Below are 57,671 nucleotides of genomic sequence, written 5' to 3' on the forward strand. Positions count from 1 at the left end.
TTTGCGAAATATGTATCGAGTAATTAGACCAGGTGGACGAAGCTTTATCTTAGAATTCTCAATACCAAAGAATGCACTTTTTAGAGGGATCTATTTCTTCTACTTTAGATACCTACTTCCATTTGTTGGAAATTTAATTTCAAAACATAAAGATGCTTATACATACCTAAATCAAACAGTAGAAGACTTTCCATATGGACAAGAGTTTGCTGATGAGATGACGAAAGCAGGATTTAAAAACGTACGTTTTATTCCTCTTACATTTGGTATAGCCACTCTTTATATTGGAGACAAGTAATTGCGCTTAGCTGCTAATAACTTACAAATTGATATCATTAATCAGCTTATAAAGCTTGATCCAAATGACGAGCGTCTAGTTAAAGGGCCTATTTACACCCTCTTCAAACTAGAAGCTGGCTTTAATAATATTTCATCTATTATCGATTTATTTCAAACATATCGAAAGTTTTATTTTTTAAATAAAGACAAGGATTGCGAATTCCTTGCTCTGGGTTCTTGGCAGGACTTTAACTCTCTTTATCACTATGAAGATATTGAAAATTTAACGAGAGAGCACGACTTCTTAAAAATATGTGGTGCTCAGAGGTTTAAGTCAGAACCAGATTGTTTAGAATGGCATGGCCTAGAAGATTGTTCATACTTTGTTCCAAAAGTTATTATCGATGGTGGGAATCAAGGTGTTGATATTAAGATCATACTTCCTAATTCATATTTTGAAGATGATAACGCCAAGAAAGAAGCTCTTCACAAGTTGGCCATCTCATTAGAGCCAAACCCAAAGCATATGCATAGTGAATATAACTATATAACAAAGAGTATCTCTGCTACGAGTAAAACTCAGTGGGGAAAAATGGTTAACGAGGCAGTAAGTAAAATAAAAGAACAGGACCTCAAAAAAGTCGTTCTATCTCGTAAATTAAAATTCACATTCAAGCATCCAATTTGCGCTTATGAACAATTTAAAACACTAAAAGAAAATAATACAAATAATAGTTATAATATTCTTTTTCAATTCTCTGCTAATCAGTGTTTTTATAGTGTCACACCAGAGACTCTTTTTAAGATGCAGGGGCGCAATGTTTATATCGACTCTCTTGCAGGAACAATAAAGAGAGGAAAGAATAAGCAAGAAGATGAATTCTTAGAAAAGACATTACTATCTAATGAAAAAGAGTTAGAAGAGCATCGCCATGTTTCAAGTTATATTGAAGGTGCACTGAAAAAACTAACTAAAGATCTTCACATTACAAAGAAAGAAGAAATCTTAAAGCTAAAATATATCCAACATATTCATTCTAAATACGAAGGTGTTTTAAGTGATGATGCAAAAGCAAGTGATATAATCACTGGACTTCATCCAACACCAGCTGTAGCGGGACTGCCTAAGAAAGAGTCAATTGAGCAAATTGACCAATTAGAAAAAAGCTCTCGTGGACTTTACGCTGCACCAATAGGATTCTTATCTAAGGAAAAGACTGAATTTGCAGTCGGACTTAGATGCGCTTTAGCAGACAAGCAAGACCTTCATATTTATGCAGGTTGTGGAATTGTAAAAGATTCATCTCCTGAAAAAGAATGGAATGAAACAACAAATAAAATGAGAAACTTTACGGAAGTTATCAAGGCCAAATCATGGACAAATTTCCAATAACACAAAATATTTCTCGCCTATGGGCATCGATCATCGTTGATGAATTGGCAAAGAATGGCATCGTCGACTTTTATACGGCACCGGGTATGCGAAACGCTCCTGTTTTAGCAGCGGCCCATTACAATGAAGATATAAAAACATACTCATTTCTTGATGAGAGAGCTCTGGCCTATCGTGCACTAGGAAGATCAAAAGTAAGTGAATCGATTCCTCTTCTTACTTGTACTTCAGGGACGGCCATGGCCAATTTTGCTCCTGCTGTTATTGAGGCCAATAAATCAGGCCTGCCACTGGTTATCTTATCTGCTGATAGACCAAATGAACTTGTAAAGACAGACTCAAATCAGACAATTGATCAGACAAGAGTTATCGACTCACATACATGCTATAACTTAAACCTCGAAGCACCTAATGAAGCTCTAAGTGCAACGAGATTAAGAACATTGATCTCAACGGCAATTGGCCGTGCAAAGATAAATCGCAGGCCTGTGCATATCAACTTTCCTCTTAGAGAACCTTTAGATAATACTAAAGGTTATATCTCACAAGAATATTTAAAGGCATCACTTGAGAGTTTTCATAAGAATGGTGCAAAGGTTATCTCAAGCGCTTATCAGAATTACCAAATGGAATTCAATCTTCAAGAAAGACTTGTAAAGGCAAAGAACCTCCTTCTTGTTATCGGAAAACTTGATGGCAAGAAAGATATCGATCATTACAGAGAGTCGTTAAAAAGCATACGAATTCCAAAGTATCTTGATATTACAAGTGGATTGAAATATGAGTTTTGTCTTGAAGACTATCTAACTCCAAATTTTGATCACCCAGAAGTATTAAGCGTATATGAACAAAATCCCCCAGAGCTGATTATTCATATTGGTGGAAGACTAGTATCAAAACACTATTATAATTATCTGGAAAAAACAGATTGTGAGCTTCTACACGTAACAAATGTTGACTTTGATCACGATCCTGGTTTTTCTAATACTCAAAAGATTATTTGTGACCCACTCTCCTTTTTAAAAGGTCTTGCAAAACTTGAGCTTGAACAAGCTCCACCTGTTATGTGGCATGATTTTGTAGAAAAGAAGAGGGCCGTAATTGAAGAGTCTGGCCTAACTCAGCCTTTTATTTCAAAGAACATTATAGAAAAAATTGATTTAGACTATGATCTTCTTATAGGTAATTCAACAATTGTTAGAAGCTTTGATAACTTTGTTTCAAGTAATCTACGTCGCCATGTTAAAGTTTTCACAAATCGTGGAGTAAGCGGTATTGAAGGATTCATGGCCACACTAATGGGGCTAAGTGATGAGAATGATCGTCCAAAACTATGTTTAATAGGAGATATTTCTTTTAAACACGATCTGAACTCACTTTATATGCTAAACCAAGCGGCCCGTGAAAAGAAGAATTTAACAGTTATTATCATCAATAATTTTCAAGGTGATATCTTTAACCTACTTCCAATAGCTAAAGAAAAAGACTTCCTAGATCTACTTACAACACCACATGATGACCGATTTGATAAAGTTATTGGAGCATTTGAAGAATTAGAATACAGCTCATGTGAAACAAAAGAAGACTTTAATAAGCAAGTACTAAATGCTTTAAAGAATCAAGGTGTAAATATTATTGAGGCCATTACAGATAATGCTTCAAACTTAGAATTATTTAAAAAATTAAAAACTGTAAAACGTTAAAGATATGAAAGATAATATAAAAGGATTTATTCTTGCCTCAAGGCCAAAAACTCTACCGGCAGGTGCATCACCAATTATTATGGCAACGGCATTGGCCTATAGTGATACACAGAAATTTTCCTTAATTATCTTTATCCTAACTCTACTATGTACTGTCCTATTACAAATTGCCTCTAATTTAATAAATGATTATTACGATACACAAACAGGCGTTGATACTGAAGAAAGACTTGGCCCAACACGTGTAACGAGTAGCGGACAACTAAAAGCAAGTACAGTGAAGACAATGTTTATTTCAACTCTAGTGCTCGCCTTCATCCTCGGTATCTATCTCATGTATGTCGGTGGCCCCATTATTATCGCAATGGGACTAATTTCGATGCTAGCGTCATATCTATACACAGGTGGCCCATTTCCTCTATCACACTACGCTTTAGGTGAATTACTAGCACTTATCTTCTTTGGCTGTGTTGCTGTCTGTGGTGCCTATTATCTCCAAACGAAACAAATCACAAATTCAGCACTGCTCCTAAGCCTATTTCCAGGTTTTTTAAGTAGTGCAATTATGGCCATTAATAATGCCAGAGATATCAATAGTGATACAAAGGCCAAGAAATTAACTCTTGGAATTCTTTTAAATAAATTAAGGCCAAACCTTTCTAGTTGGCTTCCTCTTATATTTGTAATTTGTGCAAATATTGTCATTATCGTTCATAGTGTAATTTATGAACAATGGTATTTGAGTGTTGCCGTTGTAGGTCTTGCCCTTCCTTTTCTAAAAACGTGGATATATCTTATTTTAAATAGGCCCTCAGTAGAGTATAATAATAGTCTGGCCAAAACTGGAAAGTTCTTATTCTTATCATCTCTTATTTACGGGGGACTTCTTTGGATAAATTAGAATTACATTTAACTTACAAAGAAAGAGAAGAATTTATAAAACCTTTTCACGCTAAAGCTCGAGATATTAAAGGCTCTGACTACTATCACTGTGAAGTTAAAATTGATGGCGAACTCTACACTAGTTATGTAAATTACTTTGAATTCTTCTATGATGGCCAAGACCTAAGAGAAACATACGAAATTATCTATGATTTAAAATCATTCCTAGAAAGACCAATTGAAGAAGCGACAATAATTGATGCCCCTCAACTCCCAAAGAATATCATTGTTGCATTTGAATATGCCTTAATTAAATATTATATAAAACACAGCACACATCACTGCTTTTTCACACAAGACAACACTGTTAAAATTAATCTCCTCTTTCAATCAATTAAAACCAATGAGGTTAAAAAAGGTGATGTGATTAAATATAAAATCACACCGACTCCTAATATAGGAGAAGTTATAAAAAATCTTGAATTAATGAGTAACAAAGGCGCCATCATTCGCTTAGATGGAAATCGCAGCCTTGATCCAGACCAAATTGAAAGTCTCTTCTACAACCTATCCCCAGAAGTGATCGCAAGTATTGAATACTTTGAAGAGCCATTTGATACGCTTGATAAGTGGTCTCACCTTGTTTGTTCTCAAGATATTCCACAGGCCATTGATGAAAGCTTCAAGTTTAATGAACGTTCAAGTATTGCTGAGGATATAAATCATATCATTATTAAATTTGGTGTGAACTGCAGCGTTTTTGAATATTTTCAATTAAAAAAAGATGATCGCAAATGGCAGATCACCATCACTAGTGGCTTTGAAGCGCCTAAGCTTTTCAATCTTGCCACTCACCTGGCCTCACGTGAAAGAAATGCCGCAGGGCTCTCAACCTTTATGTTTTTTAAGAATGGGTTAAAATTAATAAAAGACTACTCTAAAGAAGAGTCTATTATTAAGGCCTTTAGGCTTATTTAACATTCATTAAGGAGGATTCATGTTTAGAGCTATCACACTATGTGCACTGCTAACATTCGCTTCATGTTCAACTATGCATCACGGAAAGTCTTGTTCAAGAGACGCTAAAGCTTGTTGTAAGAGCGATAAAAAGAAGAAAGATTGCTGCAAGAAAGACGGTCAATGTGATCGTAAGTCTAAGAAATCTCAAAAAAAGTCTTAGAATAAAAGCATACTAAAATGAGCGGCCTGCATATTTTGCAGGCCTTCTTTTATTCTCAATTAGAGCTATAATATGTAGAGATAATAGGAGATTATCATGAAAAAATTAGCCTACATTTTAACTGCGACAACACTTATTTTATTGACTTCATCATGCGCTTCTACTTCTAGAGATGTAGCAAGTGAAAGAGGTGAATGTAAGGAAAGACGTATTCCTGACCACTCTCAATATTACGAAGATTACGAAGAGTGTAAGAATTACTAATTCCCTACCTTAACACAAAACTGTTTTTACACATTGATAAGTTCTTGATAAATCTTCTCTCATATTAATACGCCAAATTAAGAGAGAGAAGATGTTTAAGAAATCCCTATTTTTATCATTGTTGCTACTTTCTAGCTTCAATTCACTAGCTGTAAATTATAACGTCAAAGCATTCTTAGTACTAGATCTACTAACTTTAGAAAAAGTTGGTGACGATAGTACGAAAGCAGAAATGGGTTATGGTACAGCAGATGTTAAATTCTACTTCAACCACAATGAATGGAGTGCAAAGTTTAAGCTTGATATTGACGCTGTTGAAGAAGCTGGTACAACTGTTGACCTAATGGAAGAAGCGGTTCTTTCATATCGCTTCAACAATAATTGGAAGCTTACAGGTGGTAAAGGAAAGGTTCCTTTCTACACTATGCACTTTGGTATTTCTGAAAGAAATATGATGGATGGTGGTTACCTAACTCAAACGTATTCAAGCATGAGAGCTGGATACTTTAAAAGAAAGTACTTATTAACACTTCGTTATGGTGGTTGGCGCCAAGGTCAAATTCACGACGTAACTTTCTTTGGAAGCAACCAAATGGCAAGACGTGATCGCGATGATGAGTCTCGTCCATATCTTCCTAATGGGGACGATGAAATTTCATACGACACAGAAAGAACTTTTAATACAAACTTTCAAAAAGGTTTTGCTTATAAGGGTAGAATTATCCCATCAAGAAATCATGAAATCATCTTTGGTGCTTTCTCTTACTGGAGAGATATCGATCCTAAAGAAGATTACGGTTTCTCACTGGCCTACCAATTCGAAAATCGCGACTGGAGTGTATGGACAGAGGCCCTTTATGGTTACTGGTCAGCTCACCCAAATGATCGCTATACGAAACTTAGACAAGAATCTTATAACGCTCAATTAGGCTTCCTATATCGCTTAGCAGATAAGTGGAACGTCGGGATTAACCTTGAGTACTCATTCGTAACTGATCGTGCTCACGATAGAAATGATTACCCAGCAGACTTCGGTCAATCAAATTTCAATGATGGAAACCTAAGACACGTTAGCCTTTATAAAGCCGATATTGGTGCTCAATACCAAGTTGGAAGAAACGTACAGCTAAACGGTGGTATTCTAATCGAGCGTCAAATTGATGAGGAAACAAGTACGAATGTATTTGGTAACCCAGAGAAGACAAATGCTTATGCTCTTAACTTCTCATTAACAACTTGGCTTTAATCAATTTAAGTTAAATTAACTAACAAATAATCATTAGCACCTCTTAAAATATATTTATTTAGGAGGTGCCTAGTGGCCATCGAACAATTCATAATCATTCTCTTTATTGGTGCTATTGCTGGCTGGCTGGCCGGAAGCCTGTACAAAGGTGAAACCTTTGGCCTCGTTGGAAATATCATCGTGGGTGTAATGGGATCATTCGTAGGAAGCTTTGCTTTCCATTTAGTAGGCCTTACAAGTTATGGCCTTATTGGAAGTATCATAATCTCCACCATCGGCGCTATCGTCTTTCTAGCAACTCTCCAGCTGCTACAAAAACTCTGAAATATCATAGACTAAGCGTGGAGCTAGGATTATAATACGCCCCATGGGCCTAATGTTTATATTTCCAGTATCTAAAGAAGAAAGAGATCGTATTACTATTAACGAGCAAGGACTTACTCTAAAGACCTATGGACTACCTATGGTTTTCTGGGGCTACCTTCTTGCTGCAGCAACTGTTGTCTTTGCCATGTTTATTGGCGTAAAAGGGCCACTTGTAAAACTCTATGAAACAGGTGATTCAATTAACCAGGCATTAGTTATTGCTGTAAGTGCGACTCTGATTCTACTGCCCCTCATTACATTATGTTTTTATATGTATGAGAAGTTCATCATAAAAAAGGACGACAAGCTAATTATCAAGCATCGTCTATTCTTCATTCCGATATTAAAGAAAGTACACAAATTGGAATCGAGTGATTCATTTAGTATTGATCACTTTATGGACTCTCCAAATGTTGCAAAGATGCAACAAGACCCAACAATGCGTGGTTTTGAAAACAAAGGGTATTTCCAACTTTTTGCAAAGCTGGATAACGGAAAATATGTCTTTGTGGATCGTTCTAATAGAAAAGCAGACCTGAAAAAGATTCAGGCCCTACTTTGTGAATTTTAGAAATTATTTTATTCTTCGTCTTCTTTGATTGGCTTGATATTCTTTGGACGGCGTCCACCACCAAGTCTCTTTGCCTTTGAGCGATCACCTTTTTCCCAGTGATTCTTCCAATCTTCTTGGCGAGACTGCTTATCTTCCCATTTTGCCTGACGCTCACTCATTACTTTTTCAACTTCATCCTTCTTGCGAACTTTGAAGTTTCCTGAGCGTTTAAGAGCAGAAAGCTTTTCATTAACTACTTTCTTATTCTTGGCCTCACGCTTGGCCTCGACACCCTCTTTTGAGTGATCTGACATATCAATTGTCGTCTCACCATTAACGATGGTCTGGCATGACATACGCTCCTTAGTAATGTGAAATACATTACCTAGAAGTTTCGTTTCAACGTCAGTTGGTTCATTTAGATTATCTGCACCGGAGAGAACTTTTACAATACAATCTGTACAAGTTCCGTGTCCGCCACAACTAGAATTAACATAAATTCCATTCTTTTTAAGATGCTCTAATAATGACATCTCGTCATCAACATAGATGGTCTCATTTGATGGTGCTAATGTAACTTTAAACATGATATAGGCCTACGTGATTTTTATTGAGGTTGGCCAAGCGTAGACTAAACAGTCTTCTTGATCTTACCTTCAATCGTTTCTAAAATTTTTCCCTTAAGAGGCTTTAGCATGAAAGAGAGGTCAAGATCAACTAAGCAGTAAGAATCTTCAAACTTTAGCTTCAATTCAAACCCTTTTCCTTTAGCTAGCATGGAAAAATTACCATCATCTGTCGTAACATCCGCTTTAACATTGAATTTTGCCACATATTCTGGAGTAACAGCGGCCTTTCCTAGATTATATGCTTCTTCTTGAGAAGATGCTTTATTGTAATTTACTTTTAAACTCATACTTAATCCTTATTTCGTCCCAGTTGAACCAAATCCACCAGCTCCACGCTCAGTATCACTTAATTCACTTACTTCACTTACACGGGCCTGCCAAACTGGTGCTAGAACCATTTGGGCAATACGCTCACCGTGCTTAATAACAAAGTCCTCATTTCCAAAATTACCTAGGATAATTTTGACTTCACCGCGGTAATCGCAATCGATAGTCCCAGGTGAGTTTACAACGAGAAGATCTGTCTTAAATGAAAGGCCAGAACGAGGACGAATTTGAACCTCATATCCATGAGGGATCTCAAAGCTAAGTCCTGTTGGCACTAGAACACGAGCTCCTGGAGCAATCACAAGAGAGTCTTTATTCTCTAAATGAGCACGAAGATCAGCTCCTGCTGCTCCAGTCGTTTCATATTTAGGAAGATCGAAGCTAGAGTCAAAATGCTCTAGCTTCTTTACTTTTAAATCAACAACTCGATCGATCATAAGAGTAATTCCTACTTATTACTTCTTGTCACCACGAGGCTTTCTGTCACCGCGAGGCTTTCTATCACCTCTTGGTTTACGATCACCGTCACGAGACTCACGTGGTTCACGCTTTGGAGCGTCTTTTTGAGCTTCTTCTTCAGTCTTACCGTCTTTTCTCTTTAGAGCTTCAACGGCCTTGATAGAAAGCTTAGCACGTCCCATTTTATCAATTTCAAGAACCTTGATTTGAACTTCTTGACCTTCGTCTAAGTAGTCACCAGCATCAGTAATTCTCTCATCTGCAATTTCAGAAATATGAACTAGTCCACCAACTCCTGAAGCGATGTCAACGAATGCACCATAATCTTTAAGGCTAGCTACTTTAGCAGTATAAGTCTTACCAACTTCTGGTCCATTCATCTGTAGACCAACTAGTGCCATACATTCATCAATTGCTTCTTGGTTAGTTGAGATGAACTTAGTTGTTCCATCTTCATCAATTTCGATAACAAGATCGAAATCTTCTTGAAGCTTCTTAATATTCTTTCCACCAGGCCCGATAAGTCCACCAATTTGATCTTGCTTGATCTGCATTGATTTCATTACAGGTACACCCTCTTTAAGAGTCTTTCTTTCAACAGAGATTGTTTTTGCCATCTCTTCTAGAATATGAAGACGACCTTCTCTTGCTTGTGCCATTGCTTTTTCAACGATCTCTTTTGTAAGACCAGTGATCTTAATATCCATTTGAATCGCTGTGATACCTTCTGTTGTACCAGCAACTTTAAAGTCCATATCACCAAGGTGATCTTCGTCACCAAGGATATCTGTTAGAATTTTAAATCTTTCACCATCAGTTACTAGACCCATAGCAATCCCAGCAACAGGTGCTTTAAGAGGAACACCAGCATCCATTAGTGCCATTGACCCTGAACATACAGAACCCATTGAAGAAGAACCATTTGATTCTAAAACTTCACATACAAGACGAGTTGTATATGGGAAATCAGTTGGGATAACGGCCTTAAGAGCACGCTCAGCTAGGTTTCCGTGACCTTGCTCACGACGTCCTACACCGCGAACACCACGTGCCTCACCTACTGAATATGGAGGGAAGTTATAGTGTAGGTAGAATTGGTCTTCTTTTGTACCAATAATACGGTCACTCATTTGAGCACCTTTACTACCACCAAGAGTTACAGCTGCCATTACTTGTGTTTCACCACGAGTAAATAGAGATGATCCGTGTGGTACTTTAAGTACATCTGTTTCAGTTTCGATTTCTCGAACTTCAGCAAGTCCACGTCCAGCAATACGCTTTTCTTCATCAAGAATATCACCACGTAGCATTTCATACATTAGCTCATCTACACCTTTGTATGCTTCTTTTCCAAATGCATCGTCTTCAGTTAGACCAAATGCCGCTGGATCAGCTGCCATTGCTTCTTTAACTTGAGCTTCAATTGCTTTTACAGCTTTTTGTCTCTCTAACTTATCAGTAATTTTTAGAGCTTCACGAGCAGTTGCTGTGTAGTCTGTTCTAATTTTTTCAAGCATTGTTTTGTTAGCAGCTGCTGAAACAAATTCACGCTTTTCTTTACCAACTTCTTTTTGAATATCAGAAAGGAATGAAACAAATCCTTCAATTTCCTTTTGACCATAGAAGATAGCGTCAAGTACATCTTGCTCTGGAGCAACTTTCGCCTCACCTTCAACCATAAGGATTGCGTTATCACTTGCTGCAACAACGATTTCCATATCAGACTCTTCCCACTTGTCGTGGTCAGGGTTGATAACAAATTGACCGTCAATACGACCAACCTTACAAGTACCAATTGGACCCGCAAATGGAATATCAGAGATAGTAAGAGCAGCTGAAGCACCAATTGCAGCTAGAACCTCAGGGTCACCTTCTGGTGAGTAAGAGATAACAGTACAAGAGATAACAGTGTCAAACATATACCCTTCTGGGAATAGAGGTCTAAGAGGTCTATCAATTAGACGAGCATTTAAAGTCTCACCTACTGAAGGACGACCTTCTCTTTTAAGGAATCCACCAAGGAATTTCCCTGCTGAATAAAATTTCTCAGTGTACTCAACTAAAAGTGGGAAAAAGTCTTGCCCATCTTTTACTTGAGTTGCAGAAGTTGCAGTAACAAGAACTTGTGTACCACCACTAGTTACGATTACAGAAGCATCTGCTTGTTTTGCCATACGGCCAGTTTCGATCGTAATGTCTTTACCACCGAAGTTGTAAGTAAACTCACGTTTGTTGTTTAACATAAAAACTCCATTTTATATTTTTGAATGTATGATGAATTTTTTCTTTAAGAATTGAGGATGATCTTGAGAAATCCAAAGAATATGAAAACTTAAAAACCTCATCCAAATCGCGAGTTCTTAAATTTTAATATCCCTTAAATCCCTAGACTGTCCTTGTCTGCTTATCAAAAAAATTCGTTACTTAATTTTAGCTTTTTAAATAAAAAAAAGGAAGCATAAAGCTTCCTTTCTTTTTATCTTGGCTTATTTTCTTAGACCAAGTTTCTTAATTAGTGACTTGTAGTTATCTTCATTTTCAGTAGATACATACTTAAGAAGACGACGACGACGTCCAATCATCTTAAGAAGACCACGGTTTGAAGAATAATCGTGCTTGTGTGAACCAAAGTGCTCTTTAAGGTTGTTAATTCTTTCTGTAAGAATTGCAACTTGAACCGCTGCACAACCGCTATCTTTTTCAGATGCTCCAAACTCTTTACCAAATTCAGCTACGATTGATGCTGTTTTTTCTTTTGTAATCATAATTTCTCCTAAACTTACCAAATACCGAGCAAGGAAGTTATTTTCCAGGCCAAGTATAGGGCGCAATATTTTGTGCATACTATCTTATAATTTCACTCATGTAAACCTTTAAGTTATCGAGAAGACGGGCCTCGATCTGGCGAATACGCTCTCGAGAGACCCCATAATCGTCAGCGATGGACTGTAGAGAGCGCGGAGCATCATTCAATAATCTTTCTTTAAAGATTTCTTGATCACGAGGCTTTAGCCCCTGAATAAATTGATCGAGGTTTTCTTGGAGAAGTTGAAGTGACTGTTTAAATTCAACATCTTGCGCAACATCAGTTGAGTCAGGAAGTAAATCCCCCATTGTCGCACTAGAATTCTCTCCTACTGGGATATCAAGACTAACTTCGGAGCCAGCATCACCTAAGCGCATATCCATGAGAGCCACTGCTTTTTCACTTACATCTAGATTCTGCGCGATTGTCTTATGATCAGGCTTGATCCCTTGGGCCTCAAGACGTTCTTTTTCACGCATTAGATTATAAAAGAGCTTCTTTTGCTCATTTGTCGTACCTAATTTTACTAACTTAAAGTTATCTAGGATGAATTTCAAGATATATGACTTAATCCACCAGGATGCGTAATAAGAAAGCTTTGCTCCTTTATCTGGCTCAAATAATGAGACGGCCTTCATAAGACCAATATTACCTTCTTGGATGAGATCCATTACATTTGCGTGGGCACTCTTATAATCCATGGCAATTTTTACAACTAGCCTTAAATTAGAGACAACCAGCTTCTTTGCTAATGCAATATCACCGGTTTCACGAAATTGTCGTATGAGAGTCTTCTCTTGCTCTGGAGAGAGAAGTTCGTAGCGAGAAATTTCTTTTAGGTATTGATTGAGCTTATTATCAACTCGTGAAGGAACAGGTAGTTTTGAAGTTAAGGCAGGTAGTGTCTCCTTTATAACCTCAATTTCTTCCTCAAGAGTAAGACCTGAATCAGGCAAATTACTAATATCGATAATATCATCGATATCTTCTTCAGAATCCGAAGATTCTTTAAGCTTCTTCTCATCGATAGAAGGTAGAATCTCGTAGTCAAAGTCCTTTTTTTCGAACTTATCACTATCTTCTAAATATTTGTTTTTATTTTTCTTTGAATCACTCATGAGTGGATGAAATTTAACATTATTTTGCTTTCTCGGCCATAGATTCAATATTATTTAAAACTTCTAATGACTTAATATTTTTAAGATCACGTTCAGATAACTCACTAATAATACGCTTGTTACGAATTGCCACAAGAGCAAAAGGGGCTATATTAACTCTTACATCAATCTTTTCCCTCGTCCCATGTGATGATTTTGGCCTTAAAAATTCAATATAGTTAAATTGCCTTATCAATTCATCAGTGATTACCGTTGTCAGGTCTGCATCAACAGAGAATTGATTGAGAGTCTCTTTAATCTTATTATAATCATTTGCAACATAAAGAGATAAGCGCTCCTTTAGTTCCTTTGATTTCTCCTTATCATCAAACGTTTTGGCCGATCGAATATTTCGATATAGCCACATAAAATCGTTATGTGGAATCTCAATTTCAAATTTTAAAGAAACCATATTGTCTATATTTGTCGCTTTATCAAATTCACCATTTAAAACAACGAAATTAACCTCTGGATAACCATGACGCAAAATTGAATCATTACTAGTTTTAACATCAAGTTTCATACTTAAGGCTTCTTCGTAAGGAAGCTTATTAGAATTCTTTTCAAGTAAGTCTTTTGCCCAGTAATCCCAAAGGCTGTCATTAGAAACAGAAACATAACGCTTAATCGTTTTAGAATCTTGAGTCCAAACATTAAACTCTGGAACACGAGTTAATAAAGAAACGAATTGAGCGATTACGATATTTTCATCTTTTTCAAATTTCTTTAATTGATTTTTAAGTGAATCATTAGCACTTGGAGAGAATTTCTTAGAAGCAAATTTAAAATTATCACAATAAGCGACTTTTAGATCAAAGTTTAAATTTGAAGATCCAATTGGCCTAACAATTTCTTTTTGAACTTTTGCTTTTTTATATGGACGACAAATTTGATTTCGACAATTTGCGACTTTGCCATCATTTAACTGATCTTTATAAACATGACTATCAAGAGCGCTAATTTCGCGAACGATGTAGCTCATGACAAGTGAAGAAGAAAGAAAAGGAGCTAAGTTACGAAGATATTTTTCTTGGCCACCCCATGAACAAGCATAAGAAAATACACCTGTTGTATAATATAATTCATTAACTACGACTTCATTCTCACTTTGAATTTCATTAACATTAGATGCAAATAGATTTTCTCTTTGAGAATAAGGAAGACGTAATTTATCAATAGAGCTATCACTATAGTACTTAGTAAATAAATGCTTTAAAAGCCTGTGACTAAATAGAGTCAAGTTCTTAGAACAACTACCAATAAGGCCATTAATTAAATTATCATATTGATCAGATTCAAATTGTAGTTTTTTTGCATAGTGAGCAATGGCCTGCATTGAATAATTGATCATCTTATACTGAAGAGTTGCAACGATACTGCGATAGAACTCATCTCTTTCAAAGATATTTTTAAATCTTAGCTTTGATGAATTTTCACGACAAAAGTATTCTAATTTTTCATCTTCAAGATAGAATTTTCGATAATTATCAATGAGTGCAAAATTATAATCTGAATTTTTAACACGAGACTTCTCTTTTGATTCTTTCAAATTTGAGAAAATCAGATCACCTTGATTTTCTAATGTCGAATTTGTGCGAGCATTAACCTCAAGGCAAAAAATTAACGCTGCCAAAATAGGAAGAGTTATGACGATAAATTTTTTAAGGCATAAAGCTCGCATTCTTCTATCCAAAAGATTTATATAGATTTCCTTTAAGTTATCGGAATTATTCCCGAAAGGTTTAATAAGGTAACGATATGAACAAAGCTAGAAAGTTTTTACCATTCCTGATCATTTTAATTGGTCTTCAGTTAGATCTTATGGCAATCGACCGTACAGCTGAACACATCGCAAGACGCCAGGCAAAGAAAGAATTAGACCCGCCATATAATATCTATAACGAGATTGAGGCCCGCTACTTTGAACGAGGGCTACAAATTGATGAGAGAAAAGACTTTCTCGATCAATTGGTCATCGCAAAATCACTATTAATAGATGGGCACACTGATGATGCGATACTCGTTTTAAATCGTCAGGCTTTAAAGACAAAGAATTATTCAAAACTTCTTTTAATTAATCGTTTCTTGGCCCTTGCTTACTTTGCAGATACAGACCCTAAGAAATCATCAGAGATTCTACAGAGTCTTTCTAATAATGCTTCCTGGTATTACCAAAATTGTGCATTAAGAATTGTCAGTGCTATGTCAATGCCTGAAGAAAAGAAGGATGATATAGAAGAAATCTTTCAAGGTTGTATGAACCATTCAAGGCTAATTGGCTCTTACAAGAATGAAACTTGGTTAAGACTTGTGCTTGAGCATAAGTTAAATGGTTACGTTAGAAGCACAAAAATTAGAGATTACTTCTTAACTAATAATATGGACGATATTGAAGCAGTCTTAAAGTATGGCCTATACTTTTCTCGTCACAAACAAATTCTGAAATATTACGAGACTATACCAGTTGAGTTTTATGCAGATGCGACAATCCGTACGCTAGTTGCAGCAAACCTATATAATAATGGCCAACATGAACAAGCATTAAAATTAGCAGAGGCCATTAATAACTCTAATACTAATAAGCTAAAAGGATTTGAAGAAGTAAAAAAAGAAAATTATAAAACCGCCTACTCCCACTTCATCTCTAACCTACTTAGTAAACCATATTCTATTGCTAATAATAAGCTCATCCTTGCTTCAGCTTGGTTAAGTAGAAATTATAAGAATGCAAGAGTTGCTCTTTCTAAAATTCCAGTTAGCGAAGGTAATTCAAGAGAAAAAGAATTATTAAAAATCAATTTATTACTAAAAGAAAACAAAAATAAAGAAGCAAGATATCTCATGGACAACCTCGATATTAAATACAATCGAAAACTTCCATATGAAGCAGCAATTTTAAGTTCATATATAAAATTAATCAATGATGATCCACAATGGGTACGCCTTAGCGATAAATCGTGTCTAAATAAGAATGTCATTAGCTGTTGGATGCATCTACAATCAAAAATCTGGCAGAATTTTAGTAAAGATGTCTTGGCCTCTGAGAGAAAAATGGAATCTAAAGACATTCAAGATCGTCTTAATTCAATGATCTCTAAAGTAGATATCGAAGACAAGAAAGAGCCAGTCTTAATATATCAAAAAGATGTTTATGAATTAGATCTTAAGTCTTATCCAAATTTAGGAAAAGAATATCGCTAATTAGAACGAGTAACGGTAGCCTAGGTTTAAAATAGTACCACTCATATCAATATCACTATCATTAGAGTTTCCAACAATAGATAGAGAATGATTAATATAGCTTAAATCTCCATAGAAATAACTTCTACGATTAATCCAATACTCTGCCTTCGCTCCTGCATAAAAGCCAAAACCAGACTCCATATCAAATTCATCATCCTCATTTGAATGGCTATATTTAGCTCCACCAAATACAAATATATCGTATCGTTTAGATCTTATAACTTTAGCTCCTACTTCCCCTATTAAGCTATTTATAGTGGCCAATGTTATTGTATCTGTAGAACTTAAATAGATAGGGGCCTCATCAATTGAAATTTGGCCACTTAAATAGAAGTTCTCATTTAATAGATAATCTAAACCTAAATTCATATGATAGAATCTTTCGACTTCTTTTGAAGAAGTAAGTTGTTCAAAGTTCTCATTTAGTAATTTAAATTTTGCAAATGGCCTAATAACACCATTTCCAATAAGTATTAAGCTCAACTCAATACCACGTGAAGAAAAATCAAATTCATCATTATTATAAGTATGAGTTAGGCCTTGATTGACAATTGAGACCCCAACAATATTTGCAGAGTACCTTTCGGCCATGGACATTTTCTTACGCGATACATTTTGATAACTTGCTAATAGCAGATTTGATTTTAATAAGTTATTTAACATCTGTTGATTCTTTAGCGATTCATGAGTGTTATTTACTGTTACAAACCCTTTATTTGGATCAATTTTTAAATTCTTTGGTGAAACAAAATTTCCATTTACTGCATTAATGCGACCTATTTTTCTTGGAATATAAACACGAAATGATTCATCAAAAATAGCATCGTTTTCAGGCGGGATATATATCCCTGTTCTTATATCAACAAGACCTCCGGCCTTTGGTGCATACTTCTTTTGGTATGTAGAATATTGCCCTCGATATGATGTAACTTGCTCCGCAGGCCTTAAGAGGTCGCCTTTTAATGGAAATGCAGCAACAGTTGCATCATCACCCTGTCCATAGTCCATCGAGTCTGAATAAAGTGTCATATCAAGATTGGTATTACGATATAGCAGTGTTAATTGGATAGGGTTAATCTTAACAGGCATTGAAGCGGGCCTAGCATCATGAAATGTTGCACTATATTGCCCACGATAGAGAGTTGAAACATTCTTTCTCTCATCTCCAAATAAAGTATCATTTGCTAATTTTAGCTTTTCACTAAGTCCAGTATCTTTATGAAATTTGTACTTAAGCTGACTACCTTTAGATGAGCGTCGATAGATTAAGCGTTGGCCAGCACTTAGATCATGAGTCTTATCAATTCTTTTAAATGCGGATTCACCATTAAAAGAGAGTAGGCCAGTTACATTATTAAATAAGTTATAGCTCAATAAAAAATCAGCTGTCTCGGCCGCGGCAATAGCACTATTTGTGCGAATAAAAATACGATCAAATTTACCTTTCGTAACCTTTCTTTGCTTCTTAGCAATAACACGAATATTTCCATCATGAAGTGCGATTAAATCTCCAGCAAAGGTAGACTTTAATTCAATCGTAACCTTTGAATTAGGCCCAATGATAAGAATATCACCACGGTCATTAATAAAGCGTGCATAGCTATTGCTTGCAGTCATAATAAGAGTATCTTGATTGATATCAATAGCACCATTGATACTATTTCCATCAATTTTCTTCATTTGATCTTTATGAAATAAGTTAATATCACCTCGGCCTGAAACTAATTCAAAAGCTTCAACGCTAGTAATTAAAAGCGATATGAATAAGAATATAAAAGAGTACTTAAAAGTAGAAAGCATTGAAATTCCTAGAAAAATTAATTCAATATAATTTTACTAGAAAGTACAAAGTAATCAACAAAGAATCTTGTCTTATTTATCTTCTTTAAACTCTAATCCATCAAAGATATAGCGAATACGCTTATCTTCAACGACAGTTTCAATTGATACTGGCCTTTTCCATACTTTATAAATATTGGCCATTGTATCACTTGCCTGAGTTAAGTCGAGATCAACACCTTGGTGGACATGGCGAAGAAGTAACTCTCCACGATTCTTATGATTAGCAGACTCTACTTCAATGATTGGTGAGCCGAAATTTGTTAGTTGATTTAGTAGCTTTGACTTAATTTCTTTAAAGTCACGAGTTTCAATCTCATTTCTTCCTGTTCGAGAATTGTACTTATATGTAAAAAGCTGCATGCGGTTACAAAACTCTTCAGTGAAGAATTCATCGATAAAAGTGATGTCATTATGAGTACGGCGAACTTCAAAGATCTTTTCGCGTCCTTGATTTGTTTCAATATGCCAATTCTCTTTTTCTTGGAGATTTGTACATTCTTGATATTCCTTTCCGAATTTACCAGTATCCCAGCGGTATTCAATATCACGCATTAGCTCAATCCCTATCTTATAAGGATTAATATTTTGCTTACTCATGGCCATAACACCAGAGTGAATATCTGCGAAATCAATAATTTCAGAGCTATTTAACGCCTTCTTTGTCAGAATCTTAGAGTGCCAATAAGAGGCCCACCCCTCATTCATAATCTTTGTCATTCTTTGTGGAAGAAAGTAATAAGCTTCTTCTCTTAAAATACCGATAACATCGGCCTGCCACTCTTCAATTGGAGCATGCTGCATTAGGAAGCTCATAATATCACGTGTACCACGAACTTCATCATCAAGTAACTCTAGAGGTGTCTTCTTTCTTTCTACAACATCCTCATCAGCTTCGCCTCTTGCCATTTTGGAGTTCATAAAAGAGCGAAGAACTTGAGATCTCTCATCTTTATGTTCATACTCTTCATCTGCTGAAGTTGCTTGCTTCACTTCACCTTGGAAGAGAACGTTAACATCAAGAAGATTTTCAAAAGAGAGGATCGTATCGATAAACTCTTCGACAGTATCTTGGCCATAGCGATCCATATAACGACGAATTTTAGTGCCATGATTGGCCATAACATCCATCATGCGACGATCTGTATGGCGAAACCAAGCGTTATTTTTAAAGAAATCAGCATGGCCATAAACATGGGCCATAACTAACTTTTGGTCCACATAACGATTTGAGCTTAAAAGATAAGCATAACAAGGGTCAGTATTAATAACGAGTTCGTATATTTTTTGGAATCCATAAGTATTCCCCTTTGCAAGGCGATCATACTCAAGGCCAAAACGCCAGTGAGGGTAGCGTGTTGGGAATCCACCGTTGGCAGCTAAAATACATACTGTATCGTAGTCACAAACCTCAAAAACGACTGGATAGAAGTCTAGGCCGTAATCGAGTGCATAACCAAGTACTTCATCTCTTAGTTTTGCTAACTCTCCTGATAATGGTTTTGTTCTTTCCATACTACTCATATATTTATTACCTTTTTAAAATTACTTTCCTGGCCCTAAGAATTCTTTGATGGAATCAAGGATTGCATCCTTGTTTTTAATTTTACTTAAAATAACATCCTCATGCTTTTCACCAAATTCTTTGGATAAATCTTTATAAAACTGGCCTGAACCGTAACGAGATTCAACTTGCCCGTAAAAGAAAGCATTAGAGTTTGGAATAATAGAGCTTTTTAAAAGATCGACACAGACCTTTGTATCCTCCGCTGACCAATTATCACCATCAGAGAAATGAAATGGGTAAATATTCCATTCATCTGCATTGTAATCAGCATCGATAATTTCTTTACATAACTTAAATGCAGAAGAAATTAGTGTTCCACCACTTTCACGAGTTCTAAAGAAAGTATCCTCATCAACTTCCTTAGCTGTTGCATCGTGAATGATATAACGAATTTCAATATCTTTATATTGAGACTTAAGCCACAAGTTGATCCAAAAAGACTCTGTTCTAACGATTTCTTTTTGCTCATCACCCATTGAACCCGAAACGTCCATCATATAAATAACCACAGCAGAGTTTTCAAATTCAATCTTTGAATTACTTGCTCGGTATCTCATGTCTGATTTAATTGGAACAACAACGGGATTATTTGGATCATAAGTCCCCATTGCGATCTGACGCTTTAAGGCCTCTTTAAATGATCTCTTATAGTGCTTAAGAGAGTCTGGCCCAACAGTACCAATACTAGTGTATCGATCCACTGTTGACTCCATATTCTTCTTACCCTTTGGCTCAATTTTTGGAAGTGCGAGTTCATCTCCTAGGATTGAAGCAAGTTCATCTAAACTCATTTCAACATCAAGGGCCTTCTCACCTTCTTGCTCTCCAGCTTCACCAGGCTCACCTTGACCTTCTCCTGGCTCCCCTTGTCCATCGACTGGATCTCCAGGTTGCCCGTCACCTTGTCCAGTTCCACCTTGGCTCTTATCACCGAAACGAAACCTTGGAGTATTAATTGAAGGCATTGGAACTTTGAATTGCCCATTTCCTTTTGGAATCGGCATCTCGCCACCAGCGATATACTTTCTTAGGTTATCACGCACCTTCCCTTTAATAATTTTTCGAAAGCGTGCGTGATCTCTTTTAATTGGATGATCCATTTGGTCTCCGGTAATTGGAGCGTACTAAGTCTATGACTTAGCACTGTCTCCTTTTGCAAAAATACTTGCCACATAATTAAGAGCATCTGTTGCTGAAATTTCACAGTAACCATAATTCTTAATTAAGCGTGACTTGATAACATCGATCTTCTCTTGAGTTTCCTTATCAACAACATTTGAAATAATTGTTGTAAGCTTGATCGCATCTTTTTGATCTTCAAAAAGCTTCAGTTCAAGTGCACGGTGAAGTCTTTCATTCATCTTGTAATCAAATTGTTTTCCTTCGATTGCAAGAGCTCCGATGTAGTTCATAATTTCACGTCTAAAGTCATCTTTACGAGACTCAGCAATATCGATTTTCTCTTCGATACTTCTCATGAAACGCTCATCAGATTCTTCAAGTTTACCAGTGTACTTGTTACGAACTTTCTCTTTTTGAGTGTAGGCCTTAACGTTATCAATATAATTTGCACATAGAGTTTCAATTGCAGATTCATCAAGTGAGATTGCTTTTTGAACATCGTTTTTAACGATATCAGTATACTCTTGACGAACAATCGCTAACATCTCACGGTACTTTTCAGCGGCATCTTGATTATTGGCCATTGAATGCTTAAGTCCACTTTCTAGTTCATTGAAAACCATAAATGGATTTAGAGAACCAGTGTGTCCATACTTAACTAGAGCGTTAGAAATTTTATCTTGAATATAACGAGGAGAAATACCTTCAAGTCCTTCTCTTACGGCCTCTTTACGTAGTTCTTTTACGTTATCTTCATTATAACCAGTTAGAGTTTTTCCGTTATAAAGTTTTAACTTTTGAACAAGAGTTAGATCAGCTTTCTTTGGCTCTTCAAGTCTTGTTAGCACGGCCCACATAGCTGCCATCTCAAGCGTATGAGGAGCGATATGAACATGAGGAATTTTTTCAGCGTTAAAGTCACGTTGATAGATTCTTACCTCATTATCTAAACGAGAAATATATGGAACATCGATCTTAACCGTACGGTCACGAAGTGCTTCCATAAATTCGTTATTTTGAAGTTTTCTAAATTCTGGCTCATTTGTGTGACCAAGAATAACTAGGTCGATATCTGTTTGAGCAAATTTCTTAGGCTTAATTGATTGCTCTTGAGAAGCACCAAGTAGATCATAAAGGAAAGCTACATCAAGCTTAAGCATCTCGATAAATTCGATAACACCGCGGTTAGCGATATTGAACTCACCATCAAAGTTAAATGCACGTGGATCTGAATCAGAACCATATTGAGCAATTTTTCTATAATTGATATCACCTGTTAACTCTGTCGAGTCTTGGTTTTTCTCATCTTTAGGTTGGAAAGTACCAATACCTAGACGATCTTTTTCAGAAAGAATAAGTCTTTTAACACGGATATGGTTTTCCATAACCTTCATGAAGTCACCGTCATACTTAACCATATACTCTTTTAGAATATAACGGTCGGCCGGACAAACTTCTCCGCGAATTTTAACTTTATGACCCTTATTACCTTTATTGATATTATCAAGAAATTCTTTTCTAACTTCATGTGGAATAAGCTTTAATGGGTCTTCATGCATTGGCGATGGAAAAACTTTTTGTCCGCCTAAAATATCTGACTCTTCTTCGTCATACCATTCAAACGTGTATAGTGCACCTTCGTCAGTTCTTGAATAGTGCTCAAGACCTTTTTTAAGATTTCTTGCAATTGAAGACTTGGCCGAACCAACAGGCCCATGAAGTAGAAGAACCCTTTTCTCTGTACCATAACCAAGAGCTGCGGCCTTGAAAAAGTTCACAAGTTTCATTAAGTGAACATCGATACCAAAAACAGCATCCTTACCACCACCGATTGGATCATCGAAAAAATGATAACGTGTGATTTCTTTTTTATATTCAAGATATGTACTTGTTTCAAATGACATGATCATGTCATAAATTCGTTGAAAGGAATTACGAGCAATTCTTGGATCTTCTGAAACAAGATCGATATAGTCTTGAAAACTACCCGTCCAATGTAAGTGAGCAAAGTCTTCGACCCTGTAATTCTCACTCATAAATTCATTCATATTCATTTTAGTCATATTATCTCCATCCATGAGTTGCATATTAGCAAGCTAAAGTCCTAAATATATTATAACGTGATAATTTCACTTAAAGCAAAGAAACTATTAAAAAAAATTCCATTAGTTTAATTTATTCAAAGTGCATTTTGACACCATAAAACACTCAAGTATTTCTAAGAAAATGGGCAAAAATAAATGACCAACAAAAGTATTTGACTAAAATTCCTATCCAACTGAAAATAAAGAAGAATTGATATTAAATGACTTCAGACAAGGGAAAATATGAATACGATCTGTGCTGGCGTTTCAGATATTGGGCGCAAGAGAGAGACAAATCAAGATTCTATTTACATTAGCAATAACACAAAACTTTATATTGTTGCTGATGGCATGGGTGGACACTCAGGTGGAGAACTCGCTTCAACGATGGCCATCAAATACCTTGCAGAAAAAGTCAAAGATAAAATCAACTCCCAACCACAAGAAGAATTAGGTCAAGTTCTTCAAGAATCTGTTCTATATGCCAATAATAAGATAAAAGCATATGCCGATAGTGAACCTGCTCTTAAAGGAATGGGAACGACTGTCGTCAGCCTTCTCTTTGATGACGAAAGTGCAAAGATTGCAAATGTTGGTGACTCAAGAGCTTACGTCATTTCAAATGGACAGATTTTTCAATTAACAAAAGATCATTCTGTAATACAAGAAAAGATTAACTACGGAATCTATACACGTGACCAAGCAGCAAAAGATCCAAATAAAAACTACCTATCACGTACGGTGGGCTTTGAAGAAGATATTGAAGTTGATATTTATGATTACCGACCGCAAAAGGGTGATATCTTTCTTCTGTGCTCAGATGGCCTTCACGGTAAATTAAGTGACGAGGATATTCTTTTTATTATCAAAGATATGATTGACAACACCGATGACGTAACTCATCAAAAACTTCATGACTGTGTGCAAACTTTAATTCGCCAGGCCAACGAACACGGTGGACAAGACAATATATCGATAATTCTTACGGTAGTTAATTAATTTAACTTCGAAAATGTTTTAGCTCACTGTCTCTATGTGTCATGGATTAAAGTCTTGCAAACTGAAATCAAGAAACCTACAATAAACATCAGAAATTATTGAAAAATTCAAGGATGTAATTTTGAGTCGCTTTTATACAATAATGGTTATTCCCGAGAAGGAAAAGGGAGTTAAGTCTTTTCGTATACCAAAAGTCATTTTTAACTCGGCCATTTTCTTAGTAGTAATTATTATCGCTGTTATCGGTATCCTAACGTTTGACTACGTTAAGATTTTAAAACAAGTTTACGAAAACCGTCACCTCAGTATTGAGAACCGTCAACTTAAAGAGCAAATCCAGCTCTTTAATATGAAACTGAATACATTAACTGATGATATTGAAAGAATTCAAAAAATTGAAAGTAAACTGAGAGTCATCTCAGGCTTCAAGGAATTTGATCTAACAAAGCCATTGATGAAAGATGATCGCGAACCAAGTGAAGGTCATTCAGGAAGCCACGATCACTCTTCAGGTAGAAATCCGCAATCGGTCCTTGTGCCAGAAAAGGACCGAGAGCTTTTAAATAAAGTTAAGTCGGAATTAAGCGTCTTAAAAACGAATCAGGAGTTCAGCGACATCAATGACCTCTATGAACGTAAGATTGCGACAAACTTTGGTCTTACCTCTGGTTACAGCTTCACAAAAGAATGGAGTAGTTTAATTAAACAAAGTTTTAAGTTAGCTGAAAACTTTGCGTACTTTGATTATCGTTATTCAATTTTACGTAAGATTTCAGGTGATTTAGAAATTCGTGTCAATGAACTAGACCAGTATCTTTTAGACCGCGAATCTTTTCTTAAATCAACACCTACACTATTACCTGCCAGAGGCTGGATCACTTCATATTACGGACCTCGTATGAGTCACTACTCAAAAAGAGTAAAGATGCATGAAGGTCTTGATGTCGGTGGACCAATTGGTACTTTAATTCTTGCACCAGCTGATGGTGTTGTAAAAACATCCAAGAAAAACTACGGATTCGGAAATCATATAGAAATCGATCATGGATACGGTATAACTACACTTTACGGACATAATTCAAAAAACCTCGTCGTGAAAGGCCAAAAAGTAAAACGGGGGGATCCGATTGGAAGAATCGGAAACTCAGGTTTATCAACAGGTCCTCACCTCCATTACGAAATTCGTGTTAATGGCACGCCGGTGGACCCTTTGTATTATGTACTGGATTAATTAGGAGAAATTTAAATGTTTAATCCGCTTAAATCACTATTTGGTACTAAGCACGATCGCGATATCAAAAAGCTTATGCCAATTGTTAATGAAATCAACTCTCTTGAAGCTCAGATGGAAAAGATGAGCGATGATGAGCTCAAGGCCCAAACACCAAAGTTTAAGAAATTAATTGAAGATGGTGCAAAGCTTGATGACATTCTCCCAGAAGTTTTTGCAACGGTAAGAGAGGCATCAAAAAGAGTTCTCGGCATGAGACCTTATGATGTACAAATCATCGGTGGTATTGTTCTTTACAAGGGAATCATTGCAGAAATGAAGACCGGTGAAGGTAAGACACTAACAGCGGCCCTTCCACTATACTTAAAGGCACTTGAAGGAAAAGGTGCTCACCTCGTTACTGTTAACGACTACCTAGCTCAACGTGATGCTAAGGAGATGGGTGAACTTTATAATTGGCTTGGTTTAAGTGTTGGTTGCATTATTGCTGATATGGAAGACGAAGATCGCCAAAAAGCATATGGCGCTGACATTACATACGGAACAAATAATGAATTTGCCTTTGATTATTTAAGAGATAATATGAAGTTCTCTCTTGAAGAATATGTTCAAAGAGACTTTCACTACTGTATTGTGGATGAGGTTGACTCAATCCTTATTGATGAAGCAAGAACTCCACTACTTATCTCTGGGCCATCGGAAGGAAGTTCAGATCTATATGGTGTAGCAAACCAAATTATTCCAAAGCTTACGATTGAGAAGCATTTCACTATTGATGAAAAAGCAATGAGTGCGATCTTTACGGAAGAAGGGATTTTAAAAGTTCAAGAAATGCTTAAGGTTGACAACCTATTTGATGTTGAACACTCTTCACTTCTTCACCACCTAAATCAAGCTCTTCGTGCTCATCACCTATTTAAGAAAGATGCAAACTATATCATCAAAGACGGTGAGATTATTATCGTCGATGAATTCACAGGTCGTCTTAAAACAGGTTCTCGTTGGTCAGACGGTCTACACCAGGCAATTGAAGCAAAAGAAGGTGTAGAAATTAAGCAAGAAAACCAAACTCTTGCATCGATTACATTTCAAAACTACTTCAAAATGTATGCAAACCTTGCAGGTATGACTGGTACTGCAGACACAGAAGCAGAAGAATTTAAAAAGATCTACAACTTAGATGTAATTGTTATCCCAACAAATCTTCCAATTGCACGTATTGATGAAGCTGATGTTATCTATAAGAATAAGAAAGCAAAGCATAAGGCCATCATTAACTTAATCAAAGAGTTAAATGAAAAAGGTCAACCAGTACTTGTTGGTACGATTACAGTTGAATCATCTAACTTACTATCTGCCGAACTAGAAAAGGCAGGAATTAAGCATAATGTTCTAAATGCAAAACAGCACGGAAAAGAAGCCGGTATTATTGAAAATGCAGGTGTTAAAGGTACTGTTACAATTGCAACAAATATGGCCGGTCGTGGTACAGACATCAAAATTAATGATGAAGTAAAGTCACTTGGTGGTCTCTATATTCTTTGTACTGAAAGACACGAATCTCGTCGAATCGATAATCAGCTTCGTGGTCGTTCTGGTCGTCAAGGAGACCCTGGACATTCTAAATTCTTCTTATCACTAGAAGATGATCTAATGAGAATCTTTGGTAGTGATCGTATTGCAAAAGTGATGAACACTCTTGGAATGGAAGAAGATGAGCCAATCGAGCACAGCATGATCACAAATGCTATTGCCAAGGCCCAAAAGAAAGTAGAAACACATAACTTTGAAATAAGAAAGCACCTTCTTGATTTTGATAATGTTATGAATGAGCAACGTCGAGTTATATATCGTATTCGTCGTGACATTCTCTCAGACAATGACAATCGCGGCTTTGTAGATGAAATGACAGAAGATGTGGCAGATGACCTATTTAATACTTATCGCCCACAAAAGAAAGTTCCTCTAGAAGATCTTCCTTGGGAAGATATGAAAAGTGGTTTTAGCACGACATTTAATACTGACTACGAAGTATCAGCTGTTGAATGTTCAAATAAGTTCTCAGGGGACGTAAGTAAGTACTTTGAGGAGACGGCAAAAGAAATCTTAAAAAGTAAACTTGCGGGATATGATGAACAACAAGTGACACTTGCTCTTAGAGAGATTCTTCTTTCAACTTTTGATCAACACTGGAAAGATCACTTAAGAAATATGGACCATCTAAAAGAAGGTATCAATCTTAAGGCATACGCTCAAAAAGATCCTTTAAATGAGTACAAGCGTGAAGCTTTTGGTCTTTTTGAACAAATGCGTATCGAAGTAAAAAAGAGTGTTGTTAGAAATATGTTCACTGTTAAGCTTTATACTCAAGAAGAGATTGAAGTACTAAGACGCGAGCAAGAAGAAGAATTACAAAGACAACTTGATGCTCTAAAGGCCAAGAGAATAGCAGAGGAAGAAGGTCGCGAAGAACCGAAACAGCAAGCTCCACGCTCACGTGGACAAGTTAAAGTAGGTCGAAACGATCCTTGCCCATGTGGTTCTGGTAAGAAGTATAAGCACTGTCACGGCTCATAAAGCATTAATTAAGGCGTAAAAAACAATGTCAGATGGTGATAACAAAAACGACCTAACTCGAATCGAAGATCTATCAGAGTTCCTTCACCAAGGTGATGACGATCTCGATAAGGTCCTGGCCGATATTGAAGCTGAAGACGACTCAGATCAAAAGAGCGATGAAGCAGAAGTTGAGTTATCATCATTTGACTATAGCACTCCTGAAAATCCTGACGAGGCGATTGAAGAAAATAACTTTGAAGAAAGTTTTGATGATAATTTTGAAGCAAGCTTTGAAGACCAAGCAGACGATAATTCAAACGAAGGATTTGATAATAACTTCGATGATAGTTTTGAGTCGTATGATAATGAAGAAGACCCAGAGGGACTTCAAGAGGGATTTCAAGACGACGACCAAAATGAACACCAAGATGGATACGAAGAAGACCAAAACAATGCTTGGCCAGAAGATGACTTACAAGATCAGAACTCACAAGAAGAAAGCTCTCAAAACGACTTTGAAGATTCTAAAGATTCCGAAAATTTCGAAAATTTCGAAGACGACCACGAAGTATCCTTTAGTAATGAAGATGACCCATCAGATGAAATTACTGATCAAGATATTCTTACTGAAGAAGACGACACTAATGATATAGCAGAAATAGAACTCTCTAATGACGATAACCAAGATATTGAAGACACTCCAGATCAAGAGATTTCAATGGAAGAAGTTAATTACGAAGAGACAACTCCCCTTCCAGACTTGAGTACTAAGATTCAAGAAGACTTAAGCGATGTAAGAGATTTTGCAACAAATTCAACTTATGGAAAGGCCGCAATCGGAGGCAACCCTCCTTTTTCAATTCTTCTACAAGGTATTAATACAGAGGAATTTGAAGATAGTATTCTTGCGACTCTAAATGAATTTGGCCTCCTGGAAGGAAATGAAGATCTTTACCGAAAGTCACTTGAGAGTGGACAGCTATTAATCGCTCAAATAGGCGAATTTAGTGCCATCACTCTTGCAGGAAAGCTTAGACGATATTGTCGTAATATAAAAGTTGCTCTAGCTCATGAAATTCACAAGAGCGACAGTTATGATCACACTGATCAAAGAGGACTAACGGGCCCACGCTCAATTTTACAAAATAAATCAAAACATTTCGTAAAAAAAGAATTTAATGAAGAAGATGTGGCCTTAAGTACATCACCATACATCCCTGGTTATAAAATCATACATAGCTTGGGACCAATGCAAATTAACGAACAAATTGACCGTAGTGAATTTGACGATTTCTCTTCCATCAACCTCGTTGAATACTTTGGTGAAAACATAAGAAAAGAAGCATATAAAAAAGGTGCAAACGCCGTTATTTCTATTCATTTTAATATAGGACAAAAAGAAATTAACGGAAAAAATTATAATATCATCATGGCCCATGGAGACTTCGTCTACCTAGAAGCTAGTGAATAAAAAATAAAAGATGTAGATATAATGATTAAAAACTTAGGTGAAACAAAAGATACATATAGCACAATAATCATAGGTGGAGGGATTGTAGGCGCAGGAGTCTTTAGAGACCTTAGTCTTCATGATATCGATTGTCTCATTATCGACAAGAAAGACTTTTCATCACAAACAAGTTCCAAGAGCTCTAAGATGCTACATGGTGGTATTCGCTATCTTGAGAACTTTGACTTCCCTCTTGTTTGGGAAGCTTTACATGAAAAAAACCTATGGTTAAAAATAGCTCCACATCTATGCTTTGAAGAAAAGTTCTATCTTCCTATATACTCTGACTCCATCAGACCTAAGTGGATGATTAGAATTGGACTTTTTCTTTATGATTTATTGTCTAGTTTTGAAAACTCTCCTTATGAGATGAAATCAAAAGAAGAATCAGTTGCAATAAATAAAGACCTAAAAGGACAAGACCTTAGAGGAAGTGGTGTTTATCACGACGCTGTTGTTGACGATGCTAGGCTTACAATTGAAGTCCTACGAGATGGCGCACTAAATCCAAGATGTCATGCTCTAAACCATACATCACTTGAGAAGTATGAGTTTTTAGAAAGTAAAAAAGTTGCTGTTACTTTAAAAGATGAAATCACCGGTGAATCGAAGAAAATCTATTGTAAGGATATCGTTTTTGCAACAGGGCCATTCACTGACCAGATTATGTCTATGAACAAGGATATTCACTGGGATCCAAAGCTTCTTCCATCAAGGGGAAGTCATATATGGCTTGATAAGGATCGATTAAATATTGAAACGGCCATCTTACTAACACCTAATGACGGACGAGTTATATTTGTTATACCACAAGGGGATCGTATTCTTGTTGGAACAACAGAATCAAAAGTAGAAGAAGATTACTTTGACTTATCTCCAAGTGATGAAGAGATAACTTATCTCTTAGCAAACCTAAATCAATACTTTCCAAAGGCAAACGTTGAAAAAGAAGACATACTTTCTTCATTTGCAGGAATAAGACCTCTTGTAAAAGATGACTCAACAGCAGCTCTAGGAAAAACGGCAAGAGTACACAAACATTATCAACCATTACATAATTGCCATGTTCTAGTTGGTGGGAAATACACAACATTTAGAACAATGGCACAAGATGTAACCAGAATCATAGTTCATAATCACAAAAAGGCCTATGACCATAGCAAGACTGTAGCGCCATTTCGATTTAAAATGCGCTACAATCCCTTTAAGGATAAAGCAACACAAGAACAAATTGAAGAGATGAAAAAGTATGAATTTGTTAGGTGTGAAGAAGACCTTAAAAGGCGCTATCGCTACTAAGAAGATAGCGCCTGTATATATTTTAGAATCTTAAATATGCTCCAGCAATTGCTCTAAAACCACTGAAGTCGATAGTGTTGTCCACAGTTGATCCACCAGTTTCAATACTAAATGTAGAAGACGTTGAAAAGTAATCACCTTTTGCATAGAAACCAAAACCAGAATCCATTGTGTATTTAGCACCTGCTCCTGCAAACATATACGTACCAGAACCAGATAAGCTTTCAGTTACAGAAGATCCTGACGATTGTGGAATCGCATCAAGAGTTGCTAAAGATAGTCCAAATCCGGCCTCTAAATAAGGTGTTATACGATTTGTTGCAAGTGGATTTATAAAATGGAAATCCACTGCACCACCAAAGTCTATAGAAGTTGCAGTTGAGCCTGCAATTCCAGTCTCACCAGAATAGTAACCTAAAGTTGCCTTAAGTGAGAACTTTTGAAGGAATGAGTCAGACTTAGCAAAGAAATACTCAAACTCTCCATTAAGTCCGATTGCACTAATTTCAGCATCAGTAGCATCACCAACATTATCATATGTTCCAGACAACATATTTAGGCCGGCCGAGATATTGAAGGCCATATTCTTATCAGATAAAATCTTACTAGGAGTGCGACGCTCGATACTTTGATCACTTGCAAAACCAGTTGTCTTAATTGCATCGAGTTCACTTTGTTCATCATAAGATGTTCTTGGTGTATCTTGTACAACTTGAGTTCGAGATGAATTTCTCTGTCTTTGAACATCAACAGGCTCTCCCATTTGTCTTCCAGAAGTTGCGGCCTGAAGAGATTTTGTACGGTCTTCAGTTAACTTAACAGGAGAAGAGATTTTTAGATTAGCGACCTTATCAACGTGAATCTCATTTGGTTTCACAATTCGATAAATACTCCATACTGAGCGTGATGGTGTTGCACGAATAACCACACCTCTAGCAAAGACACCAGTAGTAATGAAGAGTTTTGCATGATCACCTACAACAAGGCCATCTTCTAGGCCTCGATTCACTAGAATTGTTTTCTTAGTATCTGAAGTTTGAAGAATTCTAAAAGTTAATTTCTCATCAATATCTAATGCACTTGCGCTGAATAGGCCAAGAAGGCATATCAGAGAAATAATTAATTTACTAAAACGTCCTGTCATACTTATCCCTTAAAAAAACATACTTAAACTTGCTATTAATTTTATATTATTTACTGTTTGATTTAATGTGTAATTACTATCATCACTACTATCTAACTCACTAATCGGGTTTAAACTTAAAAGCTCATAATTTAACTTAGCTCCAATTCCCCATCCGAACATATTTCCTTGTTCATAGTCTCTAAAAGAAGATAGTCGTGTCTTTACCCCTAATGTAATAGAAGGTAAGGCCACCGATTCATAATCATAACTATACCCATTTAAAAAGCCAGAAGTTGCCTCACCTACGCCTCGTTTAATACCAAGGCCAACATAGGCTTGAAGCTTATTTCTGATATATGGGGTATTATAGAAGTAATAATTGATATGAGCGCCAATATTTGTAAATGTCATTCTGGCGTTTACACCACCAATATCGACATTTAAATTTGTAGCATCAAGGCCAAAGTCAACACTCCACTTACCTAGTGCTTTGTGGGCGCGAATTAAATGAAATTCATAACCTATTGCTAGCCCGTAACCAAGATTTTGATGATTACTATCAGAATCAGAGTAGTTAGCAAGCAAGTTTGAAATAAAACTAAATTGTACCTCATTACCACTTTCAATCGCTAAAACGTTCTCTCTTCTAAATTTTTCACGAGCAATACCTGAAGCCTTGAGATAATTACTTAATTGTTCTGAGTCCATATCCGCAGACCACAAAGGCCCTTCTTTATTAAGAGCTGCTTTAGCTGAAGGAGTAACACTATTTTTAGCTCGCTCTCTAGCTAGAGTTTCATCCATTGTATTTTGAATCGAAAGCGATGATGTTGGGCCAGTAAGACTTCCCCTTCCGTTATAATACATTTCTTCGTATCCATCTTGCTTAGATGAGATCTTTGATAATTGATTCTGGTGCTGTGATCCTAATGTAGTATCTAAGTCTTCATCTGATAAACGTGAAACATCAACAGGACTTAACTTTGAGTTAATATACTTATACTTTAAGCGGCCATCTTCTACGATAACTTCATTACCGTCTTTTAATATCGATTTTTCTGTAACTTTATAGGTTGTATTATCAGTATAGTCAGAGTCGTAGTTCTCCTCATTTGGAACTTCTTTTTCTTGGACAAGATTTGCAGGAACAACGCCATCTATTGCATAACGATTATTTCGTTTAACATTTTTAGACTCAAATGCTTTAACATTATAAACAGGCTTCTTTTTACTTCGTCCAGCTTCACTTCTAGAGCGAATTTGTAGGCGAATAAAATCATCTTTTTTGAAATTAGATCGATTTAATTTATCACCAGAAATAGTTTTGAAATACCAACTTGATGAGCGATCAGAAAGCTTAAGCAATTCAATACTACCAAGATAGATGAACTTTGGTTTCTCAAGCGTTCCAAGCTTTATAGAAACATCAGCAACATCACCAGTCTTTAGGCCCGCTACTTTTCCCACATCAAGCTTAACGCTTCGGCCACTCTTACTAAGTGCAATAACTTTGGCCCCCATCATGGCGAGTGAATTGAGCTGAAAAAAAGCAAGCACGGTAATGATAAAAAATTGTTTAGATTTCTGCATATATTTAATTATAACGAATGGAAGTATTTGAAACAATATGGTAGAGTATGTATATTTTTACAAAAAATGCCACAATGCATCATGCATTTCGGAGGAAAACATGGCCAGAAGAAAGAAAAAGCTTCAAATTTTCAAATATGAATGTCAAATGACTGGCGAAATCTATAAAACGACTAAAAAAGCAGATAATCCAGATGATTTAGTTAGCGTAAATGCATATTACGACATGCATCCAGAAGAAGATGATCGCCCTGAAGAGATCAAAAAAGAACTTGGAATAGAATAATACAGATTAAAACGGAGTTTAAGCAATGGCACACCACAAAGTCATTATCATAGGATCAGGTCCAGCAGGTTATACTGCGGCCCTTTACGCATCTCGCGCAAACCTAGGCCCACTTGTCATCGAAGGACATGAGCCAGGTGGTCAACTAACGACAACTACTGATGTCGACAACTTTCCAGGATTTCCAGAGGGAATCATGGGGCCAGATCTAATGGCAAATATGAAAAAACAAACACAACGCTTTGGAACTGAATACCTGAGCGGTTTTGTCACAGATATTGATACAACTAAGCGACCATTCAAGCTTACTGTTGATAGCGACAAGGAATACACTGCTGATGCTGTTATCGTAGCAACAGGAGCATCTGCAAAGTACCTAGGTCTTCCAAATGAGAAAGAACTTATTGGTAAAGGTGTTTCTGCATGTGCAACTTGTGATGGATTCTTCTATCGTGATCAAATTGTTCACGTAGTTGGTGGTGGAGACACTGCTATGGAAGAAGCTACATTCTTAACGAAATTTGCTAAGAAGGTATATGTTGTCCATAGAAGAGATGAGCTTAGAGCTTCTAAGCCAATGCAGCAAAGAGCATTCGATAACGAAAAAATTGAATTCGTATGGGATAGCGCTGTTAAAGAAATTATCGCTGATGATTCTGGCGTAAAAGCGATTAAGGTTGAAAACCTTAAAACTGGTGAAGTTACAGAGCGTGAAACTGATGGCCTATTTATGGGGATTGGACACAAGCCAAATACTGATTTCTTAAAAGGAAAAGTAAAGCTTGATGATCATGGCTTTATTATTACTGCAGGAAAGCACCCTGATACAGATGTTGAAGGTATTTATGCTTGTGGAGATGTTCAAGACTCTTACTACCGCCAAGCAATTTCAGCGGCCGGTTCAGGTTGTGAAGCTGCAATTCGCGCAGAAAGATTTCTAGAAGAAAACGAATAAATATATAAAGTGGCCTAGTTTAAACTAGGCCACATTATTTGATAGATATAATTCAACTCGGTCAACTGTTTCATTAAATAACCTCTTAACAACGACACTTCCATTTTCTAATCGATTTACAACATCATCATAATCAATCAGCATTTCACTTGCTACTGATTTAAGCCCAACAGCACCATCCTTAAGTTTTTTAGCAACATAGAAGTAAAGATAGAGATCCGCACATTCTTGATTACTTAGATCATGCTCATCAAATGCCTTTATATTGAGATCATTTGCATCTATTGAAATTTGAGGTTGTCCTTCATTTTCAAACAAAGGTGTAATGTCGCTAGTTCTAATGGATAAGCTTCCACTACCTTTATTAAAAATCATAAGTCTTGCAATACATGCCTTAAGCTCAGCGATATTTCCTGGCCAATCGTAGTCAATGAGCATTTGAGCAACTTCATGAGATAATCTTTTTTTCGTTGTATGATTTTTAAGACTATATTGTGAGATAAAGTAATTAGCAAAGAAGATAATATCCTCTTTTCTTTCATTTAATGAAATTGTTTTGAAAGAAGGAATATCAATTTCTTCAATATATTCACTACCTGTAAAAAGAAGACGAAAACTCTCATTATTACCAACTTCATTGATAATATATTTTGCTGTTACTATAGAAACTTTATCAAGGCCTTTAAAGATAACATTACCATTTACAACCTTATCTCGAATTCTTGCAATCCTAAGATCAACGGCCTTCTTATCCATTTTACTAAAGCAATTGATAATCTCAACATGCTGATTTTCACTACTTGAACTTTTTGCAATCTTCTTACAAAGGTGAAATTTCCCACTTCCTTCATCACCGTACACATAGACAGGTGTTTTTACATCATGCCCAGAATATTGCTCTAGAAATGCTTGTGCTTTTTTAGCAAATAAACTAACGCCTAAAGAAGTATGAAAAGCGACATTTGTATCAAGGTTTTCACTTTCATAATCCAGCTGATTGGTTACCTCTGCATTATCATAGAAATATAAAAGCCCCATAACTCTGGCCAAAAACATTGCCTGCTTTAAATCATTGTCAGTAAATAACTCACCTTTTTCTTTATTTGAAAAATTTAAAATTCCAAAGATATTTTCGTTATGATCAAAAATAGGACACATCATATAAGTAGAAATTGTCGTATTATTTACAACTTCATACATATTAAAAAACTCATCACTTGATAAACTTTGAGAAAACTTCGATTTTATACCACGTGGGTTATTGTAAAGTTCCTCTAGGATTCCAACGATTGGATACTCAAGCTCCATCACGTCACTTGTTTCAAAATCAAACTCACTAAAAGTCTGTTCATCATGGCCAACAATAAAAATACGAGCATCTTTGGCCTTTACTATTCTTTGAACTTCAATAACAAAGAGTTTTATCAATTCAATTTTATTATTATAGTTTTTAAAGATTTGAAAAAGGTCTAAAATCATAGAAGTTGAAACTTGCTGATCTTTATCTGCTTCACTATCTGGTATCGTACTGGAATCAAAATTTCCTGCAACGGCCTCGTTTAGTACCATATCATACATAAGGTCTCTAAGACGTAAACGACTCATGGATGCAACTAATTTAGTCATTAAGTCCATGATATTTTCAACTTCGTATTCAACAAACTCAAGGCCTAAATAATTATCACCACGATTATTAAAGTTAGGACGGTAACGTCTAAGCTTTACAGTTTGTAATAATCTAATATTTTTATAAATAATTTCAACCTTAAAGACAGTGCTATCAACGTATTCACCTATTAGAATACCAATTCCAGTTGTTGAAATATTATCTAGCTTTACCCTAAATGCATTAGAGGTAGAGTCTCCTACCATTTCATATAAGATACACTTTACCTTATCTGACTCTTTTAGTTTTATTCGATAATTACGTAATTTCTTCAATTTCTGACCTCTTGTACAAATATTATCGACCTACAAAGTGGCCAACTTTAACGACTGAATGAGGAAATATCGAAATTTATAAATATTTAATAAGCTTTACTCATTAAAGCTATAAACTCTCTACTAATATGCCCGATAAGAAAGATATTACATTACTATCTATTTGAGGAAAAATTGCGTTACAACATCCAAAACTATAAGTTTTTTAAGTCTTATCGCTTCCCTATCCATGAAGGGGATAAAGTTAATGCTGAAGTAATTACTTTTGAAAGAGAGAATGTAAAGACTAATAACGTACAAATAGACTCCATCAATCTTTCAGGCCTAAACTTCATCAGCACTCAAAAGTACTCAATAGGTGAAAATGTAAAAATTAAAATTCAAACAAATAGAATATTTAATAACTGGGACTTTGAGCTAACAGGTAGAATTATTCGATCATTTATCTATTGTGAAGATGTAACAAAAACAATATATGGGATTTCGATTTCACCTGATTCACAAACAACGGTATTAAAATATTTTTTAAAAGATTTCTTATCACACTACAAGACTGCAAAGTTAAAAGATAAATTATTTCAAATATGCCAAAATAAAATCAAGATCTCAAAAGATGATGGCGTTGAACTCTTCTCGCTTTTTCAAAGCTTAATTGAAAGGGCCTTTAAGGGAAAACTAACAACAATTCTGTCTGAGCTACCAACGATTTTTCATTGTGAAAATTATCATATCTATTTATTTAACTCTAAAACAAAAGACTTTGAGGTTGATCATACAAATAGTGATCACACACTACTTGGAAAAACATTCAATGGACTATTGAATGAGGCATATTTCAACAAAGTTATCATTAATAAATCATTCAATGATCAAAGTGCAACTGGCGTTGATTTTGATATTAAAAATATCCTACTGGCACCGCTAGTGAATTATAATGGCGAAAGTATTGGAGCTCTTTGCCTTTCAAACACACTTTCAGGTGATAAGTTCAATATTACAATGCTTGAAAATATCAAGATTGTCTCTGGTTTGATTTCATACTTTTATAATTCAAAAAATAACTCAGGTCTTGAAACAGTAAAGAACAAATTACCTAATCATTATATTTTCTCAGATCGTAGCCATACAGGACTTGCGATTATAAACACTTTAAACACGATAAAGAACACAAGGGAGAATCTCTATATTCACGGCGAGGCCGGAGTTGGAAAACTTGAATATGCAAAATATGTTTGTAGTGAGAACTCTTTGATAATTGATTTTGAAGAATCAGAGAATCAAAGCTTTGAATTTATTGAGCAAGTATCAAATAATGGAATTAACGACTTAATAGTAAAAAATATAGAAAAGCTCTCTTTAGAAAATCAGGCGATTTTTTATAATCTTATAAGTTCATTAAAACTTAGAATCATAACCATTGCATCAAATGATCTAAAGGCCTTGGAGAAGAATGATTACATCCTTACAGACTTATATAATCATATTACAACGGTGAAATTAAATATTCCTCCCCTAAGATTAAGAAGGGCCGAAATTGTTGAGATTGCTCAATACTATATTCAATTTGAATGCAAGAAAAGAGATATGGAAAATAAGAAAATATCTCAAGAGACAATTAATAAATTAGAATCTGCCAAGTGGGATATAAATAATCAAGAACTTCATGCACTAATAGTAAAGGCCATATTAAAGTTAAACAAAAAGGCCGACAACAGCGAGCAAGTACTTCAAATACCTATTAAAGAGAGACAAAGTGACACTATCGTTGACAGCGACAAAAATAGTCAACTACAAGAATATATTCTAAATACCTTAAATTCTTGTGATAAATCCGTAGCTTATAGCAAAACCGAAAAGATATTTGTTGAAAGTTTAATGACAAAAAAAGCATCTTAATTTGGAATTGAATTTGACAGACCGACTGCAGTCTTGAAATAATTTTATTATCAGATCACGGATCGATCTGAGAGCTAAAAGATTAGCGATGTATTTTAAATTTAGCAAAAGACCAAGGAAGGTGACGAAATGAATAACTCTAATTCAAATCAAAGTATTCTCAATTACAACACCCTAAATGTTTCACTAACAAGACAAACGAGAACATGTTTTGTAACAATTGCTAATGACCAAAAGTTTTTTAATACATCGACATACCTAAAAGAACTCGAAGACTTATTTGACTGGCTTTCTAATAAAGTAGAAATCAACTCAGTCGTTTTTAAATTTGCGAGTGAAGATATTGAATTATTTAAAAAAGAAGAATTAAGGTTTTTTGATGAAAAAACTCTTGGTAATACTTTACAACTTCTGGCCCGCTTAAGCTGGGCCCAAGTTCTTCTACCGCAAACAGTATTGTGGTCATTTCAAAAGTCTGCTTGTCCGTTTAGCCTTGAGCTAGCAATGGGTGGAGATATTCGCTACTGTGCCCCATCATTTAGTGTAGCATTTGATCAATTAAACAAAGGCATCACACCGATGGGTGGTATGAACACATTAACAAATGAAAAAGGTAATAGTGCAAAGATTATGCAATTTCTTCTTTCATCTCAAAACGTTGGTGCAGACGCCCTAATTAGTGCAGGCCTAATCGGAAAAACACTTTTTGATGAAAACGAAATTGAAGATATTGTCTCAAGAATTGCGAAACAATCTCCAATGGCAAGAATTCAAACAAAGCGTTCATTTAATAATGAACTGATCAAAAAGATGGAAGAAGTACTTCTTGAAGAAATCACTTTTGCTAATTCAACAATAGCTACTGGCGACTTCAAAAATTATGCAAATGACAAGAAATTCACTAATCCTAGAGAGTTTGCTAGAGTATTAAGAGACTCTCCTACAGTTGCAGAGGCCATGTAAGGCTTCTGCTGCAATTAAATCTTAATAAATTGTCTTAAACAGGACGAACTTCATTGCCTTTGAGCTCTTGTGGAAGATCATTTAAATTGGGGGCAAGTCCTAATAAGAAGCCACCGCCACCAGCTCCACAAAGTTTTAAATAGAAACGATCAGTTTCTAGGCCTTTAGTCCATAGGTCACGATAGAGAGCAGGAATCATTGGATTAAAATGTTCAAATTGAAATGCTGACAATTCCTTAAACTTCTTCCAAAGTGCCTCTTTATCATTATTAATATAGTGTTGGATACACTCATCTGAAATTGGCGTTAATACGCGATCACATAGATAAGCAAAATCTTTTGACGAGCATTTCTCCATAAAGAGATTAACAAGAGGCTCTGTTCTTCGAGCACGTCCTGTATTTAGTAGAAATACTCCTGGCCCATCTGTTTTCTTATCAAGAAATACTTCTGTAAGTTGTTTCTGACTATCAATTAACAGTGCTACATTTAAATAACTAATGAGTGGGTCAACTCCTGAAGATGAACCATGAAAGTGAGATTCCATTTCCTTAAAACATTCTTTTAGAAAAGAAATATCATTCTTTTGATCGTCCTGAATTTTAGCATAGCGATCAAATACAGCAGCACAAAGAGCACCTGAGCTCCCAACTCCATAGCCTTGTGGAATTGTACTTTTAAAACGTAGTCCACTTGAAATATCAAATGAGAAAGACTGATGATCAAAATCAAAGCTAAGATTACCTTTGTCATGTTGTTGTTTAAGATATTGCGAAAAAGCAGTTAGCTCAGAATCAATTCCAGCGCCTTGCTCATCAGGAAAGTTTAGTTTTCCATCAAAAAGAGAATAAGGCATTGCCAAGGCCTTTGAAGATCTAATGATACTATATTCTCCAAAGAGTAGGATTTTAGCGTTAAAAGAATTTCCACCTTCCATAACTGATCCCTACTTATCTTTCTACGATCACACCATTACCCATATGATCATGGATAACAAGAGAGTCGGCACATAGAGACTTAACTTCTTGCTCGATGAACTCTTTGGCCTGCTTCTCATCTTTTTTAAGATACATAATATGTACATTAGGGCCAGCATCTAAAGTGAAGCAGATTGCACAATTTGTTTGAGCTCGAAACTCTCTAATACGATTTATAATTTCTAAAGTATTAGGCTCCATTAAAATAAAAGATGGATCAGAATTCATCATAAGCCCATGAAGCTCTAGGGCCTCACTTTCAACAATTTTTGCAAAAGTATTAAAGTCACCTGTTTTAAGAGCAAATAGTAACTTATTAAAGTTATTACTAGCATTCATAAAACGTGTCTTAGCAAAAGGATGCTCATTCATAAGAGCATGACCAGCAGTTGAACTTACTGACTTTTCCTTGCTACTTACAATTGCGATTGAATCACAAATTCCTTCAAAGATTTCATCAAATTGATCGTGAACGATAGCGTAGTCTTGAGAGCTACCAAGAACTGACTTTCCCCAGATTGCCATCTTTGGGTATATTGATCGGCTCGCACTTCCTGAACCAAGACGGGCCATGAATGAGGCCTTCATTAAATAATATTCTTCATCATGGTCTTCATTTGTAACGACTTTTTCTATTTCACAAAGAGCACTTGCAAAGTTGGCCATTGATGCGGCCGAAGAAGCGATACCAGAAGAGTGAGGAAATGAGTTATGAGAATCCATTTCAACTTTGATATTTTCAATAAAAGGAAAAACAACAGCGGCCCTTTTAAAGAACTTCTCTACCCTTTGCTTAAATTTATCATTTGGTTTTGATTCAAATTTAAAATCAAGTTCAAATTCTGAGGATCTTTGAATTGTATATGTCGTTTGAGTATAAGCATTATTTAAAGTTACACTTAAAGAAGGGTTTGAAGGTAATTGCTCACCGTACTTTCCCCAATACTTTATCAAGGCAATATTTGATGGACTCTTAACTGTAAATTCAAGTCCATTATCTAATTTATCAATATCAAAATCAATCAGAGTAAAATTAGTGGACATTTTTAATTTCACTTGGTGTTTGAGTTTCAACAATTAATTCACGATATGGAATACAGACTTTCAGACCTTTTTGATCGAAGTAGTTTTTCACATACTTGCGTGGTCCATTACTTGATGCAAGAATAAAGTCCCCACCCCATGCACCTAGAGATTTAATTTCTCCATCAAAATCACTAAAGGCCTCTTTCTTAATTGGGCTAAGCTTTAGATGAGAGCTCACGATATCTTCATGAGCACGAATTAAGAAATTAAATTCTTCTTGAGTATTTGCAGTGGCCATCTGCATAGATAGTTCACTGATTGTATTAATAATCTCTGGCGAATGTGGACGTAGCTCGTTGTAATACTCAATAGCATCACGAGAATTCTTCTTGTGTCCAAGATAAATGAAGTAGAGGTTATTTTTAAAACTTGGATTAAATTCGATAGGAGACCAATTTGGTCCTTCTCCACCTTTTTGATAAATAATTGGCTCTTCACTTTGTGCACATGCAATATCATACCCAGAACCACCTAAAGTATTAAAGGCAAGTTCAAATGGCGAAATCATGGCCCAATCAGCAATATTATGAATTAAAGTAGAAGAAGACCCTAGTCCCCATTCGAGTGGGAAACCAAGTTGTGTTACAACATGTACATCAACACCATCTCTTAAGAAGTGCTTATTCTGTCTTCTTGCTTGTCTTAACATTTGTTGTAAGACAATCATCTCTTTTGTAGGGTTATCATTTAGAATATTGAAATGCCAAAATTCAAAAGTTACTTCAAACCAAAGCTTTCCAGCTGGATCATAGGACTTCCAATATAATTTAGGATCAAATGAAGAAGAGTATTGAACTCTTAAAGACTGCCCTACTGTAGTAGGTAGGCCCAGTGCCTTAGCACCATCTAAAACAAAGTACTCCCCAGAAAGCAGAAGCTTTCCGTGGCCAAAATATAATTGGCCGTTTTTAGGAAGCTCAAGAAATTGCTCCCCTTCCAAATACTTAAGGATATTATTACTAGTGTGTGTTGTGTTCATAGTCCCCTAACTTCTTAAATTATTTAACTCTTCTCTTACTGCGCTAAATGAAACAACCTTATCAGCAAAATGATTAACAATTTGCTCTTTTTCAGTTGTTGTTGCTTCAAGTTGTCCCAGAATATTCATTAGGTGCATTTTCATATGCCCTTTTTGAATTCCACTTGTAACAAGACTTTTAAGGGCCGCAAAATTTTGGGCAAGGCCAACTGTTGCAGCAATCATCATTAGCTTATTAGCACTTGGTCGCTCTAAGATATCAAGAGACATCTTTGCTAGAGGATGGAGTTTTGTCAGTCCTCCAACCGTTCCAAGGGCCATTGGAATATCAATTTCAAAATAGAAGTTCCCGTTTTCTACTTTGCAATTTGTTAGTGATCGGTATTGTCCATCACGAGCTGCATATGTATGTCCACATGCTTCAACTGCTCTGAAGTCATTACCAGTTGCTATAACAACTCCATCAATCCCATTAAAGATTCCTTTATTGTGAGTTGTGGCACGGTGTGGATCAATATGAGCAATTCTTACTGCTCGTGCAAACTTTGATGCGAAAGTAGCAGTATCCATACCAATCGATTTTTCAGCAAGATCCTCAATTGGACATTCAACCCATGCTCTCACACGACAATCAGGCGTATAATTTGAAAGTATACACATGACGACCTGTACATCTTCACCAAGCGAGTCTTCAAGGTACTTACCTACAGCTTCTAGAACTGAATTAATGAAATTAGCACCCATGGCATCGCATGTTTCAAACGACATTTTTATTTGATAATAATTTTCTTCTTTATCTGTTAGATCAACTAACTCAATAGATCGTACTCCACCACCACGCTTATCCATATTTACAGTGATTGGTGCAAGTGAATTTAGGATATCGATTTTCTTATCTTCAAAAAAAGACTTTAAGCTCTCTTTATCTCCTTCGTAGATAAAGTGGACCTGGCCAATCTTTTCGCTTGCAATAACTTCGGCCTTAAAACCACCGCGAGTTGACCAAAACTTTGCGGCCTTTGATAATGCTGCAACAACAGAACTCTCTTCAATAACCATTGGAACTGTATATACTTCGTTATTAAGAACGAAATTTGGAACTAGGCCATACGGTAGATAGAAATTTGTAATTGTATTTTCTGAGAACTCATCAAAAGTAGATTGTAGCTTCTTATCAGAATGCCAAAATGAAAGTAATTGTTCTTTCACTTTTTGTGCATCGATATTCTGATCTTGGCCATCATTTGATAAGCGGTTTGCAATAAACTGGACCTTTTGTTCTTTTGATAGTTTTGAAAAACCTTGAATCAATTTCAATGTTCTCTCCTCACACTAAGAAATGAATTAGCAAAGTTAAGGCCTTTTTTAATTTCCCCAACTTGTTGCTGAACACTCTCATAATCTACCATAGCAGTTTTTAAAAACTCACTTGCCATGGCAAAAATAGCGCATCCTTTGGATAACTTACATAAATAATGGCCATCTAAATATGACTTAATCCCACCAGAGATTATAAAATTCTTACACTTAGCAGCACTACCTAACTCGTCAATTAAATCGTTGGTCATATGTACCATTTCAAGGGCAGTATGGCCAACATGACACAATGGTTCATGAACTGTTAAGTTGTTAGAATTTCTAAGATATTCTAATTTTGAGAAGTTTGTCCCACCAAATGAAGCAAACTCTATCGCACATAGGTCCATCATCATTAGGGCCTTTAGAGTACGTGGCCCCATTCCCTGTCCAACTTCTTTTACAATTATTGGAAACTTAAAATATTCAACACAAGTTTCAATTGTTTCAAGAGGAGCTCTTTTAATGATATCCCCTTCAGGTTGAAACCATTCTTGGGAAGGGTTTATATGAATGATCAATCCATCTGCATTTAATTTAGTGACGAGACGATCCACTTTTGAAAGTTCTTTCTTATCAATTAACTCTTCTAATTGAGCAATACCTAGATTTGCAAAAACAGGTGAATTATTGGCCAAGGACTTAACGTGAAAATCATCAAGGAATTCATCGCTATCGAGTAACTTACGACAAGAACCAAGGCCCATCCCAATACCGAACTCTCCACATGCACGGGCCAGATTCTCATTGATCTTACCTGCAATCCCAGTTCCGCCAGTCATGGAAGAAATCCACAGTGGAAGCTTTAAACTAAATCCTGCAAATTCAATTCCTAGATCAAGCTCCTGAGCATTACCGCTGAAAAGAGGCTCATAATAGAATCTCTTATCACTTGTTGCCGCTAGAGTTTGTGATTTTGCAGTTAATTGAATGTGCTCAAGCTTACGGTCTTGAGTGGCCGATTTTGTGTTATTCATACTAGTAATTCTGGCAATTTAGCAGATTTTATCCAGAGCAACAAGAAAGGTTTTTATCAAAAGAAAAAACTATCTGATTTGTGCGCAAATTTAACATTTATTTAATGATAAGAATGAACTCTTTCTTTAAACCGTTCACTTTCTTAAGTAATTTCGACAACTTACCATAGAGCAATTCTTCCTCTTCACCGTTAAGCTCCATCCCAATAAAGGCCGTTGTATCCCCAAAGACCTCTAAACTCTCCTCGATTAATCTTGTGAGACGATATGGAGTATCCATCAAAACTTTAGGCATTTTCACCTTTTTCAGATTAGTTAAATAATTCTTTCGCTCATCAGGTTTACGTGGAGGAAAGCCAGCAAACGTAAAATTAGAACAATCAATGCCACTTAGAGCAACGGCCAAAGAAATAGAATTACTATGAGGGGTACAAGTAACGCGAATGCCGAGTTCGTGACACTTCTTCACAAGCTTTTGACCTGGATCACAAAAGGCCGGAAGTCCTCCATCACTCATCAGGTATGCGTTCTTTCCATTTTGAATTTGTGTAATAATATCTTGCTCAATATCACGTTGGGTATGTTCATTAAAAAGGATAAAATCATCAATGAAAGAGCGATCTAAGCCAAAGCGAATCCATCGTCTTCGACATGGCTTTAGGTCTTCAATTAAAAAAAGACTATTATCAGCATCATCACAGGCCTTAAGCATTAATGCCTTCGCCTCTGACTCAAGGGGATTAACTTCATCAATCGGTGTTGCAATTAAGTATAGAGTTCCATATTTCATGACTTTTATATAAATCCGATTGGTTATAAACACAAGTTCATGTATATATTTGATATGGATAAAATATATGAAATCTACCTGGTAGTGATACCTGGACTTGAAAAGAGTGCCCTTTTAGAGATTAAGGAGAAGCTTTGTCGAATAGAGGCCTTTCAAGAGATTTCAAATGATGGATTAAGCTTAAAATCAAAGAATCTCTTTATTCTACTAGAGTTTATCCTCGAATTAAGAATTCCAACAAAAGCACTTCTTCGAATCGATTACTTTATCGCAAGAGACCTTCCAAAACTATATAAGAAATTATCCAAGATTAATTGGAACGATTATATACCAACGAAAGAATTTGAAGTGAAAGTTAGCTCTCATAACTCACGTCTCTTTGATGATCGCAAGATAATAAAGACAGTTAAGGATGCAATTTCTAGCTATCAAACTGCTCAACCATATAAGAAGAAGTACGATGAACTAAACTGGAGTGTCCCAGCGACAATTCACTTAAGGTTTGAAGAAGATAATTGTAGCCTATCAATTGATTGCTCAGGAGAAAGACTCGACAAACGAGGCATAAAAACTCTATCGGCAAAGGCACCAATGAGAGAGTCAATTGGAGCAGCTCTTATTAGATATATAAATTCATCTGATGTAAATTATGATGTACTCATCGATCCAATGGCTGGAAGTGGAACAATCATAAGCGAGTTCTTCAGACAAGATCAAAGAAATGAACAAAGAGAGTTTAACTTTAGAAACTTTCCTCTTTATCGAAAATTTGCGGCCCAGAAAATAGAGAGGCCACAAGTAACTCCAAGAAAGGCCTTTGCCCGGGACATTGATGGTAAGAACTTAGCGGCAATCAAAGAAAATAATCTCGAATTCATTGAAAATGAATGGCTAACAATAGAGAAAATGGACTTCTTCAAATCAGAATCTCTACCTGAAAATTCGATAATTACCTGCAATCTACCTTATGGAAAAAGAATAAAAACAAAAGAGAAAGATATCCATCTTTTTATAGAGCGGTTTCTCAAAAAAGCAGAATCACTTAATACGAAGGCAGCCTTCTTTGTTATGCCTGAAACATTTAAAATCAATCAAAAGAAATACCAAGTCACAAGAAGTGAGAGAATTAATAACGGTGGTATTTGGGTGCAATTTATTAAGGTTCTATTTTAAGTAGGCCATTGTCTTAACGCTTATACCACTTACATGGGGTATAAGAATTAACTCACCTGTTTTAACGTCCTGAACTTCTTTGCCATTAGTCTGTGTAAGTTTATGAATTTTAGTAAACTTCTCTTTCCCATCTGGAGTAGAAAGTCTAAGTTCATCACCTACTTTTAGAGCAATATCCTCATTTCTCATACCTTTTACAAGAATAGCAATATGAGATTTCTTAACAACATCCACAACTTCACCAATGAAGCCTTGATCCTCACGTTGGACTCTCTTATTCTTAAGCTTTTTAAAAAGTACATCTGATTTATTCACATGAAAGAAGCCACGAGTTGTACTGTTAGGATATTGATTCTTAAATTCTTTTGCTTCTTCCTTATTAAAGTTCTCACAAAGAGATATCGTTTTATCGACAACGGACTTAGACTCCTTGTCGAGGTGTCTTACGTCAATTCTAATATCATCAACGCCACACTCTTCAATTTCATCTAAGTATTCAAGTAGGTACTGGTCTTTCGTGTTAAACATAAAAGTCCCATGCTGATTTTCAATAATTGGAAAACCTTTATGGGGAGATTCTTCACTAGAGCCAGCGACTTCTATATATTTACCATTATTTTCAAATTCTTCTAAATCTTCATCAGTGTATAAAGGAGAAACAAGATTTCGTGGTGTATAAAATAGTAGGATGCGCCCGAGAACAAGAAGTTCCGTTTTCACACCCCAACTCTTAATTTCCTGACAAAATTCTTTTACGACATTGCTTGATAATTCAATAGAAAGAATAATCTTTCTTAAACGATCACCAACTAGATTCTTCCAAACTTTTATGGCCTTAATATTGTGATGGCCACCAGTATCAAGTAAAAGATCAATACTTAAGTTCTCATAAGAATTTAGGATAAAATTAATGGCCCCAGGATCTCTTAAGCGAATACTCGAAAAACCTAAATCAGCATATTTTTTGAATTGTTCACGATACATCTTAAAACGGCTCTCCGTCATAAGAATATCCCACTCTAGAGTGTACTTAACTTTTTGGGCCTTACACTTTTCTATAATCTCAAGCATTTCATCTATTGTTAGCTTTCCAACCTGAGAGAATAGTCGCGTGGCAAGAATAACCTCACTGAATTTACTAGTATCCAGTGATTCAAGTTCATCAATATGTGAAATATAAGTAATGGCCTTCATTAATTAGTAACCCTTGCACGTACGAGATTATTAATATCAACCCCATCAACATATGGGATCTTAAATAAGGCACCTGGGCGAGTGCGACTAAAGTCCTGTCCTGCGAGATTTTTAATGTGATCAATATTTACTTCGACATGAGAATCATTAAACGGAAGAATCTCTAAGGACTCCCCTATTTCAAATGCACTCTTTACATCAACAACGATAAATTCATCTTTTACAACTTGAGCAACTTTTCCAATTGCTCGATATGTCTTCTCTTCGTGTTCACGATCATTATAAATAGAGCTCTCATCAGCTTCTTCAACTAAAGATGCTTGAGTATATGCTCGGTGAGTAACTTTAGTTAGCTCCTCTTCCCATTTTAAAAGGTCTTCACTTAAGAAGTTTCCATGCTCTTTATAGTAAGCAAGTGCCTGAGAGTAGACCATTGAAATGGTACCAGCATACATTGGTGATTTCATACGACCTTCGACTTTCAGAGAGTCGATTCCAGCATCAATAAAGTCTTGAAGAAGTCTAATCCCTTCCAAATCTTTTGAGCTCATAAAATAGCTATTAAGCTCTTTCTTCCCATCATCAATCTTATATTCAAAGCGACAACTATGGGCACAACCACCACGATTTGAATCACGGCCTTGCGTATAATTTGAGATAACACAATTTCCAGAGTAGGCCATACACATTGATCCGTGTACGAACATTTCAATTTCAACACCGGCCTCTTCTTTGATCATCTTTGCATCAGCAATTGAGACTTCACGTCCGAGAACAATTCTCGTAACACCAAGCTTCTTCCAAAGCTTAGCACTTTCAACATTTAAGCAACTGGCCTGTGTTGATAAATGAATCTCTAGATTAGTATTTTCTGCGATATAATTAATAACACCAGGATCAGATACGATAACGGCATCAATTTTAACAGCGTCAAGCTCTTGAATAAAATCCAATAGCCCGTCAAAGTCTTTATCGTGAAAGAAAGAATTTAGAACGACATAAACACATGAGCCATGCGCATGAGCAAACTCAACACCTTCTCGGATTTCTTCAATCGTAAAATTATCCGCGGCTTGGCGTAGTCCATATTTCTGCCCCCCTAAGTAGACAGCATCTGCACCATAACTAATGGCGACTTTTAATTTCTCAAGGCTTCCTGCTGGAGCTAAAAGCTCAGGTACCCATCTGGTGTTTTTTGCATCTTTCATAAGGTCTTCTATGTACCAGAAATTACGTATATAATAAAGGCATAGACAAAACTTATATAGATTTTATGAAAAAAGTATTCAACATTTTATTTTATTTGGCCTGTGTTCTAATTATCGCAATTCTAGGAGGGCTAACTTACCATTATTACGAGATGCCTCTTCGCGATGACCCGGCCCCCTATAAGTTAAGTGATTCTGTTTATGGGCCAGATGATATCGCATCAAACACAGATGTTCTTGTAATTGGTGATGATCTGGGCAAGACCTTAAACCCATATATTGGAGAAATCACAACAAAGCTCTCTCAGAAATTGGCCAGGCCTCTAGCTATTTATAATATATCAGCAAAGAACGAAAGTTTGTTTCGTACAATTGAGAAGGTCTCAAAGCTTACTAAGGTTCCTAAAATAATTATATTGGCCACTGGTTTTTCTGAGATGCAAGAAGAACTCTATCCAAAGTCAAACAAAGAATTAAATATTAATAATATTAACTTTAAGATATATCGAAATCTCTATATTCAAAGTTTCATTAAATTATATCCCAATTTATCTAAGTTATTCTATCTCAACGAAAATATAAAAGAGCTAGAAAAACAAGTAACGCCATTAGATTATTCTAAACTAAGCGCTAAGGCCTTTCGCTCAATTTTTGATAAAGAAGTTCTACTCTATCAACATCGATTAGAGAGCTTTCTTCGAGAACTAAGGAAAAAAGGCGTAAATGTACTAATGGTTTTACCGCCAATTAATATAGAAATAAGTAATCTTAAAGTTTGTGAAGATACGACAAATGATAAAATAGAAAAAGCACTCCAAAAACTTGATAACCTACTAGAGCAAGGTAAAACAAAGGAAGGTCAGTTACTGGTGGAAAGTCTTGATAAGAAGATTGTGGCCAATACAAAATATCATCAGTTAAAACAAGAGCTCTACCGAAAACAAGGTCAGATAACAAAATCTTACGAGCAAGCTCTACTAAAACTCGCCTTTGCGTGTGAAGTGGAATCTTCTCATCCAGTTTTCACTAAAATTTTAGAAAGAACAGCTATTAATCAAAATATTGATATAGTCGACTTTCAACAAATCATAAAAGAAAATTATATGCGTAATCCACTTTTTGTTACTAAGAAGACGCCACAGGATATCTATTATCCAAAACTTGTTAATGAACTTGTTATTAAACTTAAACAACTTACTCAACTACAATAGAGAGGCCTTATGAGACTTACTCACGAAGCAAATAAAATCATCATTAAACAAGGCGATCAGTCAGATACAATCTATCTAGTTGAAGAAGGAGAATTACTTGTTTTTGTTGTAGATGGAAGCAAGGTAAGTCCAGTTGCAACAATAGGTCCAGGAGAAATGATAGGTGAAATGGCGTTCTTTGCTGGAACTCATCGCGCAGCCTACGTTATGACAAAAACACCGACAACTCTTATGGAGATCGACAGTGAAACAATAAAGGATCAAATTCCTGACTGGTTGTTTAAAATGACTAAGAACGTGGTCGATCGTATTCATCACCTCGATAAGGTTATCGCAAAAAGTGGAATAAAAAGAAAGAAAGTCGACTCAGTAAAGCCACTTTCAATTGAAGAACAAAGAAGTATTCTGGATTTAATTTGATTTAGAGGGCCAAAAAACATGACAACATCTAAAAGTTTACCTTATTCTAAAAAATCAATTGAAGACATCCTAAACGAATTAGAAAGTGATATTAAAAGCGGACTCTCTCAAGAAGAAGTCATAAAGAAGACTTCAAAATATGGCAAAAATATTTTAACGATTAAGCCACCTATCTCAAAACTTACAATCCTAATTCGACAATTAAAAAGTATCATCGTTTTACTTTTAGCACTGGCCTGTGCAACCTCTTTTTTTATGGGCCATACAATAGAAGGCCTAACAGTTGTGGCCGTTCTGATTATTAATACAGCACTTGGTTTCTTTACAGAACTTAAGGCTGTTCGATCAATGGAGGCATTAAAGAAGATAGGAGTTTCAAAAACAGGAGCTATACGAAATGCACAAGCAATCAATCTCGATACTAAAGAACTAGTACCTGGGGATATTGTCATATTTGAAGCAGGAGATGTTGTTGGTGCAGATATTAGAATTATTGAAGCTAATAATATAAATGTGAATGAGTCGATACTTACTGGGGAATCAGCACCAGTAGATAAAACTCATGAAACACTTTCTAAAGATACAATTATAGCTGAAAGAAATAATATACTCTACAAAGGTACTTCAATAACAAGAGGCTCTGGTAAAGGTATTGTTATAGCCACAGCAATGATGACTGAAGTTGGACAAATTGCAAAAGCAACTCAACAAGAAAAAGAAGAAGTAACTCCTTTAGAAAAAAGGCTTGATAAACTTGGTGGTCAAATCGTTTGGTTTTCTTTGGCCATTGCTATCTTAATTGCAATTTCTGGTGTTATGGCCGGGAAAAGTTTTATACTCATGCTAGAGACTGCTATTGCGCTAGCAATTGCAACAATTCCAGAAGGCCTTCCCATTGTTGCAACATTGGCCCTTGCAAAGGGCATGTGGAGGATGGCAGAAAATAATGCATTAATTAATAAACTTGCCGCTGTAGAAACTCTAGGTGCGACATCAATCATCTTTACAGACAAGACAGGGACATTAACTGAAAATAGAATGAAAGTAAGGCTTATGAAAGGCCATGGTGATACATATAATTTGGACGATCATCACAATCTTCAAGAAAATACTGAATTAAAGAAATTAATAAAGGTTGGTCTTCTCTGTAATAATTCTAAAATCAATCATGAAAATAGTGACAAAAACATTGGCGATCCTATGGAGATTGCATTACTGAATGCCGCTAATAAGTTTGATATAAGAAGAGATGAAGTATTAAAAACAACACCAGAGCTAAAAGAAGTCCCCTTTGATAGTTCAACACTTATGATGGCCACTTATCACCAAAGTGATAAGCAAATTATAGTGGCCGTAAAAGGGGCTCCTGAGGCCGTAATTGCAGCCTGTACTAATATTGAAACAGATGATGGAGCGCTAGATTTTTCTGATGATTTAAAATTAAAATGGAAGACAGAAAATGATTTATTGGCAGCAGATGGATTGCGAATTCTGGCCTTAGCAACTAAGACAGTCTCCTCTATAAATGAGCCACCATATGAAGGTCTAAGCTTTTTAGGGCTTGTAGGGCTACTTGATCCAGCACGTTCAGACGTAAAAGATGCTATCACAAAATCAAAAGAAGCTGGAATTAGAACGATTATGGTTACTGGAGACCAAGAAGGCACTGCTTTAAAAATTGCAAAAGAAATAGGACTTATTGAAGAAAGTAATAATCTTTCAATTAATGGCAAAGTACTTGGACCTAAAGAAGAATGGAATGAAAGCCTAAGGGATAAAGTTAATCAAACACAAGTATTTAGCCGTGTAAGTCCTGCTCAAAAACTAGACTTAATCGAATATTTTCAAGCTAAGAACGCAGTCGTTGCAATGACAGGCGATGGTGTAAATGATGCACCAGCGCTTAAGAATGCAGATATAGGTATCGCCATGGGACAAAGAGGTACTCAAATCGCAAAAGAGGCCTCTGATATGGTATTGCAAGATGACCGATTTAACACAATAATCTTGGCCATCAAACAGGGCCGAATCATATATAGCAATATTCAACGTTTTGTGGTCTATCTGCTTTCTTGTAATATAAGTGAGATCTTAATTGTATCATTTGCATCCTTTATCAATGCTCCTCTTCCCCTACTACCTTTACAAATTCTATTTCTAAATCTTGTCACAGATGTTTTTCCGGCCCTTGCTCTGGGTATGGGTGAAGGCGATCACACCTATCTTGAAGAAAGACCAAGGCCTCGAGATGAACAAATTATAACAAAGAGAAAGTGGGGATTGATATCACTATATGGTGCTATTCTCACAGCATGTGTTCTAACAGGCTTTCTCTATACTTTAAAAACAACAAATGATGACAAGGCCGCACTAACAGTATCATTTTTAAGTTTAGCATTTGGACAGGTCTTCCATGTCTTTAATATGAGACTTGAAAAATCGAATTTATTTATTAATGAAATTACTAGAAATATTCATGTCTGGGGAGCAGTTGTACTTTGTACGATTATACTACTGGCCGCTGTCTTCATACCTGGCCTTAGAAGTATTTTAAGCTTGAAATTAATCGATAAACAGAGCTGGCTTATCGTAGGATATTCATCTCTTGCACCGCTTATTATCATTCAAATATTATCAAAATTTAGATTGGGAATTAGAATTTAAGAGGGTGCCATGCTCCTTTTGTTTCGCATGTGCTAAATGATCGTTTTATTAAATTTTAAATAACCTGGCAAAAGAAGAATTGAAAAGGTGTGCTCCTTTTATTTAGCATTTGCGAAACAAAAGGAGCATGGCACCTAAACTAGACCTAGTTCTTTTACAGTATTTCTTTCAGTGCGAAGTTCTTCAAGTGTTGCATTGAATTTTTCTTGACCAAATTCATTATGCTCTTGTCCTTCAACAACTTTTAGTTCACCGTTTTCAACACGACATGGGAAAGAGAAGATTAGACCTTCATCAACTCCGTACTCACCTTTTGAAGCAAGACACATAGAGAATGTCTCACCTGCTGGTGTGTCGTGTGTAAGTGCGTAAACACCATTTACACAAGCATTAGCAGCAGAAGCAGCAGATGAAGCACCACGTGCTTTAATAATTGCAGCTCCACGCTTTTGAACAGTTGTGATGAACTCATCTTTTAAATATGTTTCATCGCCAATAACTTCAGCAGCTGATTTTCCACCAATTTTTGCATTGTAGAAGTCTGGGTATTGAGTTGCTGAGTGATTCCCCCAGATTGTCATATTTGTAACTTCAGTTACATCAACTCCAGCTTTTTGAGCTAGTTGAGTTTTTGCTCTCTTCTCATCAAGAGTAGTCATAGCAAAGAAACGTGACTTATCAAGTCCTGAAGCTTCCATTGCGATATAACAATTTGTATTACATGGGTTACCAACAACAAATAGTTTTGAATCTGGTGCAGAGTGCTCTGCCATAGCTTTTCCAAGTGGACCAAAGATTCCACCATTAACTTTTAATAGATCCGCTCTTTCCATTCCGTCTTTTCTTGGAACAGCACCAATTGCTAGAATCCAGTTAGCATCTTTAAATGCAACTTCCATCTTATCTGTACAAACAATATTCTTTAGTAATGGAAAAGCACAGTCATCTAATTCCATCTTTACACCTTCAAGAGCACCTAGTGCTTGAGGTAGTTCAAGAAGTTGTAATTCAACTTCTGTATCTGGACCAAACATTTGTCCAGAAGCAATTCTAAAAAGAATTGCATAACCAATTTGTCCTGCAGCTCCTGTTACGGCAACTTTAACTCTGTTAGTCATATAAATTCCCCTTTTAAGTTAATAGAGAGTTGTTCGAATTGAAATTGGCCAATTTTAACATAGGAGTTAGACAAGTTGTAGCTTTACTTCGCAATATTAGGGGCTATAATTAAATTTAAATTAATAGAAGAAGGAATCATTAATGGAGCAAGGCAAAAAAGAGGCCAGCAACAATAAGGGTGATGCAAATAAGCCACGTCCAAATAATAAGAGAAGACGCAATAACCGTCGTCGCCCAAATAATAAGCAGCAGGCCAAGGGCGCAAAAGGCCAAGAACAAAAACAAACAAAGTCTCAAGGTCCAAACAAGGGACAAAAAGCGGCCCCTAAGAAAAGTGGAAGTCGCTCAAATAATCGCAACCGTAGAAGGCGCCCTCAGGGACGCAATCGTCGCAGTGGAACAAGTCACTTAAAAGGTGAAGACTTTGTTATTGTGAAGTATTTAAATCTTCTCGAACAACACATCATGGCCAGAAAGAAATATTTTGAAAACTTTAATCGTGTTGGTGAAAAACAAAAAGAAAAACTTGAGAAAAATTTTATCGACACTCAAAAAACTTTCTTAGACTTCAAAGGTAGACTAAAGCCAGAGGAACTAGAAATATTTGAAAAGAAGTTTGAATCCCTAAAGATGGATACAACTTATGCAAAAAATCACGAGCTCCCACTTGGTGAAGTTGCACCTGAAGTGAGTGTTGAAGAGATTGAAGATCCACATTATCTACAAACTCAAATTCAAGCCGACTACTCTGAAGATACTGAAGAATCTATGGGGAGCTTGGAAGATTACAAGGCCTATAAAGGTTTATAATTTAAATTTAAATTTAATCTAAACATAAAAAAAGGGAGCTAAATTAGCTCCCTTTTTCTTTATCAACATTTTTGTCTAAATAACTTAACTATATCTTAGTAAACAAAGTTAGAAGATTGCGCAGCTTCTGTTGTTTCTGTTGTAGCACCTACTACACCAGAACCATCTTTAAGATAATTATCAAGTGTTTCTTCGTGATCTTTAATAATTGCTGTCTTTAATTCAGCTTCATCAATATCAAGAATTTCACAAACACGACGTAACATCTTTAAAGGAATGTTACATAATGCACGCTCAACGTTTGAAATGAATTGTCCGTTTTTGTAACCTAAAAGGTGAGACAGCTCTGATTGAGAATAGCCTTTTGGGTGTGCTGTTCTCTTGTCTTTAATTAATTTTGCGATGTGACTAAAACTTCTCATGTATTTACTCCTAACTATATATTCAAGCACTTACGATTCATATCTAAATATATTCTAAAGCAACAAAATATTTTTGTAAATACATTTACTAAATTGTTAGTAAAAAAGTTTAATTAATATAACTTTTTTTTGGTTTAACCAAACATCGTTAACTCAATTAATCATATTGCTTGTTATCTACCTGAAATCATGTGAGCGTTGTAATATGTCGATTCAATTAAATCAGAATAAAGTTCACGTAATTTGTTAGGTCTCTTAATCAACTTTTTTAATTTGTCTTCAACTGTTAAGTTGCCGCGGAAGTTTTTGCTTCCAAGTGAAACAAAATTGAGTTTCTTTCCTAATTCGAAGTTCCCACTCTCCTTGTCCAACTTAAGTGATTTTGCACCTGCAAGGGTTGCGCGATACAAGGCCTGAGTGTATGAAGCATCACGATGTCCTTTCTTATGATTTTGACAAACAAATGAATTCATCACATCAAGCATTGATAAGAATGGCCCACCACCAATATCACTAGCTAAGGCCCAATGCACTTTATAACGATTGGCCCTTTTATAATCGAAAAGGCCAGAGCCAAGGCCTAACTCCTTAATAGGAGCATTACTTGTAGGACAATGTGCAATCATTGTTTGCTTTTGTGATAAGAGCTTTAATTCTTTTGGTGATAAATAGATACCATGGCCCATGATTGTCTTTGGTGTTAATAGACCTACTTTATCGTAAATTTCTGTATACGTTTTTACTTTTTCAAAGCCTTCGATATTTTTATAAATACTAAGAACAAAGTCGATTTCATTTTGTGTTTCACTTAAGTGTGTTTGAATAAATGAGCGATGCTTCTTTGCCGTTTTTGCTCCTGCACTCATTGTCTTAGGATCAGTAGTAATTGCAAAGCGTGGTGTTACGGCATATTTATTTTTATACTTACTTGCAAGCTCTTCTGTTTGAGCAATCGTATCTTCGATTCCCATTGTGAGATACTCAGGCGAGTTCATTGTCATTTGAACATTACCAAGAATATAATCACCTTCAAATTTTTCTAATGCCTCAGATACAGAATGAGAGTGAATAGATCCATAACAAGCACCACCAATTGTTCCATTATTAGCGATCTTCTTAGCGAACTCACGGGCCTTCTTTTTTGCATAAGAAACTTTTTTAAAATTAGCCTCATATGGCCACGTATAATTTTCAAGCCAAGATAATAGGTTTGCTTTTGGCATCGTTCTTACATCATCTTGTACCCAGTGAAAATGTGTATCATACATACCAGGAATGACATATTGACCAGACTTATCAATAATTTCCACAGACTTTTTTCTTTTAATATATTCATTTAATTTTGACTTGTGGCAGCGATGTACGATTTTATAGTCACCTTTAGCGTTGCGCTTAGCAACAATAGCGTAATCTTCTAAAAATTCACATATTTTATCATTTATAGGATTAAAAAAATGAGCGATAATTACTTTATAAGTAATATTATTTGATGACATGAAATCTCCTTCTAAAATAAGCAGGTCAAGATATATGAGAAATACTATCATTACAAGTTTTGTAACAATCATTACATTTTTATCAATGCACTTTTTTGGTAACGATGCAGTTGCTCAAACAAAAGAATATAAAATCAATAAATTTCTGATAGTAGAAGTAAATGAGGCCATCACACCGGTGACTCTAAATCATCTAAAGAAAGCACAAGAATCAATAAAGAATGAGCCAGGCTCAGCTCTTCTAATAAAAATGAATACACCAGGAGGACTGGTCAGTATTACTAAAGACATTATGCATTTGATCGCCAATAGTGAAAATCTCGTTATCGGATGGA

The 57,671-nt window shown here is 35.8% G+C and carries 51 protein-coding genes (2 of these 51 running past the window's edge); 26 read left to right on the forward strand and 25 right to left on the reverse strand.

The features are described from left to right. From ubiE to ACMAZI_RS08890, 10 genes are all read left to right on the forward strand, one after another. Positions 1-298 carry the 3' portion of a bifunctional demethylmenaquinone methyltransferase/2-methoxy-6-polyprenyl-1,4-benzoquinol methylase UbiE gene (gene ubiE / locus ACMAZI_RS08845; RefSeq protein WP_412473332.1) on the forward strand. 416 nt of this gene lie to the left of the window's left edge, so only the last 298 of its 714 coding nucleotides appear in the window; the start codon falls outside the window, past its left edge; its stop codon occupies positions 296-298. After that, entirely contained in the window at positions 299-1,672 is a 1,374-nt protein-coding gene (locus ACMAZI_RS08850) for an isochorismate synthase MenF (RefSeq protein WP_412473331.1), read from the forward strand. Next, positions 1,654-3,375 (forward strand): 2-succinyl-5-enolpyruvyl-6-hydroxy-3-cyclohexene-1-carboxylic-acid synthase, encoded by a 1,722-nt coding sequence (gene menD, locus ACMAZI_RS08855; RefSeq protein WP_115362493.1) that lies wholly within the window; start codon positions 1,654-1,656, stop codon positions 3,373-3,375. The genes ACMAZI_RS08850 and menD overlap by 19 nt, the downstream gene beginning before the upstream one ends. Positions 3,376-3,379: 4 nt before the next feature. Beyond that, positions 3,380-4,276, forward strand: a complete 897-nt coding sequence (gene menA / locus ACMAZI_RS08860; RefSeq protein WP_412473330.1) for a 1,4-dihydroxy-2-naphthoate octaprenyltransferase — start codon at positions 3,380-3,382, stop codon at positions 4,274-4,276. Then, entirely contained in the window at positions 4,264-5,235 is a 972-nt protein-coding gene (locus tag ACMAZI_RS08865) for a hypothetical protein (RefSeq protein WP_334678597.1), read from the forward strand. The genes menA and ACMAZI_RS08865 overlap by 13 nt, the downstream gene beginning before the upstream one ends. 19 nt (positions 5,236-5,254) lie before the next feature. Next, positions 5,255-5,437, forward strand: coding sequence for a hypothetical protein (locus tag ACMAZI_RS08870; RefSeq protein WP_115362487.1), 183 nt, complete (start codon positions 5,255-5,257; stop codon positions 5,435-5,437). Positions 5,438-5,533: 96 nt separating this feature from the next. Beyond that, on the forward strand, positions 5,534-5,701 hold the full coding sequence (locus ACMAZI_RS08875) for a hypothetical protein (protein WP_158536886.1): 168 nt from the start codon (positions 5,534-5,536) through the stop codon (positions 5,699-5,701). Positions 5,702-5,792: 91 nt separating this feature from the next. After that, a complete protein-coding gene (locus ACMAZI_RS08880; RefSeq protein WP_115362485.1) occupies positions 5,793-6,947 on the forward strand; it encodes a hypothetical protein in 1,155 nt (384 codons plus the stop codon). A 72-nt stretch (positions 6,948-7,019) separates the two neighbouring features. After that, positions 7,020-7,271 (forward strand): GlsB/YeaQ/YmgE family stress response membrane protein, encoded by a 252-nt coding sequence (locus ACMAZI_RS08885; RefSeq protein WP_199506656.1) that lies wholly within the window; start codon positions 7,020-7,022, stop codon positions 7,269-7,271. Between the two features lie 52 nt (positions 7,272-7,323). Then, positions 7,324-7,884 (forward strand): hypothetical protein, encoded by a 561-nt coding sequence (locus ACMAZI_RS08890; protein WP_412475119.1) that lies wholly within the window; start codon positions 7,324-7,326, stop codon positions 7,882-7,884. 8 nt (positions 7,885-7,892) lie between these two features. On the opposite strand, the gene ACMAZI_RS08895 is transcribed toward ACMAZI_RS08890, so the two are convergent. The 7 genes from ACMAZI_RS08895 to ACMAZI_RS08925 all read right to left on the reverse strand — a co-directional run bounded on the left by ACMAZI_RS08895 (position 7,893) and on the right by ACMAZI_RS08925 (position 14,925). Beyond that, entirely contained in the window at positions 7,893-8,453 is a 561-nt protein-coding gene (locus tag ACMAZI_RS08895) for a 2Fe-2S iron-sulfur cluster-binding protein (protein WP_115362481.1), read from the reverse strand. Between the two features lie 44 nt (positions 8,454-8,497). Continuing rightward, on the reverse strand, positions 8,498-8,782 hold the full coding sequence (locus tag ACMAZI_RS08900; RefSeq protein ID WP_115362479.1) for a polyhydroxyalkanoic acid system family protein: 285 nt from the start codon (positions 8,780-8,782) through the stop codon (positions 8,498-8,500). Between the two features lie 9 nt (positions 8,783-8,791). Further along, positions 8,792-9,259 (reverse strand): dUTP diphosphatase, encoded by a 468-nt coding sequence (gene dut, locus ACMAZI_RS08905; RefSeq protein WP_115362477.1) that lies wholly within the window; start codon positions 9,257-9,259, stop codon positions 8,792-8,794. Between the two features lie 18 nt (positions 9,260-9,277). Next, positions 9,278-11,524 carry a polyribonucleotide nucleotidyltransferase gene (pnp, locus tag ACMAZI_RS08910; RefSeq protein WP_115362475.1) on the reverse strand — a complete coding sequence of 749 codons (2,247 nt, stop codon included), beginning with the start codon at positions 11,522-11,524 and terminating at the stop codon, positions 9,278-9,280. Positions 11,525-11,767: 243 nt separating this feature from the next. Next, the gene (gene rpsO / locus ACMAZI_RS08915) at positions 11,768-12,046 is read right to left on the reverse strand and encodes a 30S ribosomal protein S15 (protein WP_199506655.1); all 279 of its coding nucleotides are present in this window, start codon (positions 12,044-12,046) and stop codon (positions 11,768-11,770) included. 79 nt (positions 12,047-12,125) lie between these two features. Then, entirely contained in the window at positions 12,126-13,205 is a 1,080-nt protein-coding gene (locus tag ACMAZI_RS08920) for an RNA polymerase sigma factor RpoD/SigA (protein WP_412473329.1), read from the reverse strand. A gap of 19 nt (positions 13,206-13,224) precedes the next feature. Then, positions 13,225-14,925, reverse strand: a complete 1,701-nt coding sequence (locus ACMAZI_RS08925) for a hypothetical protein (RefSeq protein WP_412473328.1) — start codon at positions 14,923-14,925, stop codon at positions 13,225-13,227. A 77-nt stretch (positions 14,926-15,002) separates the two neighbouring features. Here ACMAZI_RS08925 and ACMAZI_RS08930 point away from each other — a divergent pair, with 77 nt between their 5' ends. After that, positions 15,003-16,445, forward strand: coding sequence for a hypothetical protein (locus ACMAZI_RS08930; protein WP_412473327.1), 1,443 nt, complete (start codon positions 15,003-15,005; stop codon positions 16,443-16,445). Here ACMAZI_RS08930 and ACMAZI_RS08935 read toward each other — a convergent pair whose 3' ends face one another. From ACMAZI_RS08935 to ACMAZI_RS08950, 4 genes are all read right to left on the reverse strand, one after another. Then, positions 16,446-18,287, reverse strand: a complete 1,842-nt coding sequence (locus ACMAZI_RS08935) for a hypothetical protein (RefSeq protein WP_412473326.1) — start codon at positions 18,285-18,287, stop codon at positions 16,446-16,448. Between the two features lie 72 nt (positions 18,288-18,359). Continuing rightward, positions 18,360-19,841 carry a SpoVR family protein gene (locus ACMAZI_RS08940; RefSeq protein WP_115362465.1) on the reverse strand — a complete coding sequence of 494 codons (1,482 nt, stop codon included), beginning with the start codon at positions 19,839-19,841 and terminating at the stop codon, positions 18,360-18,362. Between the two features lie 30 nt (positions 19,842-19,871). Further along, complete coding sequence (locus ACMAZI_RS08945) at positions 19,872-20,993, reverse strand: DUF444 family protein (RefSeq protein ID WP_115362463.1); 1,122 nt, start codon at positions 20,991-20,993, stop codon at positions 19,872-19,874. Positions 20,994-21,023: 30 nt separating this feature from the next. Then, complete coding sequence (locus ACMAZI_RS08950; protein WP_115362461.1) at positions 21,024-23,078, reverse strand: PrkA family serine protein kinase; 2,055 nt, start codon at positions 23,076-23,078, stop codon at positions 21,024-21,026. 264 nt (positions 23,079-23,342) lie between these two features. Between ACMAZI_RS08950 and ACMAZI_RS08955 the strand changes: the two genes are divergently transcribed. From ACMAZI_RS08955 to ACMAZI_RS08975, 5 genes are all read left to right on the forward strand, one after another. Further along, positions 23,343-24,098 carry a Stp1/IreP family PP2C-type Ser/Thr phosphatase gene (locus ACMAZI_RS08955; RefSeq protein WP_115362459.1) on the forward strand — a complete coding sequence of 252 codons (756 nt, stop codon included), beginning with the start codon at positions 23,343-23,345 and terminating at the stop codon, positions 24,096-24,098. Positions 24,099-24,219: 121 nt separating this feature from the next. Further along, positions 24,220-25,329, forward strand: a complete 1,110-nt coding sequence (locus ACMAZI_RS08960) for a M23 family metallopeptidase (protein ID WP_133296951.1) — start codon at positions 24,220-24,222, stop codon at positions 25,327-25,329. Positions 25,330-25,344: 15 nt separating this feature from the next. After that, positions 25,345-27,906 (forward strand): preprotein translocase subunit SecA, encoded by a 2,562-nt coding sequence (secA, locus tag ACMAZI_RS08965; protein ID WP_115362455.1) that lies wholly within the window; start codon positions 25,345-25,347, stop codon positions 27,904-27,906. A 25-nt stretch (positions 27,907-27,931) separates the two neighbouring features. Next, the gene (locus ACMAZI_RS08970) at positions 27,932-29,359 is read left to right on the forward strand and encodes a hypothetical protein (protein ID WP_412473325.1); all 1,428 of its coding nucleotides are present in this window, start codon (positions 27,932-27,934) and stop codon (positions 29,357-29,359) included. Between the two features lie 21 nt (positions 29,360-29,380). Then, positions 29,381-30,697 (forward strand): glycerol-3-phosphate dehydrogenase/oxidase, encoded by a 1,317-nt coding sequence (locus ACMAZI_RS08975; protein WP_412473324.1) that lies wholly within the window; start codon positions 29,381-29,383, stop codon positions 30,695-30,697. A gap of 22 nt (positions 30,698-30,719) precedes the next feature. Here the strand turns inward: ACMAZI_RS08975 and ACMAZI_RS08980 are convergent, their stop codons facing one another. Continuing rightward, positions 30,720-31,841, reverse strand: a complete 1,122-nt coding sequence (locus ACMAZI_RS08980; RefSeq protein ID WP_412473323.1) for a hypothetical protein — start codon at positions 31,839-31,841, stop codon at positions 30,720-30,722. Positions 31,842-31,850: 9 nt separating this feature from the next. After that, positions 31,851-33,413, reverse strand: a complete 1,563-nt coding sequence (locus tag ACMAZI_RS08985; protein ID WP_133296950.1) for a hypothetical protein — start codon at positions 33,411-33,413, stop codon at positions 31,851-31,853. A gap of 100 nt (positions 33,414-33,513) precedes the next feature. On the opposite strand from ACMAZI_RS08985, the gene ACMAZI_RS08990 reads away from it, so the two are divergent. Beyond that, positions 33,514-33,699: a hypothetical protein gene (locus ACMAZI_RS08990; RefSeq protein ID WP_115362444.1), complete on the forward strand. Its 186-nt coding sequence runs from the start codon at positions 33,514-33,516 to the stop codon at positions 33,697-33,699. Between the two features lie 25 nt (positions 33,700-33,724). Next, positions 33,725-34,654, forward strand: coding sequence for a thioredoxin-disulfide reductase (trxB, locus tag ACMAZI_RS08995; protein ID WP_115362442.1), 930 nt, complete (start codon positions 33,725-33,727; stop codon positions 34,652-34,654). A gap of 24 nt (positions 34,655-34,678) precedes the next feature. Here trxB and ACMAZI_RS09000 read toward each other — a convergent pair whose 3' ends face one another. After that, positions 34,679-36,595: a hypothetical protein gene (locus tag ACMAZI_RS09000; protein ID WP_115362440.1), complete on the reverse strand. Its 1,917-nt coding sequence runs from the start codon at positions 36,593-36,595 to the stop codon at positions 34,679-34,681. Positions 36,596-36,769: 174 nt separating this feature from the next. Between ACMAZI_RS09000 and ACMAZI_RS09005 the strand changes: the two genes are divergently transcribed. After that, a complete protein-coding gene (locus tag ACMAZI_RS09005; RefSeq protein WP_120404750.1) occupies positions 36,770-38,491 on the forward strand; it encodes a hypothetical protein in 1,722 nt (573 codons plus the stop codon). A 129-nt stretch (positions 38,492-38,620) separates the two neighbouring features. Continuing rightward, positions 38,621-39,454, forward strand: a complete 834-nt coding sequence (locus ACMAZI_RS09010) for an enoyl-CoA hydratase-related protein (RefSeq protein WP_115362436.1) — start codon at positions 38,621-38,623, stop codon at positions 39,452-39,454. A 34-nt stretch (positions 39,455-39,488) separates the two neighbouring features. Here ACMAZI_RS09010 and ACMAZI_RS09015 read toward each other — a convergent pair whose 3' ends face one another. The 6 genes from ACMAZI_RS09015 to ACMAZI_RS09040 form a co-directional block, all read right to left on the reverse strand. Continuing rightward, the gene (locus tag ACMAZI_RS09015) at positions 39,489-40,391 is read right to left on the reverse strand and encodes a mevalonate kinase (RefSeq protein WP_115362434.1); all 903 of its coding nucleotides are present in this window, start codon (positions 40,389-40,391) and stop codon (positions 39,489-39,491) included. A gap of 13 nt (positions 40,392-40,404) precedes the next feature. Continuing rightward, positions 40,405-41,475 carry a diphosphomevalonate decarboxylase gene (gene mvaD / locus ACMAZI_RS09020; protein ID WP_412473322.1) on the reverse strand — a complete coding sequence of 357 codons (1,071 nt, stop codon included), beginning with the start codon at positions 41,473-41,475 and terminating at the stop codon, positions 40,405-40,407. Next, positions 41,465-42,496: a GYDIA family GHMP kinase gene (locus tag ACMAZI_RS09025; protein WP_120404748.1), complete on the reverse strand. Its 1,032-nt coding sequence runs from the start codon at positions 42,494-42,496 to the stop codon at positions 41,465-41,467. Before ACMAZI_RS09025 ends, mvaD begins: the two co-directional genes overlap by 11 nt. A 6-nt stretch (positions 42,497-42,502) precedes the next feature. Beyond that, positions 42,503-43,813, reverse strand: a complete 1,311-nt coding sequence (locus ACMAZI_RS09030; protein ID WP_115362428.1) for a hydroxymethylglutaryl-CoA reductase, degradative — start codon at positions 43,811-43,813, stop codon at positions 42,503-42,505. Continuing rightward, the gene (locus ACMAZI_RS09035) at positions 43,810-44,829 is read right to left on the reverse strand and encodes an isopentenyl-diphosphate delta-isomerase (protein ID WP_412473321.1); all 1,020 of its coding nucleotides are present in this window, start codon (positions 44,827-44,829) and stop codon (positions 43,810-43,812) included. The genes ACMAZI_RS09030 and ACMAZI_RS09035 overlap by 4 nt, the downstream gene beginning before the upstream one ends. Before the next feature lie 97 nt (positions 44,830-44,926). Continuing rightward, positions 44,927-45,619, reverse strand: coding sequence for an SAM-dependent methyltransferase (locus ACMAZI_RS09040; protein WP_115362424.1), 693 nt, complete (start codon positions 45,617-45,619; stop codon positions 44,927-44,929). 54 nt (positions 45,620-45,673) lie between these two features. Here ACMAZI_RS09040 and ACMAZI_RS09045 point away from each other — a divergent pair, with 54 nt between their 5' ends. Then, on the forward strand, positions 45,674-46,792 hold the full coding sequence (locus ACMAZI_RS09045; protein WP_158536885.1) for a THUMP domain-containing protein: 1,119 nt from the start codon (positions 45,674-45,676) through the stop codon (positions 46,790-46,792). Here ACMAZI_RS09045 and ACMAZI_RS09050 read toward each other — a convergent pair. Both ACMAZI_RS09050 and ACMAZI_RS09055 read right to left on the reverse strand, forming a co-directional pair. Beyond that, positions 46,784-47,986 (reverse strand): peptidase U32 family protein, encoded by a 1,203-nt coding sequence (locus tag ACMAZI_RS09050; RefSeq protein ID WP_115362420.1) that lies wholly within the window; start codon positions 47,984-47,986, stop codon positions 46,784-46,786. The genes ACMAZI_RS09045 and ACMAZI_RS09050 overlap by 9 nt on opposite strands. Then, positions 47,986-49,194, reverse strand: a complete 1,209-nt coding sequence (locus ACMAZI_RS09055) for a U32 family peptidase C-terminal domain-containing protein (RefSeq protein ID WP_412473320.1) — start codon at positions 49,192-49,194, stop codon at positions 47,986-47,988. Before ACMAZI_RS09055 ends, ACMAZI_RS09050 begins: the two co-directional genes overlap by 1 nt. A gap of 65 nt (positions 49,195-49,259) precedes the next feature. Here ACMAZI_RS09055 and ACMAZI_RS09060 point away from each other — a divergent pair, with 65 nt between their 5' ends. The 3 genes from ACMAZI_RS09060 to ACMAZI_RS09070 are packed head-to-tail and all read left to right on the forward strand — an operon-like array spanning position 49,260 to position 53,489. Beyond that, entirely contained in the window at positions 49,260-50,405 is a 1,146-nt protein-coding gene (locus ACMAZI_RS09060; RefSeq protein ID WP_412473319.1) for a hypothetical protein, read from the forward strand. A gap of 9 nt (positions 50,406-50,414) precedes the next feature. Further along, positions 50,415-50,825 carry a cyclic nucleotide-binding domain-containing protein gene (locus ACMAZI_RS09065; protein WP_115362413.1) on the forward strand — a complete coding sequence of 137 codons (411 nt, stop codon included), beginning with the start codon at positions 50,415-50,417 and terminating at the stop codon, positions 50,823-50,825. Between the two features lie 18 nt (positions 50,826-50,843). After that, complete coding sequence (locus ACMAZI_RS09070; RefSeq protein WP_412473318.1) at positions 50,844-53,489, forward strand: cation-translocating P-type ATPase; 2,646 nt, start codon at positions 50,844-50,846, stop codon at positions 53,487-53,489. A 134-nt stretch (positions 53,490-53,623) separates the two neighbouring features. On the opposite strand, the gene ACMAZI_RS09075 is transcribed toward ACMAZI_RS09070, so the two are convergent. Next, the gene (locus ACMAZI_RS09075) at positions 53,624-54,607 is read right to left on the reverse strand and encodes a malate dehydrogenase (RefSeq protein ID WP_115362409.1); all 984 of its coding nucleotides are present in this window, start codon (positions 54,605-54,607) and stop codon (positions 53,624-53,626) included. A gap of 142 nt (positions 54,608-54,749) precedes the next feature. Here ACMAZI_RS09075 and ACMAZI_RS09080 point away from each other — a divergent pair, with 142 nt between their 5' ends. Further along, positions 54,750-55,418 carry a hypothetical protein gene (locus ACMAZI_RS09080; protein ID WP_412473317.1) on the forward strand — a complete coding sequence of 223 codons (669 nt, stop codon included), beginning with the start codon at positions 54,750-54,752 and terminating at the stop codon, positions 55,416-55,418. A 95-nt stretch (positions 55,419-55,513) separates the two neighbouring features. Here the strand turns inward: ACMAZI_RS09080 and ACMAZI_RS09085 are convergent, their stop codons facing one another. Then, positions 55,514-55,840: a helix-turn-helix domain-containing protein gene (locus ACMAZI_RS09085; protein WP_115362405.1), complete on the reverse strand. Its 327-nt coding sequence runs from the start codon at positions 55,838-55,840 to the stop codon at positions 55,514-55,516. Positions 55,841-56,013: 173 nt separating this feature from the next. Next, complete coding sequence (locus ACMAZI_RS09090; RefSeq protein WP_115362403.1) at positions 56,014-57,336, reverse strand: amidohydrolase family protein; 1,323 nt, start codon at positions 57,334-57,336, stop codon at positions 56,014-56,016. 34 nt (positions 57,337-57,370) lie between these two features. Here ACMAZI_RS09090 and ACMAZI_RS09095 point away from each other — a divergent pair, with 34 nt between their 5' ends. Then, on the forward strand, positions 57,371-57,671 hold the start of the coding sequence (locus ACMAZI_RS09095) for an NfeD family protein (RefSeq protein ID WP_158536884.1). 1,028 nt of this gene lie beyond the right edge of the window; only the first 301 of its 1,329 coding nucleotides appear in the window; the start codon lies at positions 57,371-57,373; its stop codon lies beyond the right edge, outside the window.

The organism is Halobacteriovorax sp. YZS-3-1, assembly GCF_047084945.1.
In the GTDB taxonomy this organism is placed as follows: Bacteria; Bdellovibrionota; Bacteriovoracia; order Bacteriovoracales; family Bacteriovoracaceae; genus Halobacteriovorax_A; species Halobacteriovorax_A vibrionivorans.

Bases quoted from the DNA above. Each gene is read 5' to 3' on its own strand.
- menD (WP_115362493.1), top strand. From the start codon at position 1,654: ATGGACAAATTTCCAATAACACAAAATATTTCTCGCCTATGGGCATCG.
- menA (WP_412473330.1), top strand. From the start codon at position 3,380: ATGAAAGATAATATAAAAGGATTTATTCTTGCCTCAAGGCCAAAAACT.
- ACMAZI_RS08870 (WP_115362487.1), top strand. From the start codon at position 5,255: ATGTTTAGAGCTATCACACTATGTGCACTGCTAACATTCGCTTCATGT.
- ACMAZI_RS08875 (WP_158536886.1), top strand. From the start codon at position 5,534: ATGAAAAAATTAGCCTACATTTTAACTGCGACAACACTTATTTTATTG.
- ACMAZI_RS08880 (WP_115362485.1), top strand. From the start codon at position 5,793: ATGTTTAAGAAATCCCTATTTTTATCATTGTTGCTACTTTCTAGCTTC.
- ACMAZI_RS08890 (WP_412475119.1), top strand. From the start codon at position 7,324: ATGTTTATATTTCCAGTATCTAAAGAAGAAAGAGATCGTATTACTATT.
- ACMAZI_RS08895 (WP_115362481.1), bottom strand. From the start codon at position 8,453: ATGTTTAAAGTTACATTAGCACCATCAAATGAGACCATCTATGTTGAT.
- ACMAZI_RS08900 (WP_115362479.1), bottom strand. From the start codon at position 8,782: ATGAGTTTAAAAGTAAATTACAATAAAGCATCTTCTCAAGAAGAAGCA.
- dut (WP_115362477.1), bottom strand. From the start codon at position 9,259: ATGATCGATCGAGTTGTTGATTTAAAAGTAAAGAAGCTAGAGCATTTT.
- pnp (WP_115362475.1), bottom strand. From the start codon at position 11,524: ATGTTAAACAACAAACGTGAGTTTACTTACAACTTCGGTGGTAAAGAC.
- rpsO (WP_199506655.1), bottom strand. From the start codon at position 12,046: ATGATTACAAAAGAAAAAACAGCATCAATCGTAGCTGAATTTGGTAAA.
- ACMAZI_RS08920 (WP_412473329.1), bottom strand. From the start codon at position 13,205: ATGAGTGATTCAAAGAAAAATAAAAACAAATATTTAGAAGATAGTGAT.
- ACMAZI_RS08925 (WP_412473328.1), bottom strand. From the start codon at position 14,925: ATGCGAGCTTTATGCCTTAAAAAATTTATCGTCATAACTCTTCCTATT.
- ACMAZI_RS08930 (WP_412473327.1), top strand. From the start codon at position 15,003: ATGAACAAAGCTAGAAAGTTTTTACCATTCCTGATCATTTTAATTGGT.
- ACMAZI_RS08935 (WP_412473326.1), bottom strand. From the start codon at position 18,287: ATGCTTTCTACTTTTAAGTACTCTTTTATATTCTTATTCATATCGCTT.
- ACMAZI_RS08940 (WP_115362465.1), bottom strand. From the start codon at position 19,841: ATGGAAAGAACAAAACCATTATCAGGAGAGTTAGCAAAACTAAGAGAT.
- ACMAZI_RS08945 (WP_115362463.1), bottom strand. From the start codon at position 20,993: ATGGATCATCCAATTAAAAGAGATCACGCACGCTTTCGAAAAATTATT.
- ACMAZI_RS08950 (WP_115362461.1), bottom strand. From the start codon at position 23,078: ATGACTAAAATGAATATGAATGAATTTATGAGTGAGAATTACAGGGTC.
- ACMAZI_RS08955 (WP_115362459.1), top strand. From the start codon at position 23,343: ATGAATACGATCTGTGCTGGCGTTTCAGATATTGGGCGCAAGAGAGAG.
- secA (WP_115362455.1), top strand. From the start codon at position 25,345: ATGTTTAATCCGCTTAAATCACTATTTGGTACTAAGCACGATCGCGAT.
- ACMAZI_RS08970 (WP_412473325.1), top strand. From the start codon at position 27,932: ATGTCAGATGGTGATAACAAAAACGACCTAACTCGAATCGAAGATCTA.
- ACMAZI_RS08975 (WP_412473324.1), top strand. From the start codon at position 29,381: ATGATTAAAAACTTAGGTGAAACAAAAGATACATATAGCACAATAATC.
- ACMAZI_RS08980 (WP_412473323.1), bottom strand. From the start codon at position 31,841: ATGACAGGACGTTTTAGTAAATTAATTATTTCTCTGATATGCCTTCTT.
- ACMAZI_RS08985 (WP_133296950.1), bottom strand. From the start codon at position 33,413: ATGCAGAAATCTAAACAATTTTTTATCATTACCGTGCTTGCTTTTTTT.
- ACMAZI_RS08990 (WP_115362444.1), top strand. From the start codon at position 33,514: ATGGCCAGAAGAAAGAAAAAGCTTCAAATTTTCAAATATGAATGTCAA.
- trxB (WP_115362442.1), top strand. From the start codon at position 33,725: ATGGCACACCACAAAGTCATTATCATAGGATCAGGTCCAGCAGGTTAT.
- ACMAZI_RS09010 (WP_115362436.1), top strand. From the start codon at position 38,621: ATGAATAACTCTAATTCAAATCAAAGTATTCTCAATTACAACACCCTA.
- ACMAZI_RS09015 (WP_115362434.1), bottom strand. From the start codon at position 40,391: ATGGAAGGTGGAAATTCTTTTAACGCTAAAATCCTACTCTTTGGAGAA.
- mvaD (WP_412473322.1), bottom strand. From the start codon at position 41,475: ATGTCCACTAATTTTACTCTGATTGATTTTGATATTGATAAATTAGAT.
- ACMAZI_RS09025 (WP_120404748.1), bottom strand. From the start codon at position 42,496: ATGAACACAACACACACTAGTAATAATATCCTTAAGTATTTGGAAGGG.
- ACMAZI_RS09035 (WP_412473321.1), bottom strand. From the start codon at position 44,829: ATGAATAACACAAAATCGGCCACTCAAGACCGTAAGCTTGAGCACATT.
- ACMAZI_RS09040 (WP_115362424.1), bottom strand. From the start codon at position 45,619: ATGAAATATGGAACTCTATACTTAATTGCAACACCGATTGATGAAGTT.
- ACMAZI_RS09045 (WP_158536885.1), top strand. From the start codon at position 45,674: ATGGATAAAATATATGAAATCTACCTGGTAGTGATACCTGGACTTGAA.
- ACMAZI_RS09050 (WP_115362420.1), bottom strand. From the start codon at position 47,986: ATGAAGGCCATTACTTATATTTCACATATTGATGAACTTGAATCACTG.
- ACMAZI_RS09055 (WP_412473320.1), bottom strand. From the start codon at position 49,194: ATGAAAGATGCAAAAAACACCAGATGGGTACCTGAGCTTTTAGCTCCA.
- ACMAZI_RS09060 (WP_412473319.1), top strand. From the start codon at position 49,260: ATGAAAAAAGTATTCAACATTTTATTTTATTTGGCCTGTGTTCTAATT.
- ACMAZI_RS09065 (WP_115362413.1), top strand. From the start codon at position 50,415: ATGAGACTTACTCACGAAGCAAATAAAATCATCATTAAACAAGGCGAT.
- ACMAZI_RS09070 (WP_412473318.1), top strand. From the start codon at position 50,844: ATGACAACATCTAAAAGTTTACCTTATTCTAAAAAATCAATTGAAGAC.
- ACMAZI_RS09075 (WP_115362409.1), bottom strand. From the start codon at position 54,607: ATGACTAACAGAGTTAAAGTTGCCGTAACAGGAGCTGCAGGACAAATT.
- ACMAZI_RS09080 (WP_412473317.1), top strand. From the start codon at position 54,750: ATGGAGCAAGGCAAAAAAGAGGCCAGCAACAATAAGGGTGATGCAAAT.
- ACMAZI_RS09085 (WP_115362405.1), bottom strand. From the start codon at position 55,840: ATGAGAAGTTTTAGTCACATCGCAAAATTAATTAAAGACAAGAGAACA.
- ACMAZI_RS09090 (WP_115362403.1), bottom strand. From the start codon at position 57,336: ATGTCATCAAATAATATTACTTATAAAGTAATTATCGCTCATTTTTTT.